Genomic DNA, 56,967 nt, shown 5'->3' on the forward strand with positions numbered 1-56,967 from the left:
GCTCGACCAGATCAAACCCTACATCCAGTGGTGGGAGGCCGGCGCCCAGCCGCCGCAATTCCTCGCCGCTGGCGACGTGGTCATGAGCTCGGTCTACAACGGCCGCCTCTCCGCCCAGCAGCGCCAGCAGTACGGCCTGGATATCGTGTGGAATGGCGGCATCTACGAATTCGACTCCTGGGCCATCCCCAAGGGCGCGCCGCAGCAGGACACGACCCGCCAGTTCATTGGCTACACCCTCGAACCCGAGCAGCAGAAGAGCTTCTCCCAGCACATCGACTACGGCGCCGCCAACCTCAAGGGGATGGAGCTGCTGGACGCCAAGCGCGTGGCCGAACTGCCCACCGCGCCGCAGAACATCGAACAGCAGATTCCAGTGGATGTGACCTTCTGGACTGACCACGGCGAACAGCTGGAGCAGCGCTTTAACGCCTGGGCGGCGCGCTAACGAAGGTTTACTCAGTCCTGCAAGTGAGGGAGAAAGGCCGGTCGAGTGACCGGCCTTTTCCGTTTCTGGATCGGCGGCCAAAAAGACTGTACAGAAGTCTGTACAATGTCTGTTCGAGATTCACTGACCTATGCCCGCCGCCAGCGGCAAGGACGACCTTTCATGCAAATACTCACCTTTACCCAGGCCCGCGCCGATCTGAAGCAGACCATGGACGATGTGTGCCGCGATCACGAACCGGCGGTTATCACCCGTCAGCGAGGTGAACCGGTGGTGATGATCTCGCTGGAGGACTACAACGGCATGCAGGAAACCCTCTACCTGCTGAGTTCCACTGCCAACGCCCAGCGGCTGCGCGAGTCGCTGGACGAGGTGCGCGCCGGCAAGGTCCAGGTCAAGGAGCTGACCGTTGAACGTGAAGTCGAAAAGCCGTAACAAGACGGCCGCGCGAGGCTCCATCACCGTCGCCTTCACCAGCCATGGCTGGGAGGATTACCAGTTCTGGGAGCAGAGCGACGCCGAGATTTTCCGCGCGCTCAACGCCCTGATCGAAGAGTGTCGGCGTACGCCTCACAAGGGCACCGGCAAGCCCGAGCCGCTCAAGGGCGATCTTTCCGGGTTCTGGTCCCGTCGCATTACCCGTGAGCATCGGCTGGTCTATCTGTACGAGGCCGAGGTGCTGACCATTCTTCAGTGCCGTTACCACTACGATAAATAGGGCCGCCGCAGCGGCCCTATTTGTTGGGGGCTAGTCGCACCAGGCGAGCTTCGGCACGTCTTCCCAGCGCATCCACATTCCGCCTTGCCAGTTCAACAGCAGCCAGCGCTTGGCATCCCACGCCAGCATCACTCGCCTTGGCGCGTTGGTATCCGCTGCGTGTTCGTCGCGCAGGGTGGGGATGACGTCCTGGGTCAGCCAGCGGTCGAGGGCTTCGAGTTCGGGGTGGCCGAAGCGGAGCAGGGCCTTGTAGACGGCGGCTTCGCTGAGCATCACGGTTTGTTCTTCTGCGCCGGTGCTGTAGGCGAGGCGGACGTTCTGGACTTCGTGGGGGTAGAAGCGGTGGTGGATGCTGTGGGGGAAGCGGTAGGCGAGCAGGCGGGCGATGTCGGAGGCGACGAACCAGGCCTGGTTGTCGATCATGACGCCGCGCAGGAAGCGTTTGTGGCGGGTGAAGGAGGTTGGGGTGTAGGTGTCGTGCATAAGTGGAACTCCTAACGATTAAAGGAGCCGCACCCATGTCGCCAAACATAGGAGGCGGACCGCGCGGGGTTGGCGAACCGGACGTCAGGTCCCGGCAGACCCGGAGGTCTCCCCGCGCGATCCGCCATAAGCGTTGCAGAAATTTCTGCAAGGTGCGCGGGGGCCTACAAAAACATTCGCTGTTTTCGTAAGCACCTGTGGGCGCAATCGCGCCTGACGTCTCCGGGTCGCCAAACCCAGGTCACTGATGTGACTGGGCGAGGGTAGGAATGGTAGTAGCGCCCAACAAGCCAGCCGATTCCGGGATGCCTGTAGGAGCGGACTTTGTCCGCGATGCTTTTCGTTTCGGGTTTGGGTGTTTCCGCGCCGCTTCGGTGTGCGCGGGGACTTTTTGTTTCGCCCCCTCGGGCGAGTTACTTTCTCAAACTGCGGATGGCCGCCCCACAGAAAGTAACCAAAGGTCTTGCCCCTGCATCCGGGTCCGGCTTCGCCGGACTGATTCGCTTCGCTCACCCTGCGGGCCAGCCTTCGGCTGTTACTACGCTGCGCTCCGTTTCCCTCGCTCCATCGGAGTTTCAGGGGCACGCGTCGACGGGCCATCCATGGCCCAACGACGCTCTCGCGACATCCATGTCGCTCAACCCCTGAAACTCCGATTCCACTGGGCCTCCTGAAGGGGCGCTCCGGAGTGCACGGAGGTTTCTCTGGAACCCGCTTTTCGTAGGAGCAACTGTCTTTTGTGCCCTTGTAGGATGGCGTAGAGCGAAGCGAAACCCATCAACATCGTGCACCGACAGCATGGGTATCGCTTCGCTCCACCCATCCTACGAATTGCGGCAACTCGAGTCCTGGTGCACGACTCCTGTAAGAGCGGACCTTGTCCGCGAAGTCTCACCACTGCACCCACGCTGCAGGATGAACACCCGTAGGGCGAATAACGCGCAGCGTTATCCGCCTTGATGGGTTTCGCTTCGCTCTACGCCATCCTACGAAGAGCCATCCAGCATGGAGCAGCCAAAGCCTCCGGCGCGCGCAGAGTCCCGTCAGGAGGCCGAGTGGAGGTATTGCGCAGAGGGGCGAGCGGCATGGATGCCGCGAGAGGCGTAGAGGGCCAGGGATGGCCCTTCTACGCCGACCCTCGGAGCGATACCGGAAGGAGGGAAGTCTTCGCGAAGCGAAGACCCGGATGTCGGGACGAGACCTTTTGGTTCCTTTTGTGAGGGCGGCTATCCGACGTTTGACAAAAGGGACTCGCCCGAGGGGGCGAAACAAGAAACATCCGAGCACGCCGAAGCGGCGCAGAAACGCCGACCAGGACGGCGGATAACGCTTGAGGCGTTATCCGCCCTACAAGAGCATCGCGAACGGAGCCCGCTCCTACGGGCGCTCGCCGCGCCGCGTAGTCGCGGGCTCCAGATCAGCCGAAATGCTTCTTCAGGTAAATCCGCTGATGCCCCGGCGGGCAGTCTTCCAGCACGCCCATGCGCTCGAACCCCTGCTTCTCGTAGAACCCCGGCGCCTGGAAGCTGTAGGTGTAGAGGAACACCCCGACGCAACCCCGGCGGCGGGCTTCGTCTTCGGCATGGGCGATGAGCTGGGCGCCGAGGCCGTTGCCGCGCTGGTCGCCCTGCAGCCAGAGGTAGTCGATGTAGAGCCAGCCCATGCCCGATTGTCCGAACATCCCGCCGACCACTTCGCCGTGCTCGTCGCGGGCGTAGAGCTCGAAGTCGTCGTAGGTGTTACTGCGGCCCATCTGCTCGAAGTTGTAGGCGAGCAGTCCCTGGACGACCACGTCGCGCGCGTGCGGGTCGACGCCGAGGGTGAAGTTGAAAGCGGGTTGCATGGGAGCCCTCCGGATTGGCGAAAGCGCCAGTCTAGGGAGCTGACGACGGGTTGGGTAGGGCGCCGTTGGTAGGAGTGGCCATTAGTTCGTAGGATGGGTAGAGCAACGCGAAACCCATCGATCCGCACGTGGGCTGTGCGCCAACAGCATGGGTTTCGCTGCGCTCTACCCATCCTACGGGTGGCGTGCCGGGGCTGCTGTGCCGCCGGCCCAGTCGGCGGGGAGTAGGCCAAGGCGCACGTAATGATGGAAGGACGACCATGGCCAGTCTGCCGCGCGGGTGACGAGGCCATGTTTGCAGGGGTTGAAGTGGATGTAGTCGAGATGCCGCGCCAGGTCGTTGGCATCGCGGATGCGATGCTCCCAATAGCGACGTTGCCAGATGCCGCGCTCATTTTTCAGATGGCGGCTGAGGGAGACCGGTTCCCCTTGGGGAATGGTGCGCGAGAACTGCCCCTTGATCTGCCGCCAGCGCAGCGCGTAATCCGCATCGCCTGCGGGCAATGTGCAGAGCGCATGCAGATGGTTGGGCAGGATGACAATGGCATCGACGCGCCATGGGTGGCGCCGTTGCACCTTTCGAAAGGCTGTGCGCAGCGCCTCGATGTGCTCGATCAGCAAGGAGGATTTGCGATTGGCGAGGGCTAGGGTGAAGAACCAGCAGGCGCCCGGTGTGAGATCCCGTCGGTAGTTCGTCATTGCACATCCCTGTCCGAATTGACTCCGGCAATCCTACGAAAGCCGCGAGCGGGACAGGGCGGAGGCTTGTGTCAGGAGGGTCCGTTTTGAGTCGTAGGATGGGTAGAGCGACGCGAAACCCATCGATCCGCACGTGGGTTGTGCGCCGACAGCATGGGTTTCGCTGCGCTCTACCCATCCTACGGAGAGTGGCGTTCAGCCCTGCGCAAACTCGCACTTGTCCCGCCCGCTGCGCTTGGCGTCGAGCAGGGCGACGTCGGCGCGGCTGACGGTCTGCGAGTAGCTTTCGCCAGGGCGGTGCTCGGCCACGCCGAAGCTGGCGGTGACCGACAGGGCTTCGGTGCCCACCCGCACGGCGAGGCCACGGATGTCGCTGCGCACCCGTTCGATGATGGCGGCGGCGTCGGCCAGGCGGGTTTCCGGGAGGATGAGGAGGAATTCCTCGCCGCCCCAGCGGCCGCAGAGGTCGTACTGGCGCAGCGCCGCTTGCATGGCGCGGCCGATCTCCACCAGCACGCGGTCGCCGACGTCATGGCCCCAGGTATCGTTGACCTGCTTGAAGCGGTCCACGTCGAGCATGGCCAGGACGTAGGGCTCCTGGCGGCGCTGGGCGCGTTCGCTTTCTTCGCGCAGGCGCTCCATCAGCAGGCGGCGGTTGGCGATGCCGGTGAGCGGGTCGTGGGTCGAGGCTTCGCGCAGGGCGACGTTGAGGTCGCGCATCATGTTCTGGTAGCGGTCGGAGATGCGCGCCACCTTTTCCAGCTGGCGCAGCTGCTTGTGGTAGCGCTCGGACAGGGTGCTGTTCTGCGCCCGGGCCATGGACTGGAAGCCGTCGGAAATCCGCGCGATGCGCTCCAGGCGCGCGAGCTGGTCGAGCGATTGCTGGTGTTTCAGGTAGAGGGCCTCGCGCAGGGGGTGGCCTTCGTACTGGGGGTCGGCCAGCAACTCTTCGATCAGCAGGTCCAGCTCGCGCTCGCTTGTCATGGCTCTTACTCGTCGTAGGCTTGGATGACGAACGGGAAGGTACAGTCTTCGCGGAACTCTTCGGCCAGCTCGGCAACGCGCTCGTTGCGGCGGTCGTAGTGCCAGGTGACGGTGGCGGCGCGGCCTTCGCGGTGGGCTTCTTCGAGCAGGTCGAAGATGTCCATCATGGCCTTGATGGAGCTGGTGTTGAGGTACAGCAGGCGCAGGTCGAGGGCGAGCGGGCGTTGTTCCTGGGCGAGGAAGCGCTCGACCCATTCGATCACCTGGCCGAACAGTTCATAGGAGTTCTCCGGGTAGGAGTCGCCCTGCATGGTGAGGGTGCCGGCCTGCCAGTCGCCCTGGATCGATGGGGTGGACTGGGTTCCTGTGATGTTGAGCTCGGTCATGGCTGGGTGTTCCTGAATTCGCAGGTTCAGATCACGGCGCGCAGGCTGAAGAAGGCGCGGCCATCAGGTTGTTCGGTGAGGGAGGTCTGCAGCGGCGCGCTGGATTTGCGGGCGATGTCCAAGAGGCCCAGGCCGGCGCCGGAGGTGGCTTCGGCATCGCGCGGGCGGCGCAGCTGTTCCTTGTAGGCGGCCTTGAGCTGGACCTTGTCCAGGTCGGCGATGGCTTCGATGCTGCGCACCAGGCCACGGCCGTCTTCCAGCTCCACCAGGTTGCCGGCGGAGACCACGTAGTGGCCCTCGTCGTCACGGGCGATGGCGACGGTGGCCGAGGCGTCCTGTTCGCCGTAGCCGCGCAGGGAGGCGTAATGGCGGATGTTCTGGGTCATCTCGATGTACACCGCGAACACATCCATGGCTTCGCTGGGATGCGCCTGCTCGGCCTGCAGGTAATTGCGCAGGGCGTGACCGATTTCCTCGATCAGGCTGCGCGAGATGGGGCCGTTGAAGCAGAGCAGGATGCGTTGCCGGGTGTAGCTCTCGCGCATGGCCAACAGATCTAGCGATTCCATGGAATACCCCTAGTCGAATCGGAAGGAGAGGATGGTGATGTCGTCGCGCTGCGGCTGCTCGCCCTGGTACTGGGCGAGGGTGGCGGCGAATACGTCCGCCTGCTCGGCCAGCGGCCGGCGCGCGTGGCTGCGCAGCAGGTCGGCGAAGCGGCTGTTGCCAAAGCCGAAGCCGTGCTCGCCGCCGGCCTGGTCGAGGAAGCCGTCGGTGCACAGGTAGTAGGTCCAGCCCGCTTCCATGGGAATCTCGACGTCCTGGTAGTCACCCTGGCGCTTGTCGCCGATGGCGCGGCGCGCGCCCTTGTACTCGCGCACGTCGTTGCCGTCGCTGGCGAACAGGGAGATCTTCGCCCCGGAGAAGTGCAGCAGGCGGCGGCCATGGTCGACGCGCACCAGCCCCGCGTCCATGTTGGTGGCCAGCGAGCGGGTGAACTGCTCCTCGCTGAGCATGCCGCGCATGACGTGGTCGGTTTCGCGCAGGATGGCGGCCGGGTCGTGGCTCTTCACGCTGTCGATGGCGTGGTCGATGGCGGCGAGCGCAAGCATGGTCATCAGCGCGCCGGGCACGCCGTGGCCGGCGCAGTCGACCACGCCGATCAGGCTGTCGCGCGGGCCTTCGCGGTAGATGTAGAAGTCGCCGCCGACCACATCGCGCGGTTTCCACAGGACGAAGTGGTGCTCGCCCAGGGACTTCTGCAGCTGGCGGTCGGGGAGGATGGCGCGCTGGATCAGGCTGGCGTAGTCGATGGAGTCGCCGATCTTCTTCTGCGCGGCGGCCATCTCGCGGTTGGCGCTTTCCAGCGCCTGGGTGCGCTGTTGCACCTTGTCTTCCAGCTCCTCGGTGTGCCGGCGCACCTGGTCGGCCATGCTGGCGAAGGCCGACGACAGTTCGCCGATCTCGTCCGGGCGGGTACGCGGCAGCGGGCTGTCGTACTGGCCGGCGGCAATCGCCTTGGCCGACTGTTTGAGGCCGCGCAGTGGGCGCAGCACCAGCAGGTCAACGGTGTAGGCGAAGCCGAGCAGGAGGATGGCCAGCAACCCGGCGAGAGTGCCCGCCAGCGGCCAGATCCAGCGGCTGTCGAGCACCTGGGCGGCATGCAGGTCGATGACGCTGAGCACGTGCCAGCGCAGCTGCGGAATGTAGGCCATGGCCAGCAACTGCTCCTTGCCGTCCACCGTGCCCCACATCGTCTCGACTTCGCCGGGCGTGGCCTCGGCCTGGCGCATGGTCTGGCGCAGGGTGTCGCGTTGGCGGTCATTGGCCAGCAGGTCGAACACACGGTGCTGCACCTTGGCGCCGGCGCCGGAGGAGTAGGCGATCAGGCTGGTGTCGGGGTGTGCCTGGATGGCGCCGTCGGGGGCGACGATCATGGGCGTCACCCCGGCTTCACGGCGCGAGATGAACTGGTCGAGGAACTCGGTGAGGTCAAGGCCGCCGCCGGCCAGGCCGACCTTGTCGTTGCCGGCGCGGACCACCATGTTGAACCAAACCTTGGTGACCTTGAGCTTCTCGTTGTAGTCGACGTTGATGTTGTACGGCTCTTCGCGCGCCAGGGTCTCGAAGTACCAGGCGTCCTGCGGGTCGTCCTGGCTCAGGGTGTAGCGCGGTGAGTTGGACAGCGGCGAATTGGAGTCGTTGAAGTAGTAGTGGTGCGAGGCGTCCACCACCACGAAATAGGAGTAGTTGTGCTGGTCGGCGCGGTAGCCGTCGGCTTCGCGGAAGAACAGCGAACGGCGCGTCGGATCGCTCTCGGCGAGCATCCAGTCCTGCGTCACCACGGACTCGGCCAGCCGGCGCGAGAGCGCAAGTTCGCGGATCACCGGTGCGATGATCTTCTGCTGGTTGAGCAGGGTGAAGTTTCTCGCAAAGGCGAGGCCGAAATGCGTGCGGATATCCTCCATGGCCTTCCAGCCCAGCAGGACCGCCGGAACCAACGCCAGAAGACAGGCGATGAGCAATGCCACCACCGATTTACCGCGCAACCCCCATCTTGCCGCCATGGCTCTCTCAGTCCCCCTCGTCGCCCGCCGTCTGCCGGTCTTTTGGCGAAAGCTCAATTGTGCAGTTTGTGTACCGGCACAATCAAACCAAATTGATAGCGCAACGCCATATTCTTGGCGTCACGCTGTCGACGGGGGCTAGACACTGTCTGAAAGATCGCTCAGATGGCGTATTGATTTCGTGCACTGTTAGACGCGATTTCCGCCACCGCTCTGCCGCGCCTGGTGCAGCAGGGCGGTGGCGATGCGCTCCAGCGGCAGGATTTCCTTCGCCGCGCCCAGCTCCACCGCCTCGCGGGGCATGCCGTAGACCACGCAGCTGGCCTCGTCCTGGGCGACGGTGTGGCCGCCGGCCTGACGGATCGCGAGCAGGCCTCGCGCGCCATCCTTGCCCATGCCGGTGAGCAGGGCCGCCAGCAGGTTGCGCCCGGCGCAGTGGGCGAGGGAGTCGAACATCACATCCACCGCCGGCCGGTGGCCGTTGACCGCCGCTTCGTGCTGCAGGTGCACCACGTAGTTGGCGCCGCTGCGTCGCACTTCCATGTGGAAGTCGCCGGGGGCGATGAGCACATGGCCGGGGAGTACGCGGTCGCCGTCGCGGGCCTCGCGCACGGAAAGGCGGGTCTGGCGGTCCAGGCGTTCGGCATAGGACTTGGTGAAGCCCGGCGGCATGTGCAGGGTGACCACGGTGCCGGGGCAGTCCGGCGGCAGCCCCAGCAGCACTTCCTTGATCGCTTCGGTGCCGCCGGTGGAGGCGCCGATGGCGATGATCTTCTCGGTACTCAGCAGCGGGCCGCTGGCCGCAACGCTCGTGCCGACGGTAGTGCTGGGCCGGCGCATCCGCGCGCGGGCGGCGGTCTTGAGCTTGGCGCGGATTTCCGCGGTGTAGGCCTGCATGCCTTCGGCAATCCCCAGGCGCGGCTTGGCGATGAAGTCGATGGCGCCCAGTTCCAATGCGCGCAGGGTGGCTTCGGAGCCCTTCTCGGTCAGCGAGGAGATCATCAGCACCGGGGTTGGCCGGCCCTTCATCAGCTTTTCGAGGAAGGTCAGCCCGTCCATGCGCGGCATTTCCACGTCGAGGGTGATCACGTCGGGCGAATGCTGCTTGATCAGGTCGCGGGCGGCGAAGGCGTCCGGCGCCAGGCCGACCAGTTGCAGCTCCGGGTCGCCCTGGATGATGTCCTTGAGCAGGCTGCGGACCAGCGCCGAATCGTCGACCACCAGAACCCTGACTGCCATGGCGTCCTCCTCGTAGGATGGGTAGAGCGAAGCGAAACCCATCAAAACAGATCGATGGTCCCGCCGCGCGTCTGTCGCGACAGTTGCTGACGGTACTGCCGCTCACGCTGCAGCAGCGTGTCGTTGGCCAGCACACGCAGCTTGCGCACCAGCACCCGGCCGCTGCCGGGGAAGTAGTAGACCTTGCGCGGGTGCACGTCGAGCAGGTCCTGGGCGAGCACCGGAATGTTCTCCGCGCTCAGGTAGTCGAGGACGAACTCGACGTTGCGCTGGCCGACGTCGGCGCTGAGGTTCTGCAGCACCGAGCCGCCGCCGAAGATCTTCGCCTCGAAGTTGCGCCGCTGGGCGCCACGCCGCATCAGGCCGTTGATCAGCAGGTCCATGGCGTGCACCCCGTAGCGCCCGGAGCTGGACAGCAGGCTGTGGGTGCCGGTGTCACCGGGCAGCATGAAGTGGTTCATGCCGCCGAGGCCCAGGCTGCGGTCGCGCAGGCAGACCGAGACGCAGGAGCCGAGCACCGTGACGATCATCAGCTCCTCGTCGGTGACGAAGCATTCGCCGGGCAGCAGCTTGACCGCGTCCATGCCGAAGCGCGGGTCGTAGTAGCGATTCCTGGCCTCGTGCGCCGCGCTCATGCCCGGGACGGCCTCGCCGCCTGGTAGGTGGTGCGGCCCACCGAGCGCACCAGGTGGGCGGCGTGGACGAAGTTCTCCGAGTGCCCGGCGAACAGCAGCCCGCCGGGGCGCAGCAGGCCTACCATGCGCTCTAGCAGGCGGGTCTGGGTCGGCTTGTCGAAGTAGATCATCACGTTGCGGCAGAAGATCACGTCGAGCTCGCCGGAGATGCCCCAGTTGGCGTCGAGCAGGTTGATCTGGCGGAACTCCACCAGTTGCCGCAGCTCGCCGACCACCCGCGCCTTGCCGGCATTGGCGCCGGTGCCGCGCAGGAAGAAGCGTCGCTTCTGCGAGGCGCTCAGCGCTTCCAGCCGCTCCATCGGGTAGATGCCCTGGCGCGCGCTGTGCAGTACGCCGGTGTCGATATCCGAGGCCATGAGCTGCACCGGCGGGGTGAAGCTGCCCAGGGCGTCCACCAGCGTCATGGCGATGGAGTAGGGCTCCTCGCCGGTGCTCGACGCCGCCGACCAGACGCGCAGCGGGCGGTGGTCGCGCAGTTGCTCGTCGGCGAAGCGCGCCAGGTGTTCGAAGTGGTGGCGCTCGCGGAAGAAGGCGGTGAGGTTGGTGGTCAGCGCGTTGACGAACTGCTGCCACTCCTCCTCGTGGTTCTCCAGGTAGGCGAAGTACTCGGCGAAGCTGTTCAGCCGCAGGCTGCGCAGGCGCCGGGAAAGGCGGCTGTAGACCAGTTGCTCCTTGCTCTCCGACAGGCTGATGCCGGCGTGGCGGTACAAGCGGTCGCGCACCTGCTGGAAGTCCCGGTGGGTGTAGAGGAACTCATGGTCGGGGGCTGGCAGGCCGATGTTGGGCATGGGTCGATCCGTGTGTATGCGGGCTACGCGCAAACCTCATTGATTTCGTGCAAGGGCTGTCTGTTGGATTCCCGCGTTCGCGGGAATGACGAGGTTAGGCTTGCGCCTCTGCGTCATCCCCGCGAACGCGGGGACCCAATAAAACAGTACCGTAGGATGGGTAGAGCGCAGCGAAACCCATGCCGTCAGCGCACAGGTTCGATGGGTTTCGCGTTGCTCTACCCATCCTACGGTCTATTGTCGGTATCACGGCCCTTTCCCGGCCATCCCTGGCCAGCTCGCGGCAACCGGCCCTCCCATTGCTCCGGTCGCCGGCGTCCCTGCGCCCCGCCCGATCAGAACTCTTCCCAATCCTCTTCCTTGCCCTTGGCCCGCACCGCCTTGGCCACCCCGCGCGAGGCGCGGGAGGTGTGCGCCGGGGCCTCGGCGCGCGCCGGCCGGGCAACAGCGAGGGGCACTACGGTGGCCGAGGTATCGAGCTTGAACACCGAGACCGACTGGTTGAGCATCCCGGCCTGCTCCTGCAGGGCCTCGGCGCTTGCTGCGGCCTCTTCCACCAGCGCGGCGTTCTGCTGGGTCATCTCGTCCATCTGCGACACCGCGCCGTTCACTTCCTCGATGCCGCTGCTCTGCTCGGCGGATGCGGCGGCGATCTCGGCCATGATGTCGGTGACGCGCTTGATCGCCACCACGATGTCGCTCATGGTCTGGCCGGCCTGGGCGACCAGGGTGTTGCCGTTCTCCACCTTGTCCACCGAGTCGTTGATCAGCGTCTTGATCTCCTTGGCGGCGGCGGCCGAACGTTGCGCCAGGGTGCGCACTTCCCCGGCCACCACTGCGAAACCGCGGCCCTGTTCTCCAGCGCGCGCCGCTTCCACCGCGGCGTTGAGGGCGAGGATGTTGGTCTGGAAGGCGATGCCGTCGATTACCCCGATGATGTCGGCGATCTTGCGCGCCGAATCGTTGATGGCCGACATGGTGCCCACCACCTTCTGCACCACGCTGCCGCCTTCGGTGGCGACTTCCGAGGCGTTCACCGCCAGCGAGTTGGCTTGGCGCGCGTTCTCGGCGTTGAGTTTCACCGTGCTGGTCAGCTCCTCCATGCTGGAGGCGGTTTCCTCCAGGCTGGAGGCCTGCTGCTCGGTGCGGGTGGACAGCTCGGCGTTGCCGCTGGCGATCTCGCTGGCGGCGGTGTGGATGGTGTCGGCGGCCTCGCGGATCTGCCCGAGCATGCGCGACAGGCTCTGCGCGGTCTCGTTGGAGTAGTCCTTGAGCTCGCCGAAGGTGCCCTGGTAGTCGGCGTCGATGCGTTGGGTGAGGTCGCCCTGGGACAGCGCGCTGAGCATCCGGGTGACGTCGCGCAGGCCCTTGTCGGCGGTGTCCACCAGGCTGTTCAGGCCGGTGGCCAGCTTGAGGAAGAAACCGTCCTTGTTGGACGCCTCGATGCGCTTGCTGAAGTCGCCAGCGGCGGCGGCTTCCACCAGTTGCGAGACCTCCTGTTCGGTGCGGAATTCCTCGGTGCGGTCGGTCCACTGCACGGCCGAGCCCAGGCGTTCGCCGGTATCGCTGAACACCGGCACCACGTCCAGGGCGAAGCGCCGGCCGCCCAGGTTCAGCTCGGCCTGGTGGCGCGCGCTGAGGTGGGCGAGCATGGTGCGCTGGTGCGCCGGGTTCTTGTGGAACATGTCGATATTGGCGCCCATCAGGCGGCTGGCGTTGAAGTTCGGCAGCTGCTTGCGGATGTCCGCCTCGGCGCGGCCGAGCATCTCGGTGACGGTGCGGTTCATGTAGATGATGTCGAGATCGTTGTTGGCGATCATCACGTTGGCCGAGACGTTATCCAGCGCGCTCTTGATCCGCGCGTTGTACTCGGCGGCGTCGGCATTGGCCTTGAGGCTGGCGCGCACGCCGTCGATGGCCTCGGTGATGATGGCTTTCTTGCCCGGCAGGCGGTCCATCTCCACCGAGTAGTCGCCCTTGCCGTAGGCGGTGACGGTGGCCACCACCTTCATCTTCACCGCGATGTGCGCGGCGACCAGCTCGTTGATGCCCTTGGCGATGCGCGCCGGGCGGCCATTGAGCTTGTCCGCCGGGATCACTTCGTCGATCCAGCCCAGCTCGTGCTGGCGGGTCATCTCCGTAAGGCCGGCTTCCAGGGCTTCGTTCTGTGCCTGCTCCGCACGCTGTTCGCGCAGGGTGCGCTGTACGTTGCGCAGGCCGTCGTAGAGGCGCTCGTAGCCGGGCGCGGGTGCCTCGCCGATGGCGACATCGAGGTTGCCGTCGACCAGGCTGTGGAGAATGGCGGTGATGCGGTCGGCGCGCTGCTGCGCCACGGCGTGTGCGTTGAACAGACCCATTGTCGTTATCCTCGGCTCAATCTTTTTTTGTCGTGTGGCAATCAGGCGGCGGCTTCATCGACCAGGGCCATTTCCCGGCTGGTCATGAGTTTTTCGATGTCCACCAGGATCAGCATCCGCTCGCCCGCGGTGGCCAGGCCGAGCAGGTATTGCGTATCGAAGCTGGCGGCGAACTCCGGCGGCGGCTTGACCTCATCGCCGGACAGGGCGATCACGTCGGAGACCGAGTCCACCACCGCGCCGACGATGCGCCGGCCGACGTTGAGGATGATCACCACGGTGAACTGGTCGTAGCTGATGTCGGCCAGGTTGAACTTGATGCGCAGGTCGACGATGGGAACGATGGCGCCGCGCAGGTTGATCACGCCCTTGATGAAGGCGGGGGCGTTGGCGATCGCGGTGACCTGGTCGTAGCCGCGGATCTCCTGCACGCGCAGGATGTCGATGGCGTACTCCTCGCGGCCCAGGGTGAAGGTCAGGTATTCCTGCACCGGGCTGCTCGCCGCACTGGATTCAGCTGCGCTCATGGGTGGATTCTCCTTGTGCCGCCAGGCGCGGCAGGGCATCGACATCGAGGATCAGGGCGACGCTGCCGTCGCCCATGATGGTGGCGCCGGCGATCCCGTCGATCCGGCGGAAGTTCTGTTCCAGGCTCTTGATCACCACCTGCTGCTGGCCGACCAGTTCGTCCACCTGCAGGGCGAAGCTCTTGCCCTCGGATTCGAGGATCACCACGATCGCCTGCTCCGGCGGCAGGGGCGTGGCGTCGATGTGCAGCAGCTCGTGCAGGGAGAACAGCGGCAGGTACTCGCCGCGCACGCGGATCACCGCCGCCTCGTCGCCGGCCATGCCGCGCACGTCGTCGGCGCGGGCCTGCAGCGACTCGATGATGTAGGTCAGCGGGATCACGTAGTTGACCTTCTCCACCGCGACGATCAGGCCGTCGAGGATGGCCAGGGTCAGTGGCAGGCGGATGCACAGGCGGGTGCCCATGCCGGGCGCCGAGTCGATCTCGATGCGTCCGCCCATGGCCTGGATGTTGCGCCGCACCACGTCCATGCCGACGCCGCGCCCGGAGAGCTCGGTGACCGTCTCGGCGGTGGAAAAACCGGGCATGAAGATCAGCTGCCAGACCTCGGCGTCGCTCATCGAATCGTGCACCGCCATGCCCTTTTCGCTGGCCTTGGCGAGGATGCGCTCGCGGGACAGGCCGCGCCCGTCATCGGAGATTTCCACCACCACGCTGCCGCCCTGGTGGCTGGCGGCGAGCTTCACCGAGCCCTGGGCCGGCTTGCCGGCGGCCAGGCGTTCGGCGGGTGTCTCGATGCCGTGGTCGATGCTGTTGCGGACGATATGGGTGAGCGGGTCGCTGAGCTTTTCGATGACGCTCTTGTCCAGCTCGGTGTGCTCGCCCTGGAGGATCAGCTCGACCTGCTTGCCCAGGCGTGCCGAGGTGTCGTGCACCAGGCGCGGGAAGCGGCTGAAGATGAAGCTGATCGGCAACATGCGGATCGACATCACCGATTCCTGCAGGTCGCGGGTGTTGTGTTCCAGCTGCGCCAGGGCTTGCTGCAGGCGCTCGTAGTGCGTGGGGTCGAGAACCTCGCTGAGCTGGCTGAGCATGGCCTGGGTGATCACCAGCTCGCCGACCAGGTTGATCAGGCTGTCGATCTTCTCGACGCTGACCCGGATCGAGCTGGACTCGCCTTCGCTGCGGTTGTCCGCGCGCTGTGCTGCCACGGGCTTGGCCGGAATCGGCGCCGGAGTTGGAACGGACGCGGCGGGGGCTTCGCTGGTGGCTGTTGGGGCGCCCGGAGCATCGTCGAAGAAACCAAAGTCCTCGCTGGCCGGCGCGGACTCGGCCAAGGGCGTGCCTGGCGCATCATCGAAGAAGCCGAAGGCATCGTCGTCGCTGGCCGCCTCGGGAGTGCCAGGCGCCTCGTCGAAGAAGCCAGAACCGTCATCTGCCGCCGTGCTGGTCGTCGGCTCCGCCAGCCAGGCGCGCAGGCGCTCCACCGTGGCCGGTACCGGCACGCTTGGGTCCGGGCACTGGTCGCGGTGGGCGTCGAGCAGGCGCTGCAATACGTCGCGGGCTTCGAGGAACACCCCGATCATCTCCGCGCGCAGGGCGGTCTGCCCGCAGCGGATGCGGTCGAGCAGGGTTTCCAGTTCGTGGGTGACGGCGGTCAGGTCGTCGAAGCCGAACATGCCGCTGGAACCCTTGATCGAGTGGGCCGCGCGGAAGATGCCGTTGAGTGCCTCGGCGTCCGGCTGATCGAGGTCGAGCCCGATCAGCAGGAGTTCGAGGGTGGCCAGGTGTTCGTCGGTTTCCTCGAAGAACACCTGGAGGAATTGCTCCATGCCGGTAGCCATCTGGGGTTCCCCTACGGCAGGACCTTGCGGGTCACTTCAAGGAGCTTGGGCGGGTCGAACGGCTTGACCAGCCAGCCAGTGGCGCCAGCGCTCTTGCCCTGCTGCTTCATGGCGTCGCTGGATTCGGTGGTCAGCATGAGGATCGGCGTGCTGCGGTAGCCGGCCATGTCGCGCAGGCTGCGGATCAGCGACAGGCCGTCCATGTTCGGCATGTTCTGGTCGGTGAACACCAGGTTGTAGGTCTTGCGCTGAGCCTTGCCCAGGCCGTCCTTGCCGTCGACGGCTTCGTCCACTTCATAGCCGGCGGACTTGAGCGTGAAGCTCAGCATCTGCCGGATCGACGCCGAGTCGTCGACGATCAGTATCTGTTTTCCCATTGCGTGACTGCTCCTTGATCCAAGGGTCTGGCATTCGGGGATGTGGGTTGGCCTCAGCCAACCAGGGCGATGTTCGCGAGGTACTCGATGATCGACTGCAACATGTTCACTGCCTCCCGCGCACCGTCGGGTGGTGCGTTCAGAACAGCTCTACTTCCCCAGCACTGAGGCTGGTCTGTGCCACCGGGTTGCTCAGCGGGCGGCCGAGTTCGGCGACTTCCGCACGCAGGCGCTCGCCCCACTCCTGGGGCTCGCGGCTATCCAGCGCGCCGAGGCCGACCGCCAGCGCGGCGAGTCGCGCGCCGTGCTTGCCGATCTGCCCCAGCAGCTGGCTGCTCATGTCCTGGAATTGCAGCGCGGTTACCGCCGCGTTGACGCCGTCGCCCACTTCCAGGGAAATCCGGTCCAGCTCCTGCACCACCTTGACGGTGTGCTGGTTCATCGCGTCCAGGTCGTCGAGCATGGTCTGGATCTTCTTGCGCGAGTCCAGGGCGAAGGACATGTCCTTGTCGGCCAGCTGGGCGATGGCGCCTTCGGCATCCTTGATCTCCTGGTAGACCACATCGACGTGTTCGCGGATGGCCTGTGAGAAGTGCGTGGAGCGGGTGGACAGCGCGCGTACTTCATCGGCCACCACGGCGAAACCGCGGCCGCTTTCGCCGGCGCGGGCGGCCTCGATGGCGGCGTTGAGGGCCAGCAGGTTGGTCTGCTTGGCGATGGCGTCCATGTCCTGGGTGGATTGCAGGATTTCGCCGATCTTGTGCGTGACGCGGTCCATGCGCTCCACCAGCTGTTGCGAAGTGCGGCTGGTTTCCAGGGTCGCCTCGACGAACAGCCCGAGGGTTTCCTGGGTGGCGTGGATGAAGCGCTGGAAGTCGATGTCGTCGTCGAGGTGGCCGCGCCCGTCGTAGCGCTCGATCAGCGAGTGGGACAGGCCGCGCTGGGTGTCGATGCGCTCGGCCAGGCCGTGGAAGCTGTCGGTGAGCTGGCCGATGGCGTGGTGCAGGATGCCGTCGACCTGGTGGGTGTGGCCGTTGAGGCTGGCGAGATGGGTATCGATGGCGTCCTGCAGCGGGCGCCATTTCGGTAGCTGTTCGCTGTCCAGACGCACCTGCTGCGCCGTGGTCTGCGGTTGCGCGGGGCCGGCCAGCAGGGGACTCAGCGCCAGGCTGGCGAGTCCGCCCAGTGGCAGCAGGACCCAGATCGGCACCCCTGCCCAGTAAAGTCCTGCCACTGCCACCCAGGGCAGCGACTGGAGAACCAGACGTTTCGGCCACACTTGGCCGTCGGCCTGATCAACAGGCGAATCGATTCGGGTATCGCGCATGCTGCACTCCGTTGCCGAGCGCCAGGAGGGTAGGCCGCGCGGCTGCTGGGGTAGGTCATAAGCAGTGCGTCGGCCTGGCTTCTTAAAGCTAGAGTGCCGTTGGATGATGTCAAATTGACGCTAGTTTGTCGGCGAAACGCGGCGGGCCTTGATCTAGATGGATTTTTGCCTGGGCGACCGCTGGTCATGCTTTGCATTTGGCGACAGACGGTAGTCCGAAAGCCCCGTCTGATAGGGGCTGCAGGTGTTCTGCAGGGTGGCAAAGCGGGTCGGGACTGGCATTGCCGGCCAGCCCCTTTTGCCCGTCGTGGCTCAGCGAAGCAGGAAGGGCGGCGGCGCGTCCTGCACCCCGGTTTCGTTGACGTACTGCTTGTAGTGCTCGATCAGCGCTTCCAGTTTCTGCGGTTGCTGTTTGGCCAGGTCCTGGGTCTCGCCGGGATCGCTGGCGAGGTCGTACAGCTGCCAGGTGGCCGGCCCGACTGGCACCGGCAGGTACACGGCCTTCCAGTCGCCCTGGCGGATGGCGCGCATGCCGAACAGCTCCCAGCCGGTGACGGTCTTCTCGTCGTGGGCCTGCTCCGTCTCGCCGGACAGCCAGCCCAGCCAGGACTTGCCGCGCACCTCGGCCACCTCGCGGCCACGCCAGCGCTTGCCGGGGTGGCGCACGCCGGCGAGGTCGAGAACGGTCGGGGTGATGTCCATCACCGTGGAGAAGCCATGGCTGATCTCGCCCTGGCGCTTGAGCTGCGGGTAGCGCACCAGCGCCGGCACGCGGATGCCGCCCTCGGTGGTGAAGGCCTTGTACAGCCGCGACGGCGCGGTGGCCGCCTGGGCCCAGCGCGGGCCGTACCAGATGTAGGAGTTGGCGCGGCCGATGTTCTCCAGGCTGTTGTCGTAGTGCTGGTCGAGGAAGCTCAAGAGGTCCGGGCCGAAGCGCGGGAAGGCTTCCAGCAGCGCGCCCTCGGCGCCGTTGTCGGACATGAACAGGACGAAGGTGTTGTCCAGCTCGCCCTGCTGGCGCAGGTACTCGACGACGCGGCCGACGTTCCAGTCCAGACGCTCGACCATCGCCGCGTAGACCTCCATGGCCCGCGCGGATTTCGCCTTCTCCTCGTCGGTGAGACGCACCCATTCCTTGCTGATCGCCAGCACCGGATGCGCCTTCACGTCGGCGTCGATCAGGCCCAGCTGCTTGAGCCGCTCCAGGCGTTCCAGGCGCAGAGCCTCGGGGCCGGCGTCGTAGCGGCCCCGGTACTTGTCGACCACCTCCTTGGGTGCCTGCAGCGGCCAGTGCGGTGCGGAGAAGGGCAGGTAGGCGAAGAACGGCCGGCTCTGGTCGCGTTCCTTCAGGTACTGGATCAGCTTGTCGCCGAAGGCGTCGGAGGAATAGAAGTCCGCCGGCAGCTCCTCGATGAAGCGGTCGTCCTCGACGTACAGCGCCGGGGTGCCCTTGAGGATGCGCGGCGTGGTCTCGTCGTAGGGCGGTTCGAATCCGTAGTGGTTGGCCGCACCCGGCAGCAGCGAGAAGGAACGCTCGAAACCGCGCGCGTGGGGCGCCTGTTCCAGCTTCAGGCCCAGGTGCCACTTGCCGGCCATCAGCGTCTGGTAGCCGGCTTCGCGCAGCAGCTCGGGCAGGGCCACCACGCGGTCGTTGAGGTAGCCCTCGTAGCCGGGCTTGCCCTCCAGCTCCGGGGTCAGCGCCTCGGCCATGGTGCCGATGCCGGCGATGTGGTGGTCGGTGCCGCTGAGTAGCATCGAGCGGGTCGGCGAGCAGGTCGGCGCGGTGTGGAAGTCGGTCAGGCGCAGGCCGTCGAGGGCCAGGGCGTCGAGGTGCGGGGTGGAAATCTCGCCGCCGAAGGCGCCGAGGTCGGAGAAGCCGAGGTCGTCGGCGACGATGACGAGGAAGTTGGGGCGTTTGCTCATGGTCGGACTCGGTAGGTGGTGGCCTGGGGGCCTTTTTCTGGGTTCCCGCGTTCGCGGGAAAGACGGGAGCCGCTGCGTCAGCTCCAAGTTGGGCGTCACCCCCGCGAACGCGGGGGCCCAGCTAACAGGCAATGAACTCGAACGGCAGGTCTTCCACCCGTCTGGGCTGCGGCGCGACGTAATCGCCGTCACCGGTCAGCTCGTGCAGCAGCGCCTCGCGCTGGCGCAGAAAGTCGAAGCCACCGCGCTCGCGTGGATGCGCCAGCGGCACCTCGACGATGCGCTTGATCCGCCCTGGGCGCGGGGCCATCACCACCACGCGGTCGGCGAGGAACAGCGCCTCCTCCACGTCGTGGGTGACCAGCACCGTGGTGATGCGTTCGCGCTGGCGGATGCGCAGCAGCTCCTCCTGCAACTGCTGGCGGGTCAGCGCATCCAGTGCGCCGAAGGGTTCGTCCAGCAGCAGGATGCGCGGGCTGGCCACCAGCCCACGGGCGATCGCCACGCGCTGCGCCATGCCGCCGGAGAGCTGGTGCGGGTAGGCGCGCTCGAAGCCTTTCAGGCCCACCAGTTGCAGGTAGTCGGTGACCTTGCTGGCCTTGCCGGTGGCGCTCAGCGGTTCGTTGACCAGGCCGAGCTCGACGTTCTGCGCCACCGTCAACCAGGGGAACAGGCGGTGCTCCTGGAACACGATGCCGCGCTCGCCGCCAATGCCGTCGATGGGCGCGCCATCGATGCGGATCTCGCCCTGGAACTCGCGGTCCAGGCCCACCAGCAGGCGCAGCAGGGTGGACTTGCCGCAGCCGCTGGCGCCGACGATGGCAATGAACTCGCCGTCGGCGATTTCCAGGTCGAAACGTTCGATGGCCTGCAGCTCGCGGCCGTCCACGGGGAAGCGCTTGGCGACTTGGCGAAAGCTCACCAGCGCCGGGGAAGTCAGGGCGTTCATGCGTGTCTCCAGCGCGTCGCGCGCGCTTCGATGCGTTGTCCGAGGGCGGCCAGCAGCGCGCCGGTGAGGCCGACCAGCAACATGCCGGCGCCGACCATGTCCATGCGGAACAGCTGCTGGGCGCCGATCATCAGGCTGCCGATGCCGCCGTTCGACGGCATGAAGTACTCGGCGCCGATGGTGCCCAGCCAGGCGTAGATCAGCGCCAGGCGGATGCCGGCGAACACCGAGGGCGCGGCGCCCGGCAGCACCAGCCGGCGCAGGCGCTGCCACGGCGACAGGCGCAGGGCGAGGGCCGCTTCGCTCAACTGCGGCGGCAGACTGGTGACGCCGCGCTGGGTGGCCAGCAGCAGCGGGAAGAAGGCGGCGAGGCCGACGAACACCACCTTGGCCGTCTCGCCCAGACCGAACCAGGCGGTGAGCAATGGCACCCAGGCGAAGATCGCCACCTGGCGCAGCGCGGCGAAGCTCGGGCCGAGCAGGCGCTCGGCGGGGCGCAGCAAACCGAGCGCGAGGCCGAGGGCGAAGCCCAGCGCGCCACCCAGTAGCAGGCCGCCGAGGGTGCGCTTCAGGCTGGCCAGCAGCGCGCCGGGCAGGCTGCCGTCGAGCAGTCCTTGCCAGAGGGCGACGGCCACCGAGGCAGGGCTGGCGAGGATCGCCGGATCGACCCAGGTGAAGGCACTGGCGGCCTGCCACAGGGCGAGCAGCGCCAATGGCAGCAGGCAGGGTTGCAGGCGCTGCCAGCCGTGGCCGCGCGCGCTGCGGCGCAGCTCCCCGGCGGCTTGTTGCGGCCAGTGCAGCAGGCGTCGGTCCAGTGCCTGGATGCCACGGTCCATCGCCGCGCCCACCAGGCCGACCACCAGGATGCAGACGAACACGCTGTCGAGCATGAACAGCTGGCGCGCCTGCACCATCAGGTAGCCGATGCCTTCGCTGGAGGCCAGCAGTTCCACGGCCAGCAGCGAGGTCCAGCCCTGCGCCAGGGCCAGCCGCACGCCGGTGAGAAAGGCCGGCAGCGCCGCCGGCAGGATCAGCCGCCACACCAGCAGGTGACGCGGCAGGCGCAGCACCGCGGCGGCCTCGCGCAGGCGCGGTTGGGCATCGCGCACACCGACCAGGGTGTGCAGGGTGACCGGGACGATCACAGCCTTGATCAGCACCACCAGCTTGAGCAGCTCGCCGATGCCGAAGAACAGCATGAACAGCGGAATCCAGGCCAGGGTCGGGACCTGCGCCAGCGCGCCGAAGGTCGGCAGGATCAGCCGCTCGGCACGCCGGCTGAAACCCAGCCAGGCGCCCAGGGCGAGCCCGCTGGCGATACCGGCGAGCAGGCCCCAGGCCAGGCGCTTCAGGCTGACCCCCAGTTGCAGCCACAGCTCGCCGCCGAGCAGCTCGCGGGCGGCCTGCAACACTAGCTCCGGGGTCGGCAGGATCTGCGCCGACATCCAGTGCCGGTGGCTGGCGACCCACCACAACAATGCCAGGGCGGACGGCACCAGCCAGGGCAGTGCGCGGGAAGCTGAAACCCATGGCAGGCGCGGTGAAGCGAGCGCCGGACGGGGGGCGGGGAGGGCAAGGCCGGAAGGCTTGATAATATTCTTCATTGGAATATGAAAAATCCAATCAATGCATTTATGAGCTAAGAAAGGCCATTTAAGGGAAGCCCCTCCGCCTCGGCCAATGCATTCGAGGAATATTTTTTATGCCGTTCGGGCATTCCCTCGCGGGGCCCGAGCGCGTCTGATTTAGGTCTTTCAGTTACTAAAAAATAAGTTTTTATTATTTTGTTTGCAGACCAGGAACTGCCTTTAGTGCCTCCCAAGCATTCATCCATTGCAGGAGGCAGGCGCCATGAAGGCCCTTACCCAACAGTTGCTGTCCCTCTTCGCCGCGCCGGTCCTGGCCGGGCTGCTCGGCGCCTATCCGACCTTCACCCAGGCCGCGCCGGTGAAGGAAATCCGCATTGCCGTGCCTGACGTCAGCGCCGGCCCGAAGCCCTCCGGCGGCGGCATCGTCGACGTGCTCACCACCCGCCAGCTGCTGGAAAAGGAATTCGCCGCCGACGGCATCCAGATCAAGTGGACCTTCTTCAAGGGCGCCGGCCCGGTGATCAACGAAGCCCTCGCCAACGACCAGGTGGACTTCGCCTACCTGGGCGACCTCGCGGCGATCATCGGCAAGTCCAGCGGGCTGGACACCCGCCTGCTGGCCGCCACCGCGCGCGGTGTCAACCACTACCTCGGCGTGCAGCCGGGCTCGGGCATCAAGTCCCTGGCCGATCTCAAGGGCAAGCGCGTGGGCCTCTTCCGCGGCACTGCGAGCCAGTTGTCGTTCGACAACGCCCTGGCCAGCGCCGGGCTGTCCGAGAAGGACCTGAAAGTGATCAACCTCGACTTCAGCGCCGCGCTGGCGGCCCTGGCGGCGAAGCAGATCGACGCCACCTGGGGCCTGGCCGGGCTGTTCGCCCTGCGCGAGAAGGGCCTGGCGGATATCGTATTGAGCACCCACGACCTCGGCGGCGCCGGCACCCTGCAGGCGGGGCTGGTGGGCAATGGCGCGTTCGTCGATGCCCATCCCGATCTCACCGAGCGGTTGCTGAAGGTGCAGTTGCAGGCGGTACAGTGGGCCAGCGCCGAGGCCAATCGCGATGCGTACATCGAGCTGGTGTCGAAGCAGGCCAATTATCCGGCGGTGATCTTCCGTAGCGAGTATCAGGATCGTGGGCTGGCGGAGGTGTTGTCGCCGAAGCTGGATGCGGGGTTCCTGGCGAAGCTGGATGCTTCCATTCAGGCGGCGAAGAGTTATGGGTTGATTCGACGGGAGTTCAAGGCGGCGGATTGGGCGAAGCCGGAGTTGCAGGAGGCGGCGGGTAAGCAGATTGCTGGGCAGCCGGTGGCGGTGGTTCAGTGAGGGTTTAGACATCGAGGCACCCGATGAGCACCTGCATCTCAGTAGGATGGGTAGAGCGAAGCGAAACCCATCGTTTCTGGGTCTGGGTATTCCTGCGCCGCTTCGGTGTGTGCTGAGAGATTTTGTTTCGCCCCCTCGGGCGACCTCCTTTTGCAAACGACCCAAAGGAGGCAAAGGTCTTGCCCCATCATCCGGGTCCCGCTTCGCGGGACTGATTCGCTTCGCTCACCCTACGGGCCAGCCTTCGGCTGTTACTTCGCTTCGCTCCGTTTCCCTCGCTCCATCGAAGTTTCAGGGGCACGCGTCGACGGGCCATCCATGGCCCAACGACGCTCTCGCGGCATCCATGCCGCTCAACCCCTGAAACTCCGATTCCACTCGGCCTCCTGAAGGGGCGCGCCGGAGTGCACGGAGGTTTCTCTGGAACCCGCTTTTCGTAGGAGAGACGGGGGCGCCTAGCCCTTGTCCGCGAAGGCTCGCCATTGCCCTCGCATCGCAGGATGAACACCCGTAGGGCGAATAACGCGCAGCGTTATCCGCCTGGGTCTGGGTGTTCCTGCGCCGCTTCGGCGTGTGCTGAGAGATTTTGTTTCGCCCCCTCGGGCGAGTCACTTTGCCAAACGACGGATGGCCGCCCCACGCAAAGTAACCAAAGGTCTTGCCCCTGCATCCGGGTCCGGCTTCGCCGGACTGATTCGCTTCGCTCACCCTTCGGGCCAGCCTTCGGCTGTTACTACGCTTCGCTCCGTTTCCCTCGCTCCATCGAAGTTTCAGGGGCACGCGTCGACGGGCCATCCATGGCCCAACGACGCTCTCGCGACATCCATGTCGCTCAACCCCTGAAACTCCGATTCCACTCGGCCTCCTGAAGGGGCGCGCCGGTGCGTGCGGATATTTCTCTGGAAGACATCAAGAGCATGGACAAGAGCCAAAGCCAGAGCGTTGTGCTGTCTCCCGTAGGAGCGGACTCCGTCCGCGATGCTCTAGCTCTTCGTAGGGCGAATAACGCGCAGCGTTATCCGCCGTGATGGGTTTCGCTTCGCTCTACGCCATCCTACGAAGAGCCATTCAGCATGAAGCAGCCAGAGTCTCCGGCGCGCGCAGAGTCCCGTCAGGAGGCCGAGTGTATGTACCGCCATTAGTCAGGAGTTATGTAGTTTGGGCCTGTCCCGAGTGGGTGGTTCTTTTGAATGACATCTTTGAGATCGTACTGTGTGCAGTTGTATGTCTTGGCATCAATCTGATCACTCCCCACATGCTCGGTTGTATCCCAGTAGCCGCATACGGTTATGTAACGGAGTTGGTCTGAGTACGCCTCTATCCTGAGTCCAGACAAGCCCCCTCCCCGGGTGCAAGAATTTACAAACGGAGAGAAAAATACTCGCTTGGTGTCAATGGATACTAATGCGGTAATGTAATTTACAGCGCCGCAAGTTCCCTGGCCTCCAGAGCCGCTATTTTCAAGATTTGATTGAATAAGGTGGTTGCCGAGCTTGCATTTTACAACTTCCTGCCCGCCGCTATCGGTCACCGGAAATCTATGGACTCCAGACTTTTCGCTGCCTTCAATTTTTTCCATAGCCACTTCAAATTTTCTATCGGTGCAGTTGGTGTAAATGGCGTCGGGGTCAGCCCTATTACGTCCATCCTGCTGGGGTTCACTTGGGTCTACAATCTGCGCCGCGTTAGAGAATGATGAGACTGAAATGACTGATGCAAACAAGGCTGTACACAGTGCGGCCTTGTACTGTCGGTTGTCGTCGGGAAAGAAGAATGAATTAACTCTCTTGGCGAAATTACCTCGGCGTTCCTTGCTCATGTGCAATTCCTTGTTTGGATTTAATGTCGTACTGAGAGCGTGATCTGGGGTGAGAAGAAAAGTCGACTTGGCTCGTTGAGTGTGTTGCAGAGTCTAGCAGCGAACCCAGGTTCTGAATTTTGCCGATCTCACTATCGAGTGACTCGCCCTAGGGGCAAAGCCCAATACATCCACATAGGTTGAAGCGGCGCACGGGCACCGAGTACGACGGCGGATAACGCTTCGCGTTATTCGCCCTACAGGGAGCAAGAGCATCGCGGGCGTGGCCCGCTCCTACGGGTTGAGCTCGATGCGTCTTTTGTAGGAGCGGGCCATGCCCGCGATCAGTCTCGAAGGTTGCATCGGAAGATTGGCAGCGTGCGGTTCGCGAGCAAGCTTGCTCCTACAGGTCTCCCGGAATCGGCCGGCTTTTCCCGGTTCGTCCGCGTTCCTATCCTGCGTCGGTCACGGTCACTCCCGTGATCAGGGTTTGGCGACTCTGTGTTAGTAGGCGCGATGGCGCCAATAGGTGCATGCGAGAACGGCGTACGTTCTTTGCAGGCCCCCGCACGATTGCAGAAATCTGCAATGCTCTACGGCAGATCGCGCGGGGAGACCTCCCGGTCTGCCGGGTCCTACTACCGGTTCGCCAACCCCGCGCGGTCTGCCTCCTTCGTTTGGCGACGCAGGTGGCAGCTCTTATCGATTAGTAGGAGCTCCATCCATGAACGACGTTTACATCCCGATCTTCTTCACCCGCCGCAACCGCCCGCTACGCGGCGTCATGATCGACAACCAACCCTGGTTCGCCGCCCGCGACATCGCCCGGCTGCTGGCGTACCGCTTCCCCCACAGCATCCAGCACCGCTTTTACCCCCACGAAGTCCGGACCGTCCGCCTCGCCTACGAGACCGGCAACGAGGAGGACGTCGTGATGCTCAGCGAAGCCGCCGTCTACAAGGCGCTGCTCCGCTTCGGCCATCCGGAGCTGGAAGCGCTGGACCGCTGGCTGGCGCAGGAGGTCATCCCCACGTTGCGCGACGAGCAGGCACCGGAGTCCGACGAGCCGCGTCGGGTGCTGCTCGACTGGCAGGCGCGGCGGCTGATGCTGCTGCAATGGCAAGGTGACCTCTGGCTGCGCTGGGACGACATGCCCCGCCTGGTCACCGACGGGCTCTAGCGTCGTTCACGCCGCCTCGCCATCCAGCTCCACCAGCAGCTCGATCATTGCCCGCGCGGCCGCCGAGAGGCGGTCGCCGGTGCGGGTGACGATGCCGCAGCGGGCCTGGAGGATGTCGACGTTGGGCGGCAGGTTGCGGAAGTACAGGCGCTCCAGTTCACCACGGGCCATGGGCTCGCTCACCGCTTCCTCGACGGCGATGCCGATGGCCTCGGTCTGGCTGACGATGCGCACCAGCGAGGTCATGTCCTCGCACTGGATGTTGGCGGTGACGTCGATCTTGCCGCTGAGATTCGCCAGCATCTTCCGCGCGCTGGGCGGGATCAGGGTGGCGGCCAGCGGGTAGGCGAACATGTCGTTGGTGGAGAGGCTGTCCTTGGCCAGCAGCGGGTGCCCCTGGCGGCAGAAGAACAGGCCGTTGCGCGGCTTCAGTGGGCGGGTCTGGAAGTTCGGGTCGGCTTCGAAGTGGCGGATGTCGGCGACGAAGAATTCGATCTCCTCGCGGCTCAGGTTGCGCGCCAGGCGCTCCCAGTTGTCCACCCCGAACTGGATGTGGATGCGCGGGTAGCGCCGGACGAACTTCGCCACCGCGTCCGACACCAGTTTCTGCGCCGGCGCCGGGCCGCAGCCGAAGCGCAGCTCGCCGGAATCCAGCTTGTTCAGCTGGGCGATGGCGTGGCTCAGGTTGGTCGCGCCCTGCACCAGGCTCAGCGCGTGCTGCAGCACCACCTGGCCCTCGGGGGTGGGGCGCAGATCCTTGCTGGCGCGGTCCACCAGGCGGCAGCCCAGTTCCTGTTCCAGGCCCTGGATGCTGCGGCTGAAGGCCGGCTGGGTGATGCCCATGGCGTCGGCGGCACGGACGAAACTTCGGTGTTCGTTGAGGGCGATGAAGTACCGCAGTTGGCGCAGATCCATGATGCATTTCCGGCATTGAAAATAGTGGGCAAAGGCATTTGCCGTGGGTGATGCGCTGGTTTTAAATGCAAGCTCTTATTCCGTCAATGAAGAATAAAACTTAAATCTATTCTTTTAAGACATAAGAATATGCACGAGACCAGGAGCCGCCCGATGCATGCCTTGAGCCGCCCGCCCTACCGAATGTGCCGTTCCTGCGGCCGTCCGCGCTGTCGCTGACCGCCCCGCCGCGCTGATGCGGCGCCATCCCGAATCACTGATCTGCCGTTCGCCGCCTTGAGCGGTGCGGCCCCCTTTTGCCCGCGCACTTTCGCGGTCGCCCAAGGAATCACCCATGAGTTCGAGACAGCACTTCCCCTCCCTCGCCCCGCGCCGGCTGCGTGCGCCGGACTACGCCGTCATCCTGCTGCTGGCCCTCGGCGGCGCGCTGCCGGTCCTTGCCGAGGAGCAGGACGAGGACACGACCACAGCCGCGACGCCTGCCACCACATCCACCAAGGCCACGGCTACCAAGGCAGAACCCGCCAAGGCCGATGCCACCCTGGGCAAGGTCACCGTCACCGCCCGCCGTCGCGAGGAGGACTCGCAGAAGGTGCCGACGCCGATCACCGTGCTCGGCGGCGAGACCCTGGAAAGCCAGCGCATCTACAAGCTGCAGGACCTGCAGCAGGCGCTGCCGAGTATCAACGTCGCCTTCATTCAACCGCGCCAGTCGAGCATCGCGGTGCGCGGCATCGGCAACAACCCGGCCAGCGACGGCCTGGAAGGCAGCGCCGGGGTCTACCTGGACAACGTCTACCTCGGCCGCCCCGGCATGGCGGTGTTTGACCTGCTGGATATCGAGCAGCTGGAACTGCTGCGCGGCCCGCAGGGCACGCTGTTCGGCAAGAACACCACCGCCGGCGTGCTGAACATCAGCACCCGCGCGCCGACCTTCACCCCCGAGCGCAGCGTCGAGGTCTCCGGCGGCCAGGATGGCTACTTCCAGGGCAAGGGCACCGTCTCCGGCGCGCTGACCGAGACCCTGGCCGGGCGCGTGTCGGCCTACCGCACCCGCGACGACGGCTACATCAAGAACATCCATGACGACAACTACCTCAACGGCGGCGCGCGCCAGGGCATCCGCGGGCAGCTGCTGTTCAAGCCCAACGACGATTTCGACCTGCGCTGGATCAACGACTACAACGAGGAGGATTCCAGCAACGGCAGCATGGTGGTGTACGGCGCCGCCGACCGCTTCTGGCAGCGCGCCGCCGCCGTGGGCGCCTCGCCCATCCGCGACCCGGACCGCAAGAAGGTCAACATCAACGCCCGGCAGAATGTCAGCGTGCACCAGGGCGGCAGCTCGGTGGAGGCCAACTGGAACCTCAATGGCGGCTTCAAGCTGACCTCCATCAGCGCCTACCGCTACTGGCACTTCACCCCGGCCAACGACGAGCAGCTCAACGTCTCGGCGATCAACAACACCGGTGTGGAAGTCCACGACCGCCAGTTCTCCCAGGAGATCCGCCTGGCCTCGCCCACCGGCGGTGCCTTCGACTATGTGCTGGGCGCCTACGCGTTCAACCAGAACCTGGGCAACAAGACCTTCACCGATTACGGCCCGCTGGCCGACCGCTACCTGCTGGGCAGCAACCTCAACGCGCTGAACAACACCTATTCCACGGTCAACGGCAAGATCGAGACTGACAGCTTCGCGTTGTTCTCCCAGGGCACCTGGCACCTCACCGACAAGCTGGACTTCACCGCCGGCCTGCGCGGCACCTACGAGGAAAAGGCCGCCAATGTGCATCGCTTCGACCCCGTGGGCGGCGCGCCGGTGGCTGGCGCTGGCGCGGTGGTGCGGCGCAACCAGCTGGGCGCCTACGATTCGGGCGACCTCAGCCTGTACAGTTTCGCGCCTTCGGCGTTGCTCGGCCTGAGCTACCAGTTCAACAACGACCTGCTGGGCTACGCCTCGCTGTCCCATGGCGAGAAGTCCGGCGGGGTGAACCTGGCGGTGGCCAGTGCGCCGACGGCGGGCGCGGACTCGCTGCTGGTCGGCCCGGAGCGCGCCAATGACGCCGAACTGGGGATCAAGTCGACCCTGTTCGACAACCGCCTGCAGCTCAACACCAATATCTTCTGGACCGGCATCCACGGCTACCAGGCGACCACCCTGTACCAGCCGCCGGGCTCGACCCAGCTGGTCTCGGTGCTCTCCAACGCCGGCAGCGTGCGCTCGCGCGGCCTGGAGTTCGAAGCCACGGCGCTGCCGCTGCGCGGCCTGACGCTGAACTTCAACGGCTCCTACAACGACGTCACCTACCTTTCGTTCAAGGACGCCCCGTGCCCGGCGGAGATCTCCACCAAGCCCGGCGCGCCGGCCACCTGCGACCTCACCGGGGAGAACGTGGTGGGCGCCTCGAAGTGGATCGCCAACCTCAACGGCGAGTACGCCTGGAACCTCGACGACGGCATCCGTCCCTATGTGACCGGCAGCTACGCGTACCGCTCCGAGGCCGAGGGCACGCTGGACAACTCCGACCTCTCGAAGATCGACGGCTACGGCCTGGTGAACCTCTCCGCCGGCCTGCGCAAGGACGTCGGCGACGGCCAGCTGGACGCCTCCATCTGGCTGAAGAACGCCTTCGACAAGGACTACTACCTGGCCGCCTTCGCCAGCATCAACGGCTCCTACACCGCCTCGGTGGGGCAGCCGCGCACGCTGGGGGCCTCGGTTCGTTACGACTTCTGATCTCACTCCCGCGCCTGCGGCGCGGTCTATTGCCACAGCAAGAGGACATCGACATGAGCAACGCAGCACAAGCCATTCCTCAACAGGGCATCGAACTCGACATCCATCCGGTGGCCGGCCGCATCGGCGCCGAAATCCGTGGCGTGACCCTTTCCGGCGATCTCGACGCCGCTACCGTCGAGGCGATCCAGGCCGCCCTGGTGAAGCACAAGGTGATCTTCTTCCGTGGCCAGCGCCAGCTCGACGACGCCGGCCAGGAAGCCTTCGCCAAGCTACTCGGCGAGCCGGTGGCGCACCCCACCGTGCCGGTGTACGAGGGCACCCGCTACCTGCTGGAGCTGGACGGCGCCCAGGGCCGCCGCGCCAACTCTTGGCACACCGACGTGACCTTCGTCGAGGCCTATCCCAAGGCCTCGATCCTGCGCAACGTCGAGGCCCCGGAGGCCGGAGGCGACACCGTGTGGGCCAACACCGCCACCGCCTATGACGACCTGTCGGCGGAACTGAAGGCCCTGGCCGATTCGCTCTGGGCGGTGCACAGCAACGAGTACGACTACGCCGGTATCCGCCCGAACGTCGACCCGGCGCGCCTGGAGGAGTACCGCAAGGTATTCACCTCGACCCTCTACGAGACCGAGCACCCGGTGGTGCGCGTGCACCCTGTCAGCGGCGAGAAGACGCTGTTGCTGGGGCACTTCGTCAAGCGCCTGAAGGGGCTGACGCAGCATGACTCGGCACACCTGTTCGCGGTGCTGCAGAGCCATGTCACCCGACTGGAGAACACCGTGCGCTGGCGCTGGCAGCCGGGCGACGTGGCCATCTGGGACAACCGCGCGACCCAGCACTACGCCGTGGACGACTACGGTAGCCAGCCGCGCATCGTGCGCCGCGTGACCCTGGCCGGCGACGTGCCGGTGGGTGTCGACGGGCAGCGCAGCCGGACGATCAAGAAGGTTTGACCTTTTCCCCAGAGCCCTCACTCAGGATTCTCGACATGACCCAATCCAACGCCCTCAAGCAAAGCATCCCCGAACCCTTCGCCATCGTCCCCCTCGACGCCCCGCTGGGCGCCGAAGTACGCGGCCTGGACGCCCGCGAGCCGCTGACGCCGGAGCAGATCCTCTCGATCAAGCAGGCCCACCGCGAGCACCACATCCTGATCTTCAAGAACCAGCAGCTCGACGACGAGCAGTACCTGCGCTTCGCCACCCTGTTCGGCGCGGTGTTCCAGCCGCCAGCGGACATTCCGGTGCTGTCCTCCGGCACCGACGGCAAGGCGCCGGACATCGTCAAGGTGGCCAACACCGGTGACGGCGAGCTGGGCAATTTCGCCCTGCCGGCGCACGTCGATCACCAGTGGACGCCGGTGCCGTCGTCCGGCTCCTTCCTCTTCGCGCTGGAGGTGCCGAAGACGGGCGGCGAGACCCTGTTCACCAACCTGGCCCGTGCCTATTCGACGCTGGACGAAGCGACCCGCGCGGAAATCGACGGCCTGCGGCTGATCAACTACAACCCGTTCATCCGCCTCAAGAGCGGCGGCTACAACGGCGGCTTCGTGCGCTATCGCACGCCGGACATCGAGCCGATCCAGGGCACCGAGCACCCGCTGGTGCGCACCCATCCGGAAAGCGGCAAGCGCGTGCTGTTCCTCTCCGTGCACACCGAGGTGGAAATCCCCGGCTTCGACCCGCAGCAGGGTGCGGCGCTGATCGAGCGGCTGCGCGAGCACCTGCAGCGACCGGAGCTGAGCTACACGCACCAGTGGGAAGTGGGCGATATCGTCTGGTGGGACAACCAGGCCACGCTGCACGCGCGCAACGCGTTCCCGGCCAGCGAGCGGCGCCGCCTCAAGCGCATCAGCCTGGGTGGCAGCCGTCCATTTTGAGAGGGCAATGAGGCGCGGGGGAAGGGCCGGCGCACCATCCGCCAGCCGTTCCGCCGCGCCTCACCATTGTCGGCTTACAAGGTGCCGAGCAGCTTGCGCGCGGCCTGGGTGTGGTCGGCGATCAGGCGCTTGAGGTCGAGGCCTTCGACTTCGCCGTCGACGACCCGCCAGCTGCCGCCGATCATGATCCGGTCGGCCTTGTCGGCGCCGCATAGCAGCAGCGCGGAAAGCGGGTCGTGGCTGCCGGAAAAGCGCAGTTCATCGAGCTTGAACAGCGCCAGGTCCGCTTGTTTGCCCACGGCCAGTTCGCCGATGTCGCTGCGGCCGATGAGCTTGGCCGAACCCTTGGTTGCCCAGCCCAGCGCGCGCTCCGGGGTGATCTTCTCCGCGCCGTAGCGCAGGCGCTGGATGTACAGGGCCTGGCGGGCTTCGAGGATCATGTTCGACGCATCGTTGGAGGCCGAGCCGTCCACGCCGATGCCTACCGGCGCGCCGGCTTCTTCCAGGGCCACGGTCGGGCAGATGCCCGAGGCCAGGCGCATGTTCGAGCTGGGGCAATGGCAGACGCCGGTGCCGGCCTCGCCCAGGCGGCGGATTTCCTCGTCGTTGAAGTGGATGCCGTGGGCCAGCCAGGTACGTGGGCCGAGCCAGCCGACGCTGTCCAGGTAATCCACGGTGCGCTGGCCGAAGCGCTGCAGGCAGAAGTCTTCCTCGTCGAGGGTTTCGGCCAGGTGGGTGTGCAGGCGCACGTCCTCGCGCTCGGCCAGTTCGGCGCTGGCGCGCATGATTTCCGGGGTGACCGAGAAGGGCGAGCAGGGCGCCAGGGCGATCTGCACCTGGGCGCCTTCGCCGCGCTGGTGGTAGTCGCGGATCAAGCGCTGGCTGTCTTCGAGGATGGCTTCGGCGCTCTGCACGGTCTGCTGCGGCGGCAGGCCGCCGTCGGCTTCGCCCAGGCTCATGGAGCCACGGGTCAGCATGGCGCGCATGCCCAGCTCGGAGACCACGCCGGCCTGCACGTCGATGGCCTGTTCCAGGCCATCGGGGAACAGGTAGTGGTGGTCGGCGGCGGTGGTGCAGCCCGAGAGCAGCAGCTCGGCCAGGGCCACCTTGGTCGCCACTGCCAGTTGGTCGGGGGTCAGGCGCGCCCACACCGGGTAGAGGGTCTTCAGCCAGGGGAACAGCGGCTGGTTCACCACCGGCGCCCAGGCGCGGGTGAGGGTCTGGTAGAAGTGGTGGTGGGTGTTGATCAGGCCGGGCGTCAGCACGTGCTGGCTGGCGTCGAAGGTCTGCTCGCAGGGAGCCTTGGGCTGTTGGCCGGCAGCGACCAGTTCGACGATACGGCCGTCCTGCACGACGATGCCGCCACGGGCGTCCTGATCGTTGGCAGTGAAGACGGCGAGCGGGTTGCGCAGCCAGAGACGGGTAGAAGGCATGAGTGATTCCTCGTTGGGCGGAGCTGCGCCTGAGGCGAGCCGGCTCCTTTGGTTGGGAAGCCAGCTCAGTGTTCACCCTGTCTGCTGATCCAGGTGCGTTGACCCGGAGGTCAGACGTGGGCGCATGGTAACGCCGCCGGTGCGGTTCGTCACCAGTCGATCGTCGTCCCCTGGTAGTCCAAGTAGAACTGGCCGCCGCGTCCGGCATGGTTTTCGACCTGGTCGGCGAGGCCTTTCACGCTGGTGTGCACTTCCAGCGGCGCGGCGTCGCCGCCCATGTCGGTGCGTACCCAGCCGGGGTGCAGGTTGAGCACTGTGATGCCGGTTTCGCCCAGTTCGGCGACGAAGCTGCGGGTCAGCGAGTTGAGCGCCGCCTTGCTCGCCCGGTACAGCGCCATGCCGCCGGACTCGTTGCCGGCGACGCTGCCCAGTTCCGAGGTCATGAAGGCCAGTACGCCGCGCTCGCCATCGAGGTGGGGCAGCAGGCGTTCGGCCAGGCGCAGCGGCGCCACGGCGTTGACCATGAACAGCTGGCCGACGTCGGCGAGGCTGGCGTCGATCGTCGACTGGTGCGCCGGGCCGTAGATGCCGGCATTGATGAACACGAGATCGAAGCGCGAGCCGGACAGGGCCTCGGCGAGGCGGTCCTGGGAGTGGATGTCGTCGAGCAGCAGCGGTTCGATGCGCACCGGCAGGTCTGCAAGTTCACCAGGGTGGACAACGTCGCGCACCGTGGCGGCGACATCCCAGCCACGCTGGAGCAACTCGCGTACCAGGCCCAGGCCGAGGCCGCGCGAGGCGCCGATGATCAGGGCGGATTTGGCAGTGCTCATGGTGCGCTCCGGTGGCGTTGGCAATGCTCCAGCATACCCGCTCATTTCTCCTCGCGCAGGCGGTCCAGGCGCAGCCGGTCACGCTCGTCGGTGAGCCGCCAGGCCGACAGCAAGACCGCGCCGAGGGCGGTGGCGAAGCCGGCGGCGGCCAGCAGGAACATCAGCAGGATCTGGTAGCGCGCGGCGTCCAGCGGGTCCATGCCGGCGAGGATCTGGCCGGTCATGATCCCTGGCAGGGTGATGATGCCGGCGGCAGCCATCTGGTTCAGCGTGGGGATCAATCCGGTGTAGAGCGCGCGGCGCAGTACGCCACCGAGGGCCGTGTAGCGGTCGGCGCCCAGCGCCAGGCGCGCCTCGATGGCGGCACGCTCGCGGGTGACGCTGGCGAATACCTGGTTCAACGCAAGGCTGCCGGCGTTCATCGCCGTGCCGAGGATGATGCCCACCAGCGGGATGGCGTGGCGCGGGTCATACCAGGGTTGCGGGCGCAGGCTGCTGGCCAGGGCGAACAGGGCGATGCCGAGGGTGGCGACGCCCACGGTGCCGCCGCCGATTCCCAGGTGCCAGAAGCCGGCGAGGCGGCGCCGCTGCCGCGAGCCGACTTCGAAGGTGGCGGCGCCGAGCATGCCCGCTACCACCAGGGCGGTCAGCCAGGGCGAGGACAGGGCGAACACCTGGCGCAGGAACAACCCCACCAGCACCAGCTGCACCACCAGACGCACGGCAGAGACCAGCAGCGTGCGCTGCAGGCCCAGGCGCAGCGCCCAGGACAGCGCGGCGGCGGCGACGATCAGCAGGGCCGCAAGGGCCAGTTCCGGCAGGCTCAGCTGGATCGGTGTCATGCCACCACCTCACGCAGGCCCTGGCCGTCGAGCAGCAGCCGGACATCCCCGAGGCGTCGCGCCTGTTCGACGTCGTGGCTGACCAGCAGCAGTCCCATGCCCTGCGCCTGCAGGCGCCCGAGCAGTTGTTCGACGCAGTCCCGACTGGCCGGGTCGAGCGCCGCCGTGGGCTCGTCGAGCAGCAGGAAGCGCGGGTTCTGCACCACCGCGCGGAGCAGCGCCAGGCGCTGGCGCTCGCCGGTGGATAACTGCATCACCTGGGCCTGCAACAGCGCCGGATTGAGGTTCACTTGCGGCAGCAACGGGCGCACGGCATCGAGGTCGGTGAAGTGCGCGGCGACGCTGTCCTCCCACCAGCCGGACTCGGCCGCCAGGTAGGTGACCAGGCGCCGCCAGGCGCTGGCCGGCAGGCTCTCGCGGCTGACCCCGGCGAGGCTGACCCGGCCCTGGTTCGGGTCCAGATCGGCGAGCATCCGCAGCAGCAGGCTCTTGCCGATGCCTGAAGGGCCGCTGAGTACCGTGCAGCGGCCGGGCGCCAGGTCGAGATCGAAGGGGCCGCTGTGCGCACCGCGCAGCTCGCGGGCCTGCAGCGGGCCGAGGGGGATCTGCTTCATGGACAGGTATCGGAGGGGAAGATGATGGCGAGCATAACGTAGGGCGTATAACCGTTCGCGGTTATACGCCGATACTCCGCTGTCACCGTCCAGGCCGGACTCGAACCCGAAGCGCCCTGGCCAGCACCGAGTTTCACAGGGCTCGGAACGAAAAGGCCCGGCATCGAGCCGGGCCTTGTGGATAAAACGCCCCGGAGAGTGTGCGCCGGGGTCTGGGCAAAGAGCCCAATCAGTCGGTGGTGATCTTCGAGTGCTTCTGGGTGTCCTTCATGGTCACGTAGACCAGCAGCGAGCAGGCGATGCACGCGGTGACGTACCAGTAGAAGCCGCTCTCCATGCCGATGCTCTTGAACCACAGCGCCACGTACTCGGCGGTGCCGCCGAAGATCGACACGGTCAGCGCGTAAGGCAGGCCCACGCCCAGGGCGCGGATCTCGGTGGGGAACAGCTCGGCTTTGACCACGGCGTTGATCGAGGTGTAGCCGCTGACGATGACCAGCGCGGCCATGATCAGGAAGAACGCGCCCCACCAGGTGTCGATGCTGTGCAGGGTGCTGAGGATCGGGTAGGTGAAGACGGTGCCCAGCACGCCGAAGGCGATCAGGATCGGGCGACGGCCGATCTTGTCCGACAGCGCGCCGACGATGGGCTGCAGCAGCATGAACAGGAACAGGGTGGCCGCCGAGATCATGGTGGAGTCGGTCTTGCTCATCCCCACCGTGTTCACCAGGTACTTCTGCATGTAGGTGGTGTAGGTGTAGAAGGCCAGGGTACCGCCCATGGTCAGGCCGACCACGGTCAGCACTTCCTTGGGATGGCGCATCAGCGAGCGCATCAGGCTTTCCTTGGGCTCTTCCTTCTTCGCGGTGAAGGACTCGGTCTCTTCCATGCCGCGACGCAGGAACATGGCCACCACCGCGCACAGTGCGCCGATGAAGAACGGCACACGCCAACCCCAGCTTTCCAGCTGCTCGGTGGTCAGGGTCTGCTGCAGCACGATCAGCACCGCCAGGGCGATGAGCTGACCGGAGATCAGGGTCACGTACTGGAAGCTGGAGAAGAAGCCGCGCTGCTCCTTGTTGGCCATCTCGCTCAGGTAGGTGGCGGAGGTGCCGTATTCGCCGCCCACCGACAGGCCCTGAAGCAGGCGCGCGAGCACCAGCAGGATCGGCGCGCCGACGCCGATGGTTTCATAGCTGGGGGTCAGGGCGATGATCAGCGAGCCGAAGCACATCAGCAGGACCGAGGCCAGCAGCGCCGCCTTGCGGCCCTTGCGGTCGGCATAGATACCCATCAGCCAGCCACCAATCGGGCGCATCAGGAAGCCCACGGCGAAGATCGCGGCGGTGTTCAGCAGTTGGGCGGTCATGTCGCCCTGGGGGAAGAACGCCTTGGCGAAATACAGCGAGAAGGCGGCGTAGACGTACCAGTCGTACCACTCGACCAGGTTGCCGACCGAGCCACTGAAGATCGACTTGATGCGCTGGGAAGTCGTGCGGGGTGCGGCAGAAGCGGAGACGGCGCTTGCGCTATCCATGGGTATTCCTCTTGTCGTTGTTGTCGTCAGGCGTACGGACTGCGGAACGGCACGCCGGCGCGCCGCGAGGGCGGCGCAGTGTGGAGGGCGATAGCAGGCAGCGTGCCAAGGCGCGAAAGCCGCGTGGCAGAACGGTTTCAGCGATTCCATGGGGGCGCGGGCAGGCGAAGGCGCGCCGATGGAGGAGGGTGTTGAGCGGAAATCCGCCGATAGTGACAGTCACCTGTAGGAGCGCGCCATGCCCGCGATTGCGCGCATGGCGCGCTCCTACAAAAGGTGCTCCGGCGTGGCTTCGGTGCGGGATTCAGCCAATCGCGGACGGAGTCCGCTCCTACGCGGGGGTAGGCCTTGGGTAGGAGCGGACTCCGTCCGCGATCGGCATCCACCGGCACGATCTACCGCTGGCGGAACAGATCCCCCGGCGTAAACCCGAACAACCCCTTGAACGAGGCGATGTACGCCGAGGTGGAGTCATACCCGCAGTCCAGCGCGGCGGCGGTGACGCTGTCGCCGGCCTCCAGCGAACCGAGGGAGGCGAGCAGGCGCTGGCGCTGGCGCCAGAGGCGGAAGGTCATCCCGGTCTCGCGCTGGAACAGGCGCGACAGGGTCTTCTCCGAGGTGCCGATGCGCTGCGCCCAGTCGCCCAGGGTCTGGTTGTCCGTGGGCTGCTCGATCAGCGCCTGGCACAGCTGCAGCAGCCGCGGCTCCTGCGGCATCGGCAGGGAGAAGGCGACTTCCGGCAGGGTGTGCAGCTGGTCCAGCAGCACTTCCACCAGCCGCGATTCGGGGCTGTCGCCCTGGGGATAATCTACCGGCAGCTCGCAGAAGCTCTTGATCAGCTCGCGGGCCAGCGGTGTTACCTCCAGCACCCGGCAGCGGTCCGGGGCCCATGCGCAGGCGTCGTCGCGGATGTACAGGCTGCGCATCTCGGCCTGGGTCGAGGTCACCACCTCATGCTCCAGGTAGGCCGGAATCCAGATCGCCCGCTGCGGCGGTGCGAAGAAGCTGCCCTCGGCGGTGTGCACCCCGAGTACCCCGGTGATGGCATAGGACAGCTGCACCCACGCGTGATGGTGACGGCTGGTCCAGGAGCCGGCGCGCAGACGCTCGGCGCGGGCGTAGACCGGCCGCGGCAGGCGTTCGAGCACCGGGATCAGGCGCTGCAGTTCGGGAGCTTGTCCTTTCATCGGTATATCTTGAGAGTATGTCGCTAGTTGACGAAGTCTGGCAGGGCTACCCTGCCGCCTCAAGCCGTATCCGGAGGACGCCGATGCTCAGTTTTTCCGCCCAGGAGTACCCCTATCCCTCGCAGCGCTCGCTGGTCTTCGGTCGCCGCGGGATGGTCGCCACCTCGCAGCCGCTGGCGGCGCAGGTCGGGCTGGACATGCTCAAGCGCGGCGGCAACGCCATCGATGCGGCCATTGCCACGGCGGCGGCGCTGACGGTGGTCGAGCCCACCGGCTGCGGCATCGGCGGTGACGCCTTTGCCCTGGTCTGGGTGAAGGATCGGCTCTACGGCCTGGACGCCAGCGGCCAGGCGCCGCAGAAGCTCTGCATCGAGGCGGTGCAGGGCGCCGGCCATGCGAAGATGCCGCTGTACGGCTGGACTCCGGTCACGGTGCCGGGTTGCCCGGCGGCCTGGGCGGAGCTGTCGCGGCGCTTCGGCCGCCTGCCGTTCGCCGAGCTGCTGGCGCCGGCCATCGAACTGGCGCGCGACGGTTTCCCGGTCTCGCCGGTGATCGCCGGACTCTGGCAGAGCGGCCTGGACAAGTTCCGCATGGCGCTGCCGCAGCATCCCGAGCTGCAGGCCTGGTTCGACGAATTCCTGCTGGATGGCCGCGCGCCTTTCGCCGGCGAAATCTTCGCCAACCCGGACCAGGCCGACACCCTGCAAGCCCTCGCCGAAAGCCAGTGCGAAAGCTTCTACCGGGGCGAGCTGGCGCGCGGCATCGCCGCTCACGCCGAGCGCAGTGGCGGCTACCTGCGCGCCGACGACCTGGCCGGCTACCAGCCGCAGTGGGTCGAGCCGATCTCGCTGAACTATCGCGGTTACGACGTCTGGGAAATCCCGCCCTCCGGCCAGGGCGTGGTGGCGCTGATGGCGTTGAACATCCTCAAGGGCTTCGACTTCGGCGACCGCGACAGCCCGGAAACCTGGCACCGCCAGCTGGAAGCGATGAAGCTCGCCTACGCCGACGGCCGTGCCTACATCGGCCAGCCGGACTGCATGCGCGTCAGCGTGGCCGACCTGCTCAGCGACGACTACGCCGCCAGCCGTCGTGCGCTGATCGGTGCGCGTGCGCTGGAGCCACTGCCGGGCAAGCCCAGGTCCGGCGGCACCGTGTACCTGGCCACCGCCGACGGCGAGGGCAACATGGTCTCGTTCATCCAGAGCAACTACCACGGCTTCGGTTCCGGCGTTGTGGTACCCGGCACCGGCATCGCGTTGCAGAACCGTGGCGCCGAATTCAGCCTCGATACCCGGCACGTCAACGCCCTGCGACCGGGCAAGAAGACCTTCCACACCATCATTCCCGGCTTCCTCAGCAGGGACGGCGTGCCGCTCGGCCCGTTCGGCGTGATGGGCGCCTACATGCAGCCGCAGGGGCACGTGCAGGTGGTGATGAACCTGGTGGATTTCGGCCTGAACCCCCAGGCCGCGCTCGATGCGCCACGCTGGCAGTGGCTGGGGGACAAGCGCGTGGGCATCGAATACCACGCACCGCGCAGCCTGGCGGCGGTGTTGACGCGGCGTGGCCACCACGTCGAAGTCGCCCATGACCTGACCACCTACGGTCGTGGCCAGATCGTCCTGCGCGACCCCGTGAGCGGCGTGCTCTGCGGTGGTACGGAGCCGCGCACCGACGCGCACATCGCGACCTGGTAACGCAACCGCCCGGCGGCCAGGGGCAATCTTCAGGTGTGGCGCGCGACCGCGTCTGGCATTATTCGCGCCCGAAAAAACGCGTGACGCTTCCCTCGGGCGACTGTGTAGATTTCCCACAGAATAGTTGTATACACAATTCGAGTTGATTCGATTCAACACAGAATTGCCATGTATCCAATTTTCTTCCCGGCGATCGTCCAAGGCTGTGCCGAATGACGCGATGCTGCCCCGGAATCAGGCAAAGCTGTCTTGCGGGTCAGGAAATTGTCGATCCAGAGCCGGTCGGCAAGTGTCCGCCGCCCAGGTAGGGGCCACGCAAAAAGTACGGGTCGGTCATTGATCCGGAATAAAAATGGAACACCCGGTCAGGTTTGGCGCCAATCTTGCTTTTCCAGGCCAGACCTGACCATGAGGACAGGTTCCGCTGACAACTAAAAACGTAATTCGACTGCACTGATTAGGAGCAACGCATGACTCGCACTCTCGCATCCCTGCTGCTCGCCAGCGGGCTGCTGGCGGCCGGCCAGGCCATGGCTGGCGGTGAAGACCTGACTCCCGGCCCTGCCGCGCACGATGGCCCGCTGCTCTGGCACAACGAAAGCCTGTCCTACCTGTGGGGCAAGAACTACAAGGTCGACCCGCCGATCCAGCAGACTTTCACCCTCGAGAGCGCGAGTGCCTGGACCTGGGGTGACATCTGGTTCTTCGTCGACCAGATCAACTACCACGGCAAGGAAAGCCCGAACAACGGCAAGAACAGCTACTACGGCGAGTTCAGCCCGCGTCTGTCCTTCGGCAAGATCACCGGCACCGACCTGTCCTTCGGCCCGATCAAGGACGTGCTGCTGGCCAGCACCTACGAATTCGGCGAAGGCGACGTCGAGTCCTACCTGCTCGGCCCGGGCTTCGACCTGGCCCTGCCCGGCTTCGACTACTTCCAGCTGAACTTCTACTACCGCAAGCCCGATGGCGACCGCGTTCCGTCCGGTGCCTGGCAGATCACCCCGGCCTGGGCAATCACCTTCCCGGTGGGCAGCTCCGACATCCTGTTCGACGGCTTCATGGACTGGGTCGTCAACAACAAGGACGCCAGCTCCAGCCACCCCGACCAGTCGAACTACCACGCCAACCTGCACTTCAACCCGCAGCTCAAGTACGACCTGGGCAAGGCCATGGGCTACGAGGCCAAGCACCTGTACGTGGGTATCGAGTACGACTACTGGTCCGACAAGTACGGCATCAAGGATTCGCAGTACTTCACCACCGACCAGAACACCATGAGCGCGCTGATCAAGTACCACTTCTGACGGCTCGCCGGGCCCCGCCGTGCGGCGGGGTCCGCGTTCGCGCGTGGCGTATCGCCATTTTTTCTCCGCCGAGCGCTTGAATCGCCCGCCCCGCCTGGGTTATCCATGCTGCGCCCCCCCGTAGACGTGGATCTGCCGCATGACCCTCCAAGTGCCCGCCCATACCGCCCAGAACGGCGAGAAGCCCGCTGGCCGTATTCGCCAGAAGAACGAAGAAGCCATCCTCGCGGCCGCCGAGGAGGAATTCGCCCGTCACGGCTTCAAGGGCACCAGCATGAACACCATCGCCCTGCGCGTCGGCCTGCCCAAGGCCAACCTGCACTACTACTTCAGCAACAAGCTGGGGCTGTACGTGGCGGTGCTGAGCAACATCCTCGACCTGTGGGACAGCACCTTCAACCACCTGACCGCGGACGATGACCCGGCCACCGCGCTGGCCGCCTACATCCGCGCCAAGATGGAGTTCTCCCGCCGTAACCCGCAGGCCTCGCGGGTATTCGCGATGGAAATCATCAGTGGCGGCGAATGCCTGACCGCGCATTTCAGCCAGGACTACCGCACCTGGTTCGCCGGCCGCGCCGCCGTATTCCAGGCCTGGATCGACGCCGGGCGGATGGACCCGGTCGACCCGGTGAACCTGATCTTCCTGATCTGGAGCAGCACCCAGCACTACGCCGACTTCGCCACCCAGATCGCCTTCGTTACCGGCCGCAAGCGCATGTCCAGGCAGGACTTCGGCGAGGCCAGCGACAACCTCATCCGCATTATCCTCAAGGGCTGCGGCCTGACGCCGCCAGTGACTGCATGAGTTTCACCCTCGCCGCGCCCGCCGTTTACCAGGAAGATATCCGCAAGAGCCGCTTCCATTGCGTCGCCGCGCCGATCGCCAGCGAGGCCGAGGCGCAGGCCTTCCTCGCCGCGCACCGTGACGCCAGCGCCGGGCACAACTGCTGGGCCTGGAAGCTGGGCAACCAGTACCGCTTCAGCGACGACGGCGAGCCGGGCGGCACCGCCGGACGACCGATGCTGGTAGCCATCGAAGGGCAGGACATGGACCGCGTGGTGGTCATGGTCAGCCGCTGGTTCGGTGGCATCAAGCTCGGCACCGGCGGACTGGCCCGCGCCTACGGCGGCTGCGCGGCGAAATGCCTGCAGGAAGCGCCGCGCGTGGAGCTGGTGCCCAGCACCCGGATGGCCTTCGAGTGCAGTTTCGCCGAGCACGCGCTGTTCAAGGCGCGGCTGCTGGCTCTGGGCGCCGCCATCGAAGACGAGGTCTACGGCGCCAGCGGAGTGCAGCTGACCCTGAACCTGCCCACCGCCCAGGTGGAGGCCCTGCAGCGGCTGCTCAGCGACCTCAGCCGGGGCCGTATCCATGCCGAGTCCCTGGACGCCTGAAGCTTCTCCCCAATCGCCGTGGAACCGCTTGTGGATAACCTGTGGTCCGTCCGCGCTCGCCCCGATGAACCGTGGCCTGGCAGCAGCTGGTTGATTTCTGATCAAAAGCGCTGTCGAGTGCTGAACAATATTTGAACAAGCTGTGGAAAAGCTGTTGGCAATTTTCGCCGGGCTTTTCTGATCAGGCAGCCCTCGAATTATTCAGTGAACTTATACAGCGCCCGTAGCGCCTGGGCTCGGGCCTTTCGAGCGAGTGTTCAGTGGCGGTGGAGAACTCGGTGCAGAAGCTCTGAACAATCTGTGGGTAGTCTATGAGTGATTCGTCCAGTCTCGCCACCCCGCTACGGCGCCGATCGATCGCCCAGGCACGCTCTCGGCGGCAAAGCGCCGGATGAGGAGCCTCGTCAGCCTGTGGGTAACTTTGGGGAAAAAGCGCCGGCGCAGAGGCCGGCGCTGAGGGCTTACAGGCGGAATTGCGCCATCTGCCGCGCCAGGTCGTCGGCCAGGGCGCGCAGCTCGCGGCACTGCTCGCTGCCGTGCTGCACTTCGCGGCTGGTGGCGTGGGCAAGGTCGGCGATGCCCTGCACGTTGCGGTTGATCTCCTCGGTCACCGCCGACTGCTCCTCGGTGGCCGTGGCGACCTGGTGGTTGATGTCGCTGATGCGCTCCACCTGGTCGGCGATGGCGCCCAGCGAGGCGCCGGCCTGCTCGCTGGCGGCCAGGCTCTGGCCGGTGGCCTGTTGGCCGGAGTGCATCGAACGCACGGCGGTGTCGGCGCCGTTCTTCAGACGCTGGATGATGGCGAGGATTTCATCCGTGGAGCCCTGGGTGCGGCTGGCCAGGGTGCGCACCTCGTCCGCCACCACGGCGAAGCCACGGCCCAGCTCGCCGGCCCGCGCCGCTTCGATGGCGGCGTTGAGGGCGAGCAGGTTGGTCTGCTCGGATACGCCACGGATCACCGCCAGCACCTGGTCGATGCTTGCTACCTGATCGGCCAGCAGGCCCACCGCGCTGGCGGCCTCGCCGATCTCCCCGGACATGCGCTGGCCGAGCTGCAACGAGCCGTCGACCACCCGGCGCGCCTCGCCGGCTTCGTCCCGCGCCTGCTGCGAGGCGCTGGCGGCCTGCTCGGCATTGCGTGCGATCTCCTGCACGGTGCTGCCCATCTCGTTCACCGCCGTGGCGACCATGTCGGTCATCTCCTGCTGGCGGCCCGCGTGCTCGGCGGTGTTCTCCACCACCCGCGCCACTTCGCCGACCGTCTGCAACAGCCGCTGGCTGGTGGCGAGCACGGCGCCGATCAGCGCGCGCTGGCCTTCGAGGAAGCGGTTGAAGCCGCGCGCCAGGTCGCCCAGCTCGTCGGCGCGGCTGTCGTCCAGGCGACGGGTCAGGTCGCCGCCGCCACCACCGATTTCCAGCAGGGCGCCGGTGACCTGGCGGATCGGCCGGGCCAGGCTGCGCGCCATCAGCACCACCAGCGCCAGGCAAACCAGTGCCACCAGCGCGCCGGCCAGGCCGGAGAGCGCGAGCGCCTCGCGGGCGTCGGCGTAGATTTCCGCCTCCGGCACCTCGCTCACCAGGGTCCAGCCGAGGTCACGCAGTGGCAGGCTGGCGGCGAGGAAGTCCTTGCCGTCGCGCTGGAAATGGGCGCTCTGGAAATCCGCTTTGCCCAGCAGCGCGGTCGCCGTCTGCGCGCCGACCAGGTCGCCCAGGCTGCGGCCCTTGGGTAACGACGGATCGGGATGGATCTGCACCTGTCCGTCGTTCTTCACCAGGTAAACGCGCCCGGATTGGCCGAAGCGGAAGTCACGGATCAACGCCGACAGCTCGCGCATCTCCAGGCCCAGCCCGGCGATGCCCAGCAGCTTGCCGTCCTGCTCCACGCGCTGGTCGATGAACAGCGCCAGCTCTCCGGTGCTGCCATCGGTATCGATGTTCCACATGCGCGGCTTGCCGCTGTCGATGAACTGGAAGTACCAGCTGTCCTTCGGCTCGCTGCGGCTCAGGGTGCGTTCCTTGCCCTTGTCGCTGTAGTAGGCGCCGCTGGCGTTCGACGCGATCAGCGCGGCGAAGGCCTTTTGCGAGGTGCGGATGCCACCCAGGTAGCGGGTGAAGTCGGCGAGTCGCTCCGGGCTTTCGCCGCCCGCCAGCCAGTCCTGCACCAGGGTATTCTCGGCGATGCCGGAGGCGGCGGTGATCGGTCCGGTGAGGCGTCGCTCGAAGTCGTTGGCGATAGCCTGGATGCTGGCCGGCAAGGCCTGTTCGAGCAGGTAGCGCTCGCTCAGGCGGTTGACCAGCACGGCGTACAGGCCGAGGACGATGAGCAGGCTGATCAGAAGGGCAGCGCCCATGCTGAGGATGAGTTGGGTCTGGATACTTCGCAGGCGCATATTCTTGTTTTCCTCCGAACGCACGGCGAATTGCACGCGGCTAAGGCGGGCAAAGAGACGGGGTTGAGAGGTTATCGGCGGGGTCGCGAAAAACTGTTGTCCAATCAGTCAGCTTTTCGTCGGCTCGCTGCACAGCGCCGTCCAGGCGACGCCTTCGCGGGTCTGTCGCGGCGGCGCGTCCTGCTGATAGCGGGCGATGACCTGGGCGGCAATGGAGATCGCGACCTCCAGCGGCCGCTTGCCGGGCACCTCGGCCAGGCCAATGGGGCAGTGCAGCTGGGCGATCGTCTCCGGTGGATAACCGTGCTGCCCCATGCGCATCTGGAAGCGCTGGGCCTTGGTGCGCGAGCCGATCATGCCGAGGAAACCGGCGTCGCCGCGCTTGAGCACGGCTTCGGCGAGGGCGTAGTCGAGCGGGTGGTTGTGGGTCATGACCAGGAAGTAGCTGCCCGGCGGTGCTTCGCTTACCGCGTCTTCGGGCTCGTCGAGCAAGCGGACCTGCACCCCGTCGGGCACCTGGCTGGGGAATTCCGCCGCGCGGCTGTCGACCCACTGAAGGCGCAGCGGCAGGCCTGCCAGCAGCGGCGCCAGGGCGCGGCCCACGTGGCCGGCGCCGAACAGAATCACCTGTGGCCCACGCGCGGCGAAACACTCGAACAGCAGGCTGGCGCGTCCGCCGCAGCATTGGCCCAGACGCGGACCGAGGGGGAAGTGTTCCAGCGCCTGGGCGTCCTTGCCGACCAGCAGGAGCGTGCGCGCGTGCTCGATGGCGGCGAACTCCAGGTGGCCGCCGCCGATGGTGTCCACCGTGGTCTCGGCGGTCACCAGTATCTTGCTGCCGGACTCGCGCGGGGTGGAGCCCTGGACGCCGATCACGGTGACCAGCACGTAGGGCTCGGCGCTGTCGCGCAGGCGGGCGATGGCGTCCATCCAGGTATGGGTCATGAGCGTTTCTCCTTGCGCAGTGCCTCGCATGCCCAAAGTACCCGCTCCGGCGTCGCCGGCGTATCCAGGTCCGGGCTCACCCGGTAATCCGCCAGGCTGGCGATGGCGTCGCGCAGTGCCGACCACACCGAGATCGCCAGCATGAACGGCGGTTCGCCCACGGCCTTGGACAGGTACACGCTGTCCTCCTCGTTAGGGCGGTCGAACAGGGCTACGCGGAAGTCCTCGGGCATGTCGCTCACCGCCGGAATCTTGTAGGTCGCGGGGCCGACCGTGAGGAGACGGCCCGCCTCGTCCCAGCGCAGGTCCTCGGTGGTCAGCCAACCCATGCCCTGGACGAAACCACCCTCGATCTGGCCGATGTCGATGGCGGGGTTCACGCTGCGGCCGACGTCGTGGAGGATGTCCACACGCCGTACACGGTACTCGCCAGTCAGTGTGTCGACGTCCACTTCCGACACCGCCGCGCCATAGGCGAAGTAGAAGAACGGATGGCCCTGGCCCTTCTCGCGGTCGTAGAAGATCTTCGGCGTGCGGTAGAAGCCGGTGGCGGAGAGCTGGATGCGCGCGAAGTAGGCGGCCTGGATGACCTCGGCGAAGCCCAGGTGCTGCCCGCCGATAGTCACGCCGCCGTGCTCGAAACGCACCTCCTGCGGTTTCACCCCGTCGCGCTCGGCGAGGAATTCCGCCAGGCGTTTCTTCAGCGTGCGCGCCGCGTCGCGGGCGGCCATGCCGTTCAGGTCGGTACCGCTGGAGGCGGCAGTGGGTGAGGTGTTGGGCACCTTGTCGGTGCGGGTGGCGGTGATCGCCACGCACTCCAGCGGCACCTGGAATTCCTCCGCGACGATCTGCGCGACCTTGGTGTTCAGCCCCTGGCCCATCTCGGTGCCGCCGTGGTTCAGCTGGATGCTGCCGTCGGTGTACAGGTGGATCAGCGCGCCGGCCTGGTTGAGGTGCTGGGCGGTGAAGGAGATGCCGAACTTCACCGGGGTCAGCGCCAGGCCCTTCTTCAGCACTGGGCTGCTGGCGTTGACGGCGTGGATTGCCGAGCGCCGCGCGTGGTAGTCGCTGCTCTGCTCCAGGCGCGCGATCAGCTCGCCCAGCAGGTTGTGCTCGACCTTCTGGTGGTAGGGCGTCAGTTCGCGTCCCATGCCGCCGTAGAGGTTCAGCTTGCGTATCTCCAGCGGGTCCTTGCCGACGGCGCGGGCGATGTCGTCCACGGCGCGCTCGATGATCATCATCCCCTGCGGTCCGCCGAAGCCACGGAAGGCGGTGTGCGAGACGATGTTGGTGAAGCTGCGGTAGCCGGAGATGGCGACGTCGGGGATGAAGTAGGCGTTGTCGGCGTGGAACATCGCGCGGTCGACGATGGCGTCGGAGAGGTCCGGCGAATGGCCGCAGTCGCCCACCACTTCCAGCTGCGCGGCCAGCAGCCGGCCCTCGTCGTCGAAGCCGATGCGGTAGCGGTTGTGGAAGGGATGGCGCTTGCCGGTCAGGCGCATGTCGTCGGCGCGTGGCAGGCGCAGCTTCACCGCGCGGCCGGTCTTGCGTGCGAGGAGCGCGGCGAGGCAGGCGAAGGGTGCGGCCTGGGTCTCCTTGCCGCCGAAGCCGCCGCCCATGCGCCGTACTTCCACCGTGACCTTCGCCAGCGGAATCGCCAGTACCTCGGCCACCAGTTTCTGCACCTCGCTCGGGTGCTGGCTGGAGGTGTGCACCAGCATGCCGCCATCGTCCGCCGGCAGCGCCAGGGAGGCCTGGCCTTCAAGGTAGAAATGCTCCTGGCCGCCGACGAACTGGCGGGCCTCCAGTACGTGCGGAGCAGTGTCCAGCGCGGCCTCGGCATCGCCCCGGTGCATGTGGTGCGGCGGACGCACGAAGCGCTCCTCGGCCTTGGCCTGGAGCGGGTCAAGCAGGGCGCGTTCCTCGGCGTATTCGACCTTTGCCAGACGCACCGCGCGGCGTGCCTGGATCAGTGTCTCGGCGGCCACCGCGAACAGCGCCTGGCCGTGGTATTTCACGCGGTCACCGGCCAGCAGCGGGTCGCCGGGGAACACCGGGCCGATGTCGGTGTGGCCGGGCACGTCGTCCAGGGTCAGCACCGCCACCACGCCGGGGGCGGCGCGTACGGCGTCGAGGTCGAGGGAGAGCACGGCGCCGCAGGCGATGCTGGTCATGCCGACGGCGGCGTGCAGCAGTTCGCGCGGTTCCTTGAGGTCGTCCACATAGCGCGCCGCGCCACTGACATGCAGCACCGCGCTGTCGTGTTCGCGGGCCTGTCCCGCACTGTGCACGGCGACCGCCACACCGTTGCTGGCCAGCGGCGGCAGACTACGCATGGCGCACCTCCGCAGGGCTTTGTGTCCATTCCAGTAGTGCGCGCTGCAAGAGGTTCTGCGCCACCTTCAGGCGATAGGCGGCGCTGGCGCGCAGGTCGTCGATGGGCTGGAAATCCTGCGGGACAGCCGCTTGCGCGGCGGCCACGGCGGCGGCGTCGAAAGGCTTGCCGCGCAGCGCCGCTTCGGTCCTTGCACCGCGTAATGGCGTGGCCGCCATGCCACCGCAGGCCAGGCGTGCATCGGTGACGATGCCGGCGTCGTCGAGGTCCAGGCGCAGGGCCATGCAGACGGCGGAAATGTCGTCGTCACGGCGCTTGGAGATCTTGTCGACGCGCAAGCGCTGGTGGGCACGCAGCCGGGGAATCAGCACGGATTCGATGTACTCGCCGGGTTGCAGGAGGGTCTTGCGGTAACCGGTGAAGAAGCCGTCGATGGGGACCTCGCGCACGCTGCCGGCACGGCGCAGTCGCAGTCGCGCATCCAGAGCGAGCAACACCGGCGGCATGTCACCGATGGGGGAGGCGTTGGCGATGTTGCCGCCAAGGGTGCCGCGCTGGCGGATCTGCAGGGAGCCCAGGCGCTCCAGCAGGGCGGCGACGCCGGGAAATTCCGCCAGTGCTTCGAGGCAGTCGGCGTAGGGGCGGGCGGCGCCGATCAGCAGGTGGTCGGGGTGGGCTTCCAGGCGCTGGAGTGCGCTCACGCGGTCGAGGTGGATGAGCGCCGGGAAGGCTTTCAGGTTCTGCGTCGCTTCCAGCGCCAGGTCGGTGCCGCCGGCGATCAGCCGTGCCTGCGGTTGGCGTTGCAGCAGCTCGTCCAGCTCTTCCAGCGAAGTTGGCAGCCAGGCCTGCTGTTCGCCTTCGTGCAGGGTGCCGGTAGCCGGCAGTTCGCGCAGACGCGCAAAGGTCAGCGCGGCGTGTTGGGCGAAGCGGTCGGCACAAGGCTGCGCGGCGATCTGCGCGGCGGCGTCGAGGATCGGCCGGTAGCCGGTGCAGCGACACAGGTTGCCGGACAGCGCGGTCAGCGCCGTATCGCGGTCGTGGGGCGGCGGCGAGTGCCGCCAGGCGAACAGCGACATGACGATCCCCGGTGTGCAGAAGCCGCATTGCGAGCCGTGACAGTCCACCATCGCCTGCTGCGCCGGGTGCAGTGCGCCGCCTTCGGACAGGTGTTCGACGGTCAGCACCTGGCGCCCGTGCACCGCGCCGAGCAGGGTGATGCAGGCGTTCACCGCGCGGTAGCGCAGCGCCTCGCCGTCGGCTTCGACCAGCACCACCGTGCAGGCGCCGCAATCGCCGGAGGCGCAACCCTCCTTGGTGCCGGTGCGGCCCAGATGGCCGCGCAGGTAGTCGAGCAGGCTGGTTTCCGGTGCCGCGCCGTCGGCCCGGATCAGCTCGTCGCCCAGCAGGAACAGGATCATGGGGAGTCCTCGTCGTCAGGCGCCGGCGCCCTCAAGGCAAGCATAGGCTCGTGGTGCTTTTTGACCAGACAGCCAGGAATGTCGACGAATGGAGACGGGCATGAACCCGGTGCGATTCGGGTGGCGCCTGTGCGGCTACCGAGTGCGCGCGGGCCGGGCCGGCCGGCGCGAAGGCTCTGCATCGGGCTTCTGCGCGTAGGACGTGGATGCCACGATTGATAGGAAACTTCTTCCTTCTATATGTCTAGCGATAGAGATACTCAATCCACATGATGCCCTAAATCAATGGGCCTTTCCTGTCATCAGACGATAATCTTCCCCCTGTCGAATTTCTAACGATCGACCACTCGATTAAACGACAACTCTCTTACGAGGAATTGCCTAATGAACCTGATCAACACCACCGTTCAACCGTTCAAGGTCAACGCTTTCCACAATGGCAAGTTCATCGAAGTCACCGAACAGTCCCTGAAGGGCAAGTGGTCGGTTCTGATCTTCATGCCGGCGGCCTTCACCTTCAACTGCCCGACCGAGATCGAAGACGCGGCCAACAACTACGCGGCTTTCCGTGACGCCGGTACCGAGGTCTACATCGTTACCACCGACACCCACTTCTCCCACAAGGTGTGGCACGAAACCTCCCCTGCCGTGGGCAAGGCTCAGTTCCCGCTGATCGGTGACCCGACCCACCAGCTGACCAACGCTTTCGGCGTACACATCCCGGAAGAAGGCCTGGCCCTGCGCGGCACCTTCGTGATCAACCCGGAAGGCGTGATCAAGACCGTCGAAATCCACTCCAACGAGATCGCTCGTGACGTCGGCGAGACCCTGCGCAAGCTGAAAGCTGCCCAGTACACCGCCGCTCACCCGGGCGAAGTCTGCCCGGCCAAGTGGAAAGAAGGCGAGAAGACCCTGGCTCCGTCCCTGGACCTGGTCGGCAAGATCTAAAAACGGGTGGGAAGCGGTTGCGCGGCAGCTCCTGCTGCGCAACATCCGGGCGCTCGCTCACGACGCTTCCCAATCCGTTTCGCAATACCCCGAGGATGCCTACCGGCATCCTCCCTACCTAAGCCAAAAGCCTGCGTAGGGCGGCCCACAAGGGCGCGCCGGGGAACTCTTTTGCCCAAAATTTCAAAGGAAGTCGGATCATGTTGGACGCCACGCTTAAAACTCAGTTGAAGGCCTACCTGGAAAGGGTCACGCAGCCGTTCGAGATCGTTGCGTCCCTGGATGACGGCGAAAAATCCCGCGAACTGAGCGAACTGCTGCACGAAATCGTCGGCCTGACCGACAAGATCACCCTGCGCGAAGATGGCAGCGACGCTCGCGTGCCGTCCTTCGCGCTGAACCGCCCTGGGGCGAACATCGGTCTGGCTTTCGCCGGCATCCCCATGGGCCACGAATTCACTTCCCTGGTGCTGGCGCTGCTGCAGGTCGGCGGCCACCCGTCCAAGCTCGAAGCCGACGTGATCGAGCAGATCAAGGGCATCCAGGGTTCGTTCGAGTTCGAAACCTACTTCTCGCTGTCCTGCCAGAACTGCCCGGACGTGGTCCAGGCGCTGAACCTGATGGCCGTGCTCAACCCGAACATCCGCCACGTCGCCATCGACGGCGCGCTGTTCCAGGACGAAGTCGATCGCCGCCAGGTGATGGCTGTCCCGAGCATCTACCTCAACGGTGAAGTGTTCGGCCAGGGCCGCATGGGCGTGGAAGAAATCCTCGCCAAGATAGACACCGGCGCCGCTGCCCGCGAAGCCGAGAAGCTGTCGGCGAAAGAAGAGTTCGACGTACTGGTCGTCGGCGGTGGCCCGGCTGGCGCTGCGGCTGCTATCTACGCCGCTCGCAAGGGCATCCGCACCGGTGTGGCGGCCGAGCGCTTTGGCGGCCAGGTGCTGGACACCATGGCCATCGAGAACTTCATCTCGGTGACCGAGACCGAAGGCCCGAAACTGGCTCGCCAGCTGGAAGAGCACGTCAGGCACTACGACGTCGACATCATGAACCTGCAGCGCGCCAGCGCGCTGATTCCGGCCAAGACCGCCGGCGGCCTGCACGAAGTGCAGTTCGAGGGTGGCGGCAGCCTCAAGGCCAAGTCCGTGATCCTGGCCACCGGCGCCCGCTGGCGTGAAATGGGCGTGCCGGGCGAGAAAGAGTACAAGGCCAAGGGCGTGTGCTTCTGCCCGCACTGCGACGGCCCGCTGTTCAAGGGCAAGCGCGTGGCGGTGATCGGCGGCGGTAACTCCGGTGTCGAAGCGGCCATCGACCTGGCCGGTATCGTCAGCCACGTGACCCTGCTGGAGTTCGACAGCAAGCTGCGCGCCGACGCCGTCCTGCAACGCAAGCTGTTCAGCCTGCCGAACGTGGACGTGATCACCAGCGCGCTGACCAGCGAAGTGAAAGGCGATGGCCAGAAGGTCACCGGCCTGGTCTACAAGGACCGCAACTCGGAAGAGTTCAAGTCCGTCGACCTGGAAGGCATCTTCGTGCAGATCGGCCTGCTGCCCAACAGCGACTGGCTCAAGGGCACCCTCGAGCTGACCCCGCGAGGCGAGATCATCGTCGATGCGCGTGGCGAGACCTCGCTGCCGGGCATCTTCGCCGCCGGCGACGTGACCACGGTGCCGTACAAGCAGATCGTGATCGCGGTCGGTGAAGGCGCCAAGGCGTCGCTGTCGGCCTTCGACCACCTGATCCGCTCCTCCGCGCCGGCCTGATGGCCCAGCGCTAAAAAGACGCCCGGTTCACGAGAGTGAGCCGGGCGTTTTCTTTTGCGTGGAATTTGAGCCCGGCGCAAGGCTTCTCCGTAGGATGGGTAGAGCAGCGCGAAACCCATCAATCCGGTGCACCGACAGCATGGGTTTCGCTGCGCTCTACCCATCCTACGAAGCTTGAGAAAGCAGCACCCGGCATACCCGAGTGGCCGGGCGTTTTCTTTTGTGGGGAAGAGCGTTCGCGAGCTTGCTCGCGAACATCGCCGCACCAATTGCCTCAGAGAATCGGCGACACCAGCCGCGCCACCCGCATGCCCAGTTGCTGCAACCGGTGCAGGCGCTTGCGGTCGTCCAGGGTCATCTCCACCGACCGTTCGAAGTCCGCCTCCAGCATCTGCTCCACCTCCTGGGCGAAGCCTTCGTCGACGGTCACCACCATGATCTCGAAGTTCAACCGGAACGAGCGGTTGTCCAGGTTGGCGCTGCCCACCGCCGCCGTGTCGTGGTCGATCAGCACCACCTTCTGGTGCAGGAAGCCGGGCTGGTAGCGGAAGATGCGCAGACCGGCGCGCACGGCGTCCAGCGCGTACAGGCTGGAGGCGGCGTACACCGTCCTGTGGTCGGGGCGCGAGGGCAGCAGGATGCGCACGTCCACCCCGCGCAGCACCGCCAGGCGCAATGCGGCGGCCACCGCCTCGTCGGGCACGAAGTACGGCGTGGTGATCCAGATGCGCTCCATCGCGGCGTTGATCGCCTCGACGAAGAACAGCGAACAGGTCTCCTGTGGGTCGGCCGGGCCGCTGGGCACCACCTGGCAGAGCATCCCTGAGTCTTCGTAGGCCTTGGGCAGGATCAGCGTCGGCAGCGTGTGGCTGGCCCAGTACCAGTCCTCGGCGAAGCACTCCTGCAGGCAGGCCACCGCCGGCCCTCGCAGTTCGATATGGGTATCGCGCCAGGGCGACAGCGGCGGCTTCTCGCCAAGGTATTCGACGCCGACGTTGTGCCCGCCAACGAAGCCGCGCACGCCGTCGACCACCACGATCTTGCGGTGATTGCGGAAGTTCACCTGGAAGCGGTTGATCATCCCGCTGCCGGTGCTGAACGCATGCACCTGCACCCCGCCATTGCGCAGCTTCTCGACGTAGCGGCCGGGCAGGGCGTGGCTGCCGATGCCGTCGTAGAGCAGGAACACGTCCACGCCGTTGGCCGCGCGCTCCAGCAGCAGCTGCGCCAGGCGCTGGCCGAGGGCGTCGTCGCGGATGATGAAGAACTGTACGAGCACGGCCTTCTTTGCCGCGGAAATGGCTTCGAACATCGCATCGAACGAGGCCTTGCCGTTCACCAGCAGGCGCACCTGGTTGTTCGCCAGGGTCGGCATGCGCGCCAGCCCGACCATCGCCTTGAGCCCTTTGTAACCATCGTACTGGCGCGCCGCCAGGGCTTCCTCGACCCAGGGTCGCCAATCCAGCTCGGCGGCGGCCACGTGCATCTCCTCGTTGGCCTGGCGCCGCGCACCGATGTACGCATCGAAGCGGCTGCGGCCGAATACCAGGTAGGGCACCAGGGTCAGCAGCGGCATGAACACCAGCGAGGTGGCCCAGGCGATGGCGCCCTGGGCGGTGCGCACGGTGAGTACGGCGTGTACCGCGGCAACGATGCCCAGGAGCTGGATCAGCACCAGCAAGTGGGCGATGTAGGAGGAGTACTGCATGGGCGCGCGATCGAATCCTTGTGGTCGGCGTGTGGCCTGAGCTTAGTCGGTGCCCGGAGGCTGTGGCCAATGCGGCACCGGGCCGCGCCAGCGTTCCCAGGCCTTGCCCAGGCGCAGTACCTCGACGTCGGCGAAGCGCGGGCCGACGATCTGCAAGCCTATGGGCATGCCCTCGGCGGTGAAATCACAGTTGATTGAGAGTGCCGGCTGCTCCGTCATGTTCCATGGCACGGTGAAGCCGATGTGTTCGAAGGGCCGTGCCGGGTCGTTGGTGGGTGATGCGAACTCCGCCGGGAAGGCGGCCACCTGGTTGGTCGGCGAGAGCAGGAAGTCGATGCCGTGGAACTGCTCGGCGGCGCGCCGGCGCATCTCGAAGGTGCGGTTGAAGCCGCGCACCGCCTCGGTCCCGCTGACCGACGCGCCACCCTCGGCCCATTGGTAGATATAGGGCAGCACCTTGGCCTGGCGCTCCGCCGGCAGATTTTCCAGCTCGGCCCAGAGGCGTGCGCGCCAGAACCGGTCCAGTCCCTCCAGCAGTTCGCGGTCGAGGATCGGCCGTACTTCGACGATCTCCGCGCCGGCTTCGGCGAAGCGTCGCGCGGCAGCCTCCACGGCGGCGCGCACCTCGGGTTCGGGCTGCAGGCCGCAACCGGGGTCGAGCTGCAGGCCGATGCGCAGACCGCGTACGTCGGCAGGCTGGATGTGCCAGTCCAGATCGGCCGCTGGCAAGGCCGTGGCGTCGCGCCAGTCGGGGCGCGACAGGTGCTGCATCATCAGCGTCGCATCGTCCAGGGTGCGGGTCATGGGCCCGGCGCAGCGTCCGGTGTAGTAGGGATCGATGGGAATGCGCCCGAGGCTCGGCTTGAAGCCGACCAGGCCGCACCAGCCGGCGGGCAGGCGCACCGAGCCGCCGATGTCGGTGCCGATGTGCAGCGGCCCGTAGCCAGCTGCCGCCGCCGACGCGGCGCCGGCGCTGGAGCCGCCCGGGCTCATGCGCAGGTCCCAGGGGTTGCGCGCCAGCTTGTGGAAGCTCGATAGCCCGGAGGAGAGCATGCCGTAGTCCGGCACCGTGGTCTTGCCCAGCAGGATCGCGCCCGCTTCGAACATGCGCGCGGCGGGTGGCGCATCGCTGGTGGCCGGTTGCAGCAGGGTGGCGGCGCTGCCCAGGGGAATCGGGTCGCCGCTGGTGGCGATCAGTTCCTTGATGGTCACCGGCACGCCGTCCAGTTCGCCGCAGGGGGCGCAGCGTATCCAGCGCGCCTCGGAGCGCCGCGCCTGCTCCAGCGCGCGCTGCGGGTCGAAGGCGTAGAGCGCGCAGAGCTGCGGTTCCCAGCGTTCGATATGGGCGATCAGGTGCTTGAGGTACTCGACCGGCGAGAGCTGGTGCGAGCGGTACAGGGCAAGCAGTTCGACGGCGGACAGGTCGTGCAACGGTGGCATGGCGGTCTCCGGCGGGGGCATTGCCTCACCCTAGCCGAATCCGCGCCAAGAGGGGATAGGTGCGGTGGTCACACTTTGCTTGCCCTGTCCTGCGTCAGGGCTCAGGCACGTTGGCGCGACTGCTGGTCGATCAGGTACTGCAGGCGGTACAGGTGACGGTAGCCGGATTCCCAGGCGCCATGCCCGGATTTCACGTTGATGTGCCCGGCGGAGGGCAGGATCACGGTCTCGGCGCCCCAGGCGCGGCCCAGGATCATCGCGCGCTGCGGGCTGCATGCGGCGTCGTTGTCCGAACCGACCAGCACAGTCGGGAAGGGCAGCGTTTGGCGGGCGATCGGTGCGAAGTTGACCAGGGCTTCGTGGCAGGTTTCCCGCTCGACATCCGCCGGCGCCACCAGCAGGGCGCCGGAGACCTGCGCCAACACGCGGCGGTCGGCGCGGGCGGCCCAGGCGGCGACGGTCACGCAGCCCAGGCTGTGGGCGACCAGCACCACGCGTCCTGGTTCGCGGCGAATCTCGTGGTCGAGTTTGGCGACCCAGTCGGCGCGCTGCGGATTGATCCAGTCACGCTGCTGCACCCGTGCGGCATTGGGCAGGGCGCGTTGCCAGTGGCTCTGCCAATGGGCGTCCTCGGACCCGTGCCAGCCCGGCACGATCAGATAGCGGATGCGTTCGTTGCGCATGGAGCGGCCCTCTCGAATCGTCATGAGACGGCATTCTAGGGAGGGTTTGAATATTCGTTAAGGAATAAGAAATTCTTTGCTTATGCAGTATTTCTATCTAACGAACGGCAATAAGGCATTCAGTCCTGTACCCGATGCAGTGGGCAGCAGCGCGCCAGGATGCCTTCCAGGTTGAGGTCGGGCATGGCGTAGTCGCGCAGTACCTTGGCGGTCTGTTCGACGTAATCGCGGGTGGTGCCGAAGTGGCCCTGGGCGCTGTCCAGCACGTGTTGCACGATGTTGTCCGGCAGGGCGCCCGCATAGCTGGGCAGGTGGCGTTCGAGGACGAACCCCAGTGCGCGCACGCGGGTGCCGTCGTCCAGGCGGCAGCTCAGCCATTCTGGGCGGTAGGAGGCGTACGGCATCTCCCGCTCCCAGAGCGCGTAGAGGTTAGCGTCGAGGTTGTCCTCCGGGAGGCGGAAGGCGAAGCCGGAGCAGGAGCCGCCACGATCGAGGCCCAGTACCAGGCCCGGTGCTTCCGGCGTGCCGCGATGGGTGAGGGACCACAGGTAGAGGCCGCGATGGTAGCCGTGGACCCGCGCGCGACGGGCCTCTGCGACCGGGAACTCCGGCCGCCAGATCAGCGAGCCGTAGGCGAACAGCCAGACGGGGCCGGCGCCGTGCTCGCCCATGGTGATGTCGAGCGAGGCGCGCAGTTGCTGTGGTGTGAAGCGTTCCGGCACCCCCAGTGTCGGAGGATAGAACGGGCCATCCAGGGCGGGAGACGATGTCATGCGATACCCCTCAGGTCTCCAGACTGTCATCAACTTAGTTTATGCGCGCGAGGTGCGGAAGGCCCTGATGGGTAAAGGGATATCGCCGGGGCAGGGTTGACGACGAACGGCGGGGGAGGAGATTCCGGAGTC

General features: G+C 66.3%; 48 protein-coding genes and 1 pseudogene (1 of these 49 running past the window's edge). 14 read left to right on the forward strand and 35 right to left on the reverse strand.

Features of this window, described 5'->3' with window-relative positions:
* The 3 genes from GA645_RS00540 to GA645_RS00550 form a co-directional block, all read left to right on the forward strand.
* A protein-coding gene (locus GA645_RS00540; RefSeq protein WP_152218940.1) for an ABC transporter substrate-binding protein crosses the window boundary here: on the forward strand, positions 1–448 show its 3' end. The gene continues 590 nt to the left of window position 1, outside the view; only the last 448 of its 1,038 coding nucleotides appear in the window; its start codon lies off the left edge, out of view; the stop codon is at positions 446–448.
* 162 nt (positions 449–610) lie between these two features.
* Positions 611–883, forward strand: coding sequence for a type II toxin-antitoxin system Phd/YefM family antitoxin (locus GA645_RS00545; protein WP_152218942.1), 273 nt, complete (start codon positions 611–613; stop codon positions 881–883).
* On the forward strand, positions 858–1,166 hold the full coding sequence (locus GA645_RS00550; RefSeq protein ID WP_178119465.1) for a Txe/YoeB family addiction module toxin: 309 nt from the start codon (positions 858–860) through the stop codon (positions 1,164–1,166). Before GA645_RS00545 ends, GA645_RS00550 begins: the two co-directional genes overlap by 26 nt.
* A gap of 30 nt (positions 1,167–1,196) precedes the next feature.
* Here the strand turns inward: GA645_RS00550 and GA645_RS00555 are convergent, their stop codons facing one another.
* From GA645_RS00555 to GA645_RS00640, 18 genes are all read right to left on the reverse strand, one after another.
* Positions 1,197–1,649, reverse strand: a complete 453-nt coding sequence (locus GA645_RS00555) for a BRO family protein (protein WP_152218944.1) — start codon at positions 1,647–1,649, stop codon at positions 1,197–1,199.
* A 1,417-nt stretch (positions 1,650–3,066) separates the two neighbouring features.
* Positions 3,067–3,492: a GNAT family N-acetyltransferase gene (locus GA645_RS00560; RefSeq protein ID WP_152218946.1), complete on the reverse strand. Its 426-nt coding sequence runs from the start codon at positions 3,490–3,492 to the stop codon at positions 3,067–3,069.
* Positions 3,493–3,666: 174 nt separating this feature from the next.
* Positions 3,667–4,191: a transposase gene (locus GA645_RS00565; RefSeq protein ID WP_152218948.1), complete on the reverse strand. Its 525-nt coding sequence runs from the start codon at positions 4,189–4,191 to the stop codon at positions 3,667–3,669.
* Between the two features lie 195 nt (positions 4,192–4,386).
* Positions 4,387–5,175: a biofilm regulation diguanylate cyclase SiaD gene (siaD, locus tag GA645_RS00570; RefSeq protein ID WP_218572347.1), complete on the reverse strand. Its 789-nt coding sequence runs from the start codon at positions 5,173–5,175 to the stop codon at positions 4,387–4,389.
* Between the two features lie 5 nt (positions 5,176–5,180).
* Entirely contained in the window at positions 5,181–5,561 is a 381-nt protein-coding gene (siaC, locus tag GA645_RS00575) for a biofilm regulation phosphoprotein SiaC (RefSeq protein ID WP_152218950.1), read from the reverse strand.
* 26 nt (positions 5,562–5,587) lie between these two features.
* On the reverse strand, positions 5,588–6,130 hold the full coding sequence (gene siaB / locus GA645_RS00580) for a biofilm regulation protein kinase SiaB (RefSeq protein WP_152218952.1): 543 nt from the start codon (positions 6,128–6,130) through the stop codon (positions 5,588–5,590).
* A gap of 9 nt (positions 6,131–6,139) precedes the next feature.
* Positions 6,140–8,128, reverse strand: coding sequence for a biofilm regulation protein phosphatase SiaA (gene siaA / locus GA645_RS00585; RefSeq protein WP_152218954.1), 1,989 nt, complete (start codon positions 8,126–8,128; stop codon positions 6,140–6,142).
* Positions 8,129–8,317: 189 nt separating this feature from the next.
* Positions 8,318–9,367, reverse strand: coding sequence for a chemotaxis response regulator protein-glutamate methylesterase (locus tag GA645_RS00590; protein WP_152218956.1), 1,050 nt, complete (start codon positions 9,365–9,367; stop codon positions 8,318–8,320).
* A gap of 41 nt (positions 9,368–9,408) precedes the next feature.
* On the reverse strand, positions 9,409–10,002 hold the full coding sequence (cheD, locus tag GA645_RS00595; protein WP_152218958.1) for a chemoreceptor glutamine deamidase CheD: 594 nt from the start codon (positions 10,000–10,002) through the stop codon (positions 9,409–9,411).
* Positions 9,999–10,850, reverse strand: coding sequence for a CheR family methyltransferase (locus tag GA645_RS00600; RefSeq protein ID WP_152218961.1), 852 nt, complete (start codon positions 10,848–10,850; stop codon positions 9,999–10,001). Before GA645_RS00600 ends, cheD begins: the two co-directional genes overlap by 4 nt.
* A gap of 335 nt (positions 10,851–11,185) precedes the next feature.
* Positions 11,186–13,207 (reverse strand): methyl-accepting chemotaxis protein, encoded by a 2,022-nt coding sequence (locus GA645_RS00605; protein ID WP_152218963.1) that lies wholly within the window; start codon positions 13,205–13,207, stop codon positions 11,186–11,188.
* Between the two features lie 41 nt (positions 13,208–13,248).
* A complete protein-coding gene (locus tag GA645_RS00610; RefSeq protein WP_152218965.1) occupies positions 13,249–13,734 on the reverse strand; it encodes a chemotaxis protein CheW in 486 nt (161 codons plus the stop codon).
* Entirely contained in the window at positions 13,721–15,580 is a 1,860-nt protein-coding gene (locus tag GA645_RS00615) for a chemotaxis protein CheA (RefSeq protein WP_152218967.1), read from the reverse strand. The genes GA645_RS00610 and GA645_RS00615 overlap by 14 nt, the downstream gene beginning before the upstream one ends.
* 11 nt (positions 15,581–15,591) lie before the next feature.
* Entirely contained in the window at positions 15,592–15,957 is a 366-nt protein-coding gene (locus tag GA645_RS00620; RefSeq protein ID WP_054910295.1) for a response regulator, read from the reverse strand.
* Between the two features lie 139 nt (positions 15,958–16,096).
* Positions 16,097–17,284, reverse strand: a complete 1,188-nt coding sequence (locus GA645_RS00625; protein ID WP_152218969.1) for a methyl-accepting chemotaxis protein — start codon at positions 17,282–17,284, stop codon at positions 16,097–16,099.
* A gap of 312 nt (positions 17,285–17,596) precedes the next feature.
* Positions 17,597–19,207: an arylsulfatase gene (locus GA645_RS00630; RefSeq protein WP_152218971.1), complete on the reverse strand. Its 1,611-nt coding sequence runs from the start codon at positions 19,205–19,207 to the stop codon at positions 17,597–17,599.
* Between the two features lie 121 nt (positions 19,208–19,328).
* The gene (locus tag GA645_RS00635; protein WP_152218974.1) at positions 19,329–20,156 is read right to left on the reverse strand and encodes an ABC transporter ATP-binding protein; all 828 of its coding nucleotides are present in this window, start codon (positions 20,154–20,156) and stop codon (positions 19,329–19,331) included.
* Positions 20,153–21,760 carry an ABC transporter permease gene (locus tag GA645_RS00640; RefSeq protein WP_152218976.1) on the reverse strand — a complete coding sequence of 536 codons (1,608 nt, stop codon included), beginning with the start codon at positions 21,758–21,760 and terminating at the stop codon, positions 20,153–20,155. The genes GA645_RS00635 and GA645_RS00640 overlap by 4 nt, the downstream gene beginning before the upstream one ends.
* 247 nt (positions 21,761–22,007) lie before the next feature.
* Here GA645_RS00640 and GA645_RS00645 point away from each other — a divergent pair, with 247 nt between their 5' ends.
* Positions 22,008–23,066 carry an ABC transporter substrate-binding protein gene (locus tag GA645_RS00645; RefSeq protein ID WP_152218978.1) on the forward strand — a complete coding sequence of 353 codons (1,059 nt, stop codon included), beginning with the start codon at positions 22,008–22,010 and terminating at the stop codon, positions 23,064–23,066.
* A gap of 1,138 nt (positions 23,067–24,204) precedes the next feature.
* On the opposite strand, the gene GA645_RS00650 is transcribed toward GA645_RS00645, so the two are convergent.
* Positions 24,205–24,885 (reverse strand): hypothetical protein, encoded by a 681-nt coding sequence (locus GA645_RS00650; RefSeq protein ID WP_152218980.1) that lies wholly within the window; start codon positions 24,883–24,885, stop codon positions 24,205–24,207.
* A gap of 703 nt (positions 24,886–25,588) precedes the next feature.
* On the opposite strand from GA645_RS00650, the gene GA645_RS00655 reads away from it, so the two are divergent.
* Positions 25,589–26,044, forward strand: a complete 456-nt coding sequence (locus GA645_RS00655; protein WP_152218982.1) for a BRO family protein — start codon at positions 25,589–25,591, stop codon at positions 26,042–26,044.
* Between the two features lie 6 nt (positions 26,045–26,050).
* Here the strand turns inward: GA645_RS00655 and GA645_RS00660 are convergent, their stop codons facing one another.
* The gene (locus GA645_RS00660; RefSeq protein WP_152218984.1) at positions 26,051–26,959 is read right to left on the reverse strand and encodes a LysR family transcriptional regulator; all 909 of its coding nucleotides are present in this window, start codon (positions 26,957–26,959) and stop codon (positions 26,051–26,053) included.
* Positions 26,960–27,293: 334 nt separating this feature from the next.
* Here GA645_RS00660 and GA645_RS00665 point away from each other — a divergent pair, with 334 nt between their 5' ends.
* The 3 genes from GA645_RS00665 to GA645_RS00675 are packed head-to-tail and all read left to right on the forward strand — an operon-like array spanning position 27,294 to position 31,581.
* On the forward strand, positions 27,294–29,696 hold the full coding sequence (locus tag GA645_RS00665; RefSeq protein WP_152218986.1) for a TonB-dependent receptor: 2,403 nt from the start codon (positions 27,294–27,296) through the stop codon (positions 29,694–29,696).
* 53 nt (positions 29,697–29,749) lie between these two features.
* The gene (locus tag GA645_RS00670) at positions 29,750–30,655 is read left to right on the forward strand and encodes a TauD/TfdA family dioxygenase (protein ID WP_152218989.1); all 906 of its coding nucleotides are present in this window, start codon (positions 29,750–29,752) and stop codon (positions 30,653–30,655) included.
* 35 nt (positions 30,656–30,690) lie between these two features.
* A complete protein-coding gene (locus GA645_RS00675; RefSeq protein ID WP_152218991.1) occupies positions 30,691–31,581 on the forward strand; it encodes a TauD/TfdA family dioxygenase in 891 nt (296 codons plus the stop codon).
* A 74-nt stretch (positions 31,582–31,655) separates the two neighbouring features.
* Here the strand turns inward: GA645_RS00675 and GA645_RS00680 are convergent, their stop codons facing one another.
* From GA645_RS00680 to GA645_RS00705, 6 genes are all read right to left on the reverse strand, one after another.
* The gene (locus tag GA645_RS00680; protein WP_152218993.1) at positions 31,656–33,014 is read right to left on the reverse strand and encodes an 8-oxoguanine deaminase; all 1,359 of its coding nucleotides are present in this window, start codon (positions 33,012–33,014) and stop codon (positions 31,656–31,658) included.
* 149 nt (positions 33,015–33,163) lie between these two features.
* The gene (locus tag GA645_RS00685; protein ID WP_152218995.1) at positions 33,164–33,847 is read right to left on the reverse strand and encodes an SDR family oxidoreductase; all 684 of its coding nucleotides are present in this window, start codon (positions 33,845–33,847) and stop codon (positions 33,164–33,166) included.
* A gap of 41 nt (positions 33,848–33,888) precedes the next feature.
* Positions 33,889–34,689 carry an iron export ABC transporter permease subunit FetB gene (fetB, locus tag GA645_RS00690; protein ID WP_152218997.1) on the reverse strand — a complete coding sequence of 267 codons (801 nt, stop codon included), beginning with the start codon at positions 34,687–34,689 and terminating at the stop codon, positions 33,889–33,891.
* Positions 34,686–35,303, reverse strand: coding sequence for an ATP-binding cassette domain-containing protein (locus GA645_RS00695; RefSeq protein WP_152218999.1), 618 nt, complete (start codon positions 35,301–35,303; stop codon positions 34,686–34,688). Before GA645_RS00695 ends, fetB begins: the two co-directional genes overlap by 4 nt.
* A gap of 229 nt (positions 35,304–35,532) precedes the next feature.
* Positions 35,533–36,840: an MFS transporter gene (locus tag GA645_RS00700; RefSeq protein ID WP_152219001.1), complete on the reverse strand. Its 1,308-nt coding sequence runs from the start codon at positions 36,838–36,840 to the stop codon at positions 35,533–35,535.
* Positions 36,841–37,235: 395 nt separating this feature from the next.
* Entirely contained in the window at positions 37,236–38,033 is a 798-nt protein-coding gene (locus GA645_RS00705; RefSeq protein WP_152227838.1) for a helix-turn-helix transcriptional regulator, read from the reverse strand.
* Positions 38,034–38,110: 77 nt separating this feature from the next.
* Between GA645_RS00705 and GA645_RS00710 the strand changes: the two genes are divergently transcribed.
* The 4 genes from GA645_RS00710 (at position 38,111) to GA645_RS00725 (ending at position 42,429) form a co-directional block, all read left to right on the forward strand.
* Entirely contained in the window at positions 38,111–39,727 is a 1,617-nt protein-coding gene (locus GA645_RS00710) for a gamma-glutamyltransferase family protein (protein ID WP_152219003.1), read from the forward strand.
* 470 nt (positions 39,728–40,197) lie between these two features.
* On the forward strand, positions 40,198–41,034 hold the full coding sequence (locus GA645_RS00715) for an outer membrane protein OmpK (protein ID WP_152219005.1): 837 nt from the start codon (positions 40,198–40,200) through the stop codon (positions 41,032–41,034).
* Positions 41,035–41,173: 139 nt separating this feature from the next.
* Positions 41,174–41,842: a TetR/AcrR family transcriptional regulator gene (locus tag GA645_RS00720; RefSeq protein WP_152219007.1), complete on the forward strand. Its 669-nt coding sequence runs from the start codon at positions 41,174–41,176 to the stop codon at positions 41,840–41,842.
* Positions 41,839–42,429, forward strand: coding sequence for a YigZ family protein (locus tag GA645_RS00725; protein ID WP_152219009.1), 591 nt, complete (start codon positions 41,839–41,841; stop codon positions 42,427–42,429). Before GA645_RS00720 ends, GA645_RS00725 begins: the two co-directional genes overlap by 4 nt.
* Before the next feature lie 461 nt (positions 42,430–42,890).
* On the opposite strand, the gene GA645_RS29205 is transcribed toward GA645_RS00725, so the two are convergent.
* From GA645_RS29205 to xdhA, 5 genes and pseudogenes are all read right to left on the reverse strand, one after another.
* Positions 42,891–43,628 carry a methyl-accepting chemotaxis protein gene (locus GA645_RS29205; RefSeq protein ID WP_372239824.1) on the reverse strand — a complete coding sequence of 246 codons (738 nt, stop codon included), beginning with the start codon at positions 43,626–43,628 and terminating at the stop codon, positions 42,891–42,893.
* A 177-nt stretch (positions 43,629–43,805) separates the two neighbouring features.
* Positions 43,806–44,819, reverse strand: a pseudogene (locus tag GA645_RS29210) (cache domain-containing protein); the annotation flags it as partial.
* A gap of 108 nt (positions 44,820–44,927) precedes the next feature.
* Positions 44,928–45,764 carry a xanthine dehydrogenase accessory protein XdhC gene (gene xdhC, locus GA645_RS00735; protein ID WP_152219013.1) on the reverse strand — a complete coding sequence of 279 codons (837 nt, stop codon included), beginning with the start codon at positions 45,762–45,764 and terminating at the stop codon, positions 44,928–44,930.
* On the reverse strand, positions 45,761–48,100 hold the full coding sequence (gene xdhB / locus GA645_RS00740; protein WP_152219015.1) for a xanthine dehydrogenase molybdopterin binding subunit: 2,340 nt from the start codon (positions 48,098–48,100) through the stop codon (positions 45,761–45,763). Before xdhB ends, xdhC begins: the two co-directional genes overlap by 4 nt.
* Positions 48,093–49,517: a xanthine dehydrogenase small subunit gene (gene xdhA / locus GA645_RS00745; RefSeq protein WP_152219017.1), complete on the reverse strand. Its 1,425-nt coding sequence runs from the start codon at positions 49,515–49,517 to the stop codon at positions 48,093–48,095. The genes xdhB and xdhA overlap by 8 nt, the downstream gene beginning before the upstream one ends.
* Positions 49,518–49,901: 384 nt before the next feature.
* Between xdhA and ahpC the strand changes: the two genes are divergently transcribed.
* Positions 49,902–50,465 (forward strand): alkyl hydroperoxide reductase subunit C, encoded by a 564-nt coding sequence (gene ahpC, locus GA645_RS00750; RefSeq protein ID WP_152219019.1) that lies wholly within the window; start codon positions 49,902–49,904, stop codon positions 50,463–50,465.
* Between the two features lie 200 nt (positions 50,466–50,665).
* Positions 50,666–52,231, forward strand: coding sequence for an alkyl hydroperoxide reductase subunit F (ahpF, locus tag GA645_RS00755; RefSeq protein WP_152219021.1), 1,566 nt, complete (start codon positions 50,666–50,668; stop codon positions 52,229–52,231).
* Positions 52,232–52,505: 274 nt separating this feature from the next.
* Here ahpF and cls read toward each other — a convergent pair whose 3' ends face one another.
* The 4 genes from cls to GA645_RS00775 all read right to left on the reverse strand — a co-directional run bounded on the left by cls (position 52,506) and on the right by GA645_RS00775 (position 56,835).
* Entirely contained in the window at positions 52,506–53,939 is a 1,434-nt protein-coding gene (gene cls, locus GA645_RS00760) for a cardiolipin synthase (RefSeq protein ID WP_152219023.1), read from the reverse strand.
* Positions 53,940–53,981: 42 nt separating this feature from the next.
* The gene (locus GA645_RS00765) at positions 53,982–55,379 is read right to left on the reverse strand and encodes an amidase (RefSeq protein WP_152219025.1); all 1,398 of its coding nucleotides are present in this window, start codon (positions 55,377–55,379) and stop codon (positions 53,982–53,984) included.
* Between the two features lie 101 nt (positions 55,380–55,480).
* Positions 55,481–56,062 carry an alpha/beta hydrolase gene (locus GA645_RS00770; RefSeq protein WP_152219026.1) on the reverse strand — a complete coding sequence of 194 codons (582 nt, stop codon included), beginning with the start codon at positions 56,060–56,062 and terminating at the stop codon, positions 55,481–55,483.
* A gap of 119 nt (positions 56,063–56,181) precedes the next feature.
* Positions 56,182–56,835, reverse strand: coding sequence for a gamma-glutamylcyclotransferase (locus tag GA645_RS00775; protein ID WP_152219028.1), 654 nt, complete (start codon positions 56,833–56,835; stop codon positions 56,182–56,184).
* Positions 56,836–56,967 lie beyond the last annotated feature (132 nt).

It is taken from the genome of Pseudomonas sp. SCB32 (genome assembly GCF_009189165.1).
GTDB lineage: Bacteria > Pseudomonadota > Gammaproteobacteria > Pseudomonadales > Pseudomonadaceae > Pseudomonas.

Coding starts and splice junctions, on each gene's coding strand:
- GA645_RS00545 (WP_152218942.1), top strand. CDS start 611: ATGCAAATACTCACCTTTACCCAGGCCCGCGCCGATCTGAAGCAGACC.
- GA645_RS00555 (WP_152218944.1), bottom strand. CDS start 1,649: ATGCACGACACCTACACCCCAACCTCCTTCACCCGCCACAAACGCTTC.
- GA645_RS00560 (WP_152218946.1), bottom strand. CDS start 3,492: ATGCAACCCGCTTTCAACTTCACCCTCGGCGTCGACCCGCACGCGCGC.
- GA645_RS00565 (WP_152218948.1), bottom strand. CDS start 4,191: ATGACGAACTACCGACGGGATCTCACACCGGGCGCCTGCTGGTTCTTC.
- siaD (WP_218572347.1), bottom strand. CDS start 5,175: ATGACAAGCGAGCGCGAGCTGGACCTGCTGATCGAAGAGTTGCTGGCC.
- siaC (WP_152218950.1), bottom strand. CDS start 5,561: ATGACCGAGCTCAACATCACAGGAACCCAGTCCACCCCATCGATCCAG.
- siaB (WP_152218952.1), bottom strand. CDS start 6,130: ATGGAATCGCTAGATCTGTTGGCCATGCGCGAGAGCTACACCCGGCAA.
- siaA (WP_152218954.1), bottom strand. CDS start 8,128: ATGGCGGCAAGATGGGGGTTGCGCGGTAAATCGGTGGTGGCATTGCTC.
- GA645_RS00590 (WP_152218956.1), bottom strand. CDS start 9,367: ATGGCAGTCAGGGTTCTGGTGGTCGACGATTCGGCGCTGGTCCGCAGC.
- cheD (WP_152218958.1), bottom strand. CDS start 10,002: ATGAGCGCGGCGCACGAGGCCAGGAATCGCTACTACGACCCGCGCTTC.
- GA645_RS00600 (WP_152218961.1), bottom strand. CDS start 10,850: ATGCCCAACATCGGCCTGCCAGCCCCCGACCATGAGTTCCTCTACACC.
- GA645_RS00605 (WP_152218963.1), bottom strand. CDS start 13,207: ATGGGTCTGTTCAACGCACACGCCGTGGCGCAGCAGCGCGCCGACCGC.
- GA645_RS00610 (WP_152218965.1), bottom strand. CDS start 13,734: ATGAGCGCAGCTGAATCCAGTGCGGCGAGCAGCCCGGTGCAGGAATAC.
- GA645_RS00615 (WP_152218967.1), bottom strand. CDS start 15,580: ATGGCTACCGGCATGGAGCAATTCCTCCAGGTGTTCTTCGAGGAAACC.
- GA645_RS00620 (WP_054910295.1), bottom strand. CDS start 15,957: ATGGGAAAACAGATACTGATCGTCGACGACTCGGCGTCGATCCGGCAG.
- GA645_RS00625 (WP_152218969.1), bottom strand. CDS start 17,284: ATGCGCGATACCCGAATCGATTCGCCTGTTGATCAGGCCGACGGCCAA.
- GA645_RS00630 (WP_152218971.1), bottom strand. CDS start 19,207: ATGAGCAAACGCCCCAACTTCCTCGTCATCGTCGCCGACGACCTCGGC.
- GA645_RS00635 (WP_152218974.1), bottom strand. CDS start 20,156: ATGAACGCCCTGACTTCCCCGGCGCTGGTGAGCTTTCGCCAAGTCGCC.
- GA645_RS00640 (WP_152218976.1), bottom strand. CDS start 21,760: ATGAAGAATATTATCAAGCCTTCCGGCCTTGCCCTCCCCGCCCCCCGT.
- GA645_RS00645 (WP_152218978.1), top strand. CDS start 22,008: ATGAAGGCCCTTACCCAACAGTTGCTGTCCCTCTTCGCCGCGCCGGTC.
- GA645_RS00650 (WP_152218980.1), bottom strand. CDS start 24,885: ATGAGCAAGGAACGCCGAGGTAATTTCGCCAAGAGAGTTAATTCATTC.
- GA645_RS00655 (WP_152218982.1), top strand. CDS start 25,589: ATGAACGACGTTTACATCCCGATCTTCTTCACCCGCCGCAACCGCCCG.
- GA645_RS00660 (WP_152218984.1), bottom strand. CDS start 26,959: ATGGATCTGCGCCAACTGCGGTACTTCATCGCCCTCAACGAACACCGA.
- GA645_RS00665 (WP_152218986.1), top strand. CDS start 27,294: ATGAGTTCGAGACAGCACTTCCCCTCCCTCGCCCCGCGCCGGCTGCGT.
- GA645_RS00670 (WP_152218989.1), top strand. CDS start 29,750: ATGAGCAACGCAGCACAAGCCATTCCTCAACAGGGCATCGAACTCGAC.
- GA645_RS00675 (WP_152218991.1), top strand. CDS start 30,691: ATGACCCAATCCAACGCCCTCAAGCAAAGCATCCCCGAACCCTTCGCC.
- GA645_RS00680 (WP_152218993.1), bottom strand. CDS start 33,014: ATGCCTTCTACCCGTCTCTGGCTGCGCAACCCGCTCGCCGTCTTCACT.
- GA645_RS00685 (WP_152218995.1), bottom strand. CDS start 33,847: ATGAGCACTGCCAAATCCGCCCTGATCATCGGCGCCTCGCGCGGCCTC.
- fetB (WP_152218997.1), bottom strand. CDS start 34,689: ATGACACCGATCCAGCTGAGCCTGCCGGAACTGGCCCTTGCGGCCCTG.
- GA645_RS00695 (WP_152218999.1), bottom strand. CDS start 35,303: ATGAAGCAGATCCCCCTCGGCCCGCTGCAGGCCCGCGAGCTGCGCGGT.
- GA645_RS00700 (WP_152219001.1), bottom strand. CDS start 36,840: ATGGATAGCGCAAGCGCCGTCTCCGCTTCTGCCGCACCCCGCACGACT.
- GA645_RS00710 (WP_152219003.1), top strand. CDS start 38,111: ATGCTCAGTTTTTCCGCCCAGGAGTACCCCTATCCCTCGCAGCGCTCG.
- GA645_RS00715 (WP_152219005.1), top strand. CDS start 40,198: ATGACTCGCACTCTCGCATCCCTGCTGCTCGCCAGCGGGCTGCTGGCG.
- GA645_RS00720 (WP_152219007.1), top strand. CDS start 41,174: ATGACCCTCCAAGTGCCCGCCCATACCGCCCAGAACGGCGAGAAGCCC.
- GA645_RS00725 (WP_152219009.1), top strand. CDS start 41,839: ATGAGTTTCACCCTCGCCGCGCCCGCCGTTTACCAGGAAGATATCCGC.
- GA645_RS29205 (WP_372239824.1), bottom strand. CDS start 43,628: ATGACCGACATGGTCGCCACGGCGGTGAACGAGATGGGCAGCACCGTG.
- xdhC (WP_152219013.1), bottom strand. CDS start 45,764: ATGACCCATACCTGGATGGACGCCATCGCCCGCCTGCGCGACAGCGCC.
- xdhB (WP_152219015.1), bottom strand. CDS start 48,100: ATGCGTAGTCTGCCGCCGCTGGCCAGCAACGGTGTGGCGGTCGCCGTG.
- xdhA (WP_152219017.1), bottom strand. CDS start 49,517: ATGATCCTGTTCCTGCTGGGCGACGAGCTGATCCGGGCCGACGGCGCG.
- ahpC (WP_152219019.1), top strand. CDS start 49,902: ATGAACCTGATCAACACCACCGTTCAACCGTTCAAGGTCAACGCTTTC.
- ahpF (WP_152219021.1), top strand. CDS start 50,666: ATGTTGGACGCCACGCTTAAAACTCAGTTGAAGGCCTACCTGGAAAGG.
- cls (WP_152219023.1), bottom strand. CDS start 53,939: ATGCAGTACTCCTCCTACATCGCCCACTTGCTGGTGCTGATCCAGCTC.
- GA645_RS00765 (WP_152219025.1), bottom strand. CDS start 55,379: ATGCCACCGTTGCACGACCTGTCCGCCGTCGAACTGCTTGCCCTGTAC.
- GA645_RS00770 (WP_152219026.1), bottom strand. CDS start 56,062: ATGCGCAACGAACGCATCCGCTATCTGATCGTGCCGGGCTGGCACGGG.
- GA645_RS00775 (WP_152219028.1), bottom strand. CDS start 56,835: ATGACATCGTCTCCCGCCCTGGATGGCCCGTTCTATCCTCCGACACTG.